56 protein-coding genes, 2 tRNA genes and 1 other annotated feature (1 of these 59 running past the window's edge) are annotated in these 57,671 nt (G+C 46.1%); of the genes, 26 read left to right on the forward strand and 32 right to left on the reverse strand.

The window, feature by feature from the left end; all coding sequences use genetic code 11:
- Positions 1-503: 503 nt before the first annotated feature.
- The 6 genes from HOP45_RS17805 to HOP45_RS17830 form a co-directional block, all read right to left on the reverse strand.
- Complete coding sequence (locus HOP45_RS17805) at positions 504-1,076, reverse strand: VanZ family protein (RefSeq protein ID WP_255437743.1); 573 nt, start codon at positions 1,074-1,076, stop codon at positions 504-506.
- Positions 1,077-1,563: 487 nt separating this feature from the next.
- Positions 1,564-2,010, reverse strand: coding sequence for a hypothetical protein (locus HOP45_RS17810; RefSeq protein ID WP_181350739.1), 447 nt, complete (start codon positions 2,008-2,010; stop codon positions 1,564-1,566).
- A 155-nt stretch (positions 2,011-2,165) separates the two neighbouring features.
- Positions 2,166-3,530 (reverse strand): replicative DNA helicase, encoded by a 1,365-nt coding sequence (gene dnaB, locus HOP45_RS17815; protein WP_181350740.1) that lies wholly within the window; start codon positions 3,528-3,530, stop codon positions 2,166-2,168.
- A gap of 36 nt (positions 3,531-3,566) precedes the next feature.
- Positions 3,567-4,013, reverse strand: a complete 447-nt coding sequence (gene rplI / locus HOP45_RS17820) for a 50S ribosomal protein L9 (RefSeq protein ID WP_181350741.1) — start codon at positions 4,011-4,013, stop codon at positions 3,567-3,569.
- Entirely contained in the window at positions 4,010-5,983 is a 1,974-nt protein-coding gene (locus HOP45_RS17825; protein WP_181350742.1) for a DHH family phosphoesterase, read from the reverse strand. The genes rplI and HOP45_RS17825 overlap by 4 nt, the downstream gene beginning before the upstream one ends.
- 30 nt (positions 5,984-6,013) lie before the next feature.
- Entirely contained in the window at positions 6,014-6,958 is a 945-nt protein-coding gene (locus HOP45_RS17830) for a YybS family protein (RefSeq protein WP_181350743.1), read from the reverse strand.
- 211 nt (positions 6,959-7,169) lie between these two features.
- Here HOP45_RS17830 and HOP45_RS17835 point away from each other — a divergent pair, with 211 nt between their 5' ends.
- Positions 7,170-7,985: a histidinol-phosphatase HisJ family protein gene (locus tag HOP45_RS17835; protein ID WP_181350744.1), complete on the forward strand. Its 816-nt coding sequence runs from the start codon at positions 7,170-7,172 to the stop codon at positions 7,983-7,985.
- Between the two features lie 279 nt (positions 7,986-8,264).
- Here the strand turns inward: HOP45_RS17835 and serA are convergent, their stop codons facing one another.
- On the reverse strand, positions 8,265-9,851 hold the full coding sequence (gene serA / locus HOP45_RS17840) for a phosphoglycerate dehydrogenase (RefSeq protein WP_181350745.1): 1,587 nt from the start codon (positions 9,849-9,851) through the stop codon (positions 8,265-8,267).
- A gap of 1 nt (position 9,852) precedes the next feature.
- Positions 9,853-11,013, reverse strand: coding sequence for a pyridoxal-phosphate-dependent aminotransferase family protein (locus HOP45_RS17845; RefSeq protein WP_181350746.1), 1,161 nt, complete (start codon positions 11,011-11,013; stop codon positions 9,853-9,855).
- Positions 11,014-11,272: 259 nt separating this feature from the next.
- Here HOP45_RS17845 and HOP45_RS17850 point away from each other — a divergent pair, with 259 nt between their 5' ends.
- Positions 11,273-12,961 (forward strand): peptide ABC transporter substrate-binding protein, encoded by a 1,689-nt coding sequence (locus HOP45_RS17850; protein WP_181350747.1) that lies wholly within the window; start codon positions 11,273-11,275, stop codon positions 12,959-12,961.
- Positions 12,962-13,178: 217 nt separating this feature from the next.
- Positions 13,179-13,742 carry a GNAT family N-acetyltransferase gene (locus HOP45_RS17855; RefSeq protein ID WP_181350748.1) on the forward strand — a complete coding sequence of 188 codons (564 nt, stop codon included), beginning with the start codon at positions 13,179-13,181 and terminating at the stop codon, positions 13,740-13,742.
- A 450-nt stretch (positions 13,743-14,192) separates the two neighbouring features.
- Here HOP45_RS17855 and rpsR read toward each other — a convergent pair whose 3' ends face one another.
- From rpsR to HOP45_RS17890, 7 genes are all read right to left on the reverse strand, one after another.
- A complete protein-coding gene (gene rpsR / locus HOP45_RS17860; protein ID WP_181350826.1) occupies positions 14,193-14,423 on the reverse strand; it encodes a 30S ribosomal protein S18 in 231 nt (76 codons plus the stop codon).
- A 20-nt stretch (positions 14,424-14,443) separates the two neighbouring features.
- Entirely contained in the window at positions 14,444-14,920 is a 477-nt protein-coding gene (gene ssb / locus HOP45_RS17865) for a single-stranded DNA-binding protein (protein ID WP_181350749.1), read from the reverse strand.
- Between the two features lie 12 nt (positions 14,921-14,932).
- Positions 14,933-15,223 carry a 30S ribosomal protein S6 gene (rpsF, locus tag HOP45_RS17870; protein WP_181350750.1) on the reverse strand — a complete coding sequence of 97 codons (291 nt, stop codon included), beginning with the start codon at positions 15,221-15,223 and terminating at the stop codon, positions 14,933-14,935.
- Between the two features lie 136 nt (positions 15,224-15,359).
- Positions 15,360-16,460 (reverse strand): redox-regulated ATPase YchF, encoded by a 1,101-nt coding sequence (gene ychF / locus HOP45_RS17875; RefSeq protein WP_181350751.1) that lies wholly within the window; start codon positions 16,458-16,460, stop codon positions 15,360-15,362.
- Positions 16,461-16,669: 209 nt separating this feature from the next.
- Positions 16,670-16,873 carry a DUF951 domain-containing protein gene (locus tag HOP45_RS17880; protein WP_181350752.1) on the reverse strand — a complete coding sequence of 68 codons (204 nt, stop codon included), beginning with the start codon at positions 16,871-16,873 and terminating at the stop codon, positions 16,670-16,672.
- A gap of 15 nt (positions 16,874-16,888) precedes the next feature.
- The gene (locus HOP45_RS17885) at positions 16,889-17,782 is read right to left on the reverse strand and encodes a mechanosensitive ion channel family protein (protein ID WP_181350753.1); all 894 of its coding nucleotides are present in this window, start codon (positions 17,780-17,782) and stop codon (positions 16,889-16,891) included.
- 50 nt (positions 17,783-17,832) lie between these two features.
- Positions 17,833-18,852, reverse strand: coding sequence for a YkvI family membrane protein (locus tag HOP45_RS17890; RefSeq protein ID WP_181350754.1), 1,020 nt, complete (start codon positions 18,850-18,852; stop codon positions 17,833-17,835).
- Between the two features lie 92 nt (positions 18,853-18,944).
- On the opposite strand from HOP45_RS17890, the gene yyaC reads away from it, so the two are divergent.
- The gene (gene yyaC, locus HOP45_RS17895; protein WP_181350755.1) at positions 18,945-19,556 is read left to right on the forward strand and encodes a spore protease YyaC; all 612 of its coding nucleotides are present in this window, start codon (positions 18,945-18,947) and stop codon (positions 19,554-19,556) included.
- Positions 19,557-19,558: 2 nt separating this feature from the next.
- On the opposite strand, the gene HOP45_RS17900 is transcribed toward yyaC, so the two are convergent.
- From HOP45_RS17900 to rpmH, 11 genes are all read right to left on the reverse strand, one after another.
- On the reverse strand, positions 19,559-20,272 hold the full coding sequence (locus tag HOP45_RS17900; protein WP_181350756.1) for a DUF554 domain-containing protein: 714 nt from the start codon (positions 20,270-20,272) through the stop codon (positions 19,559-19,561).
- Between the two features lie 97 nt (positions 20,273-20,369).
- Positions 20,370-21,215, reverse strand: a complete 846-nt coding sequence (locus HOP45_RS17905) for a ParB/RepB/Spo0J family partition protein (protein ID WP_181350757.1) — start codon at positions 21,213-21,215, stop codon at positions 20,370-20,372.
- A complete protein-coding gene (locus HOP45_RS17910) occupies positions 21,196-21,969 on the reverse strand; it encodes a ParA family protein (RefSeq protein ID WP_181350758.1) in 774 nt (257 codons plus the stop codon). The genes HOP45_RS17905 and HOP45_RS17910 overlap by 20 nt, the downstream gene beginning before the upstream one ends.
- A 113-nt stretch (positions 21,970-22,082) precedes the next feature.
- On the reverse strand, positions 22,083-22,943 hold the full coding sequence (gene noc, locus HOP45_RS17915; protein WP_181350759.1) for a nucleoid occlusion protein: 861 nt from the start codon (positions 22,941-22,943) through the stop codon (positions 22,083-22,085).
- A gap of 299 nt (positions 22,944-23,242) precedes the next feature.
- Positions 23,243-23,968 (reverse strand): 16S rRNA (guanine(527)-N(7))-methyltransferase RsmG, encoded by a 726-nt coding sequence (gene rsmG / locus HOP45_RS17920; RefSeq protein ID WP_181350760.1) that lies wholly within the window; start codon positions 23,966-23,968, stop codon positions 23,243-23,245.
- 18 nt (positions 23,969-23,986) lie between these two features.
- The gene (gene mnmG, locus HOP45_RS17925; RefSeq protein ID WP_181350761.1) at positions 23,987-25,876 is read right to left on the reverse strand and encodes a tRNA uridine-5-carboxymethylaminomethyl(34) synthesis enzyme MnmG; all 1,890 of its coding nucleotides are present in this window, start codon (positions 25,874-25,876) and stop codon (positions 23,987-23,989) included.
- 25 nt (positions 25,877-25,901) lie between these two features.
- Complete coding sequence (mnmE, locus tag HOP45_RS17930) at positions 25,902-27,278, reverse strand: tRNA uridine-5-carboxymethylaminomethyl(34) synthesis GTPase MnmE (RefSeq protein ID WP_181350762.1); 1,377 nt, start codon at positions 27,276-27,278, stop codon at positions 25,902-25,904.
- Positions 27,279-27,515: 237 nt separating this feature from the next.
- A complete protein-coding gene (jag, locus tag HOP45_RS17935; protein WP_181350763.1) occupies positions 27,516-28,136 on the reverse strand; it encodes an RNA-binding cell elongation regulator Jag/EloR in 621 nt (206 codons plus the stop codon).
- Positions 28,133-28,897: a YidC family membrane integrase SpoIIIJ gene (gene spoIIIJ / locus HOP45_RS17940; RefSeq protein WP_181350764.1), complete on the reverse strand. Its 765-nt coding sequence runs from the start codon at positions 28,895-28,897 to the stop codon at positions 28,133-28,135. Before spoIIIJ ends, jag begins: the two co-directional genes overlap by 4 nt.
- Positions 28,898-28,984: 87 nt before the next feature.
- A complete protein-coding gene (gene rnpA, locus HOP45_RS17945) occupies positions 28,985-29,338 on the reverse strand; it encodes a ribonuclease P protein component (protein ID WP_181350765.1) in 354 nt (117 codons plus the stop codon).
- A gap of 98 nt (positions 29,339-29,436) precedes the next feature.
- Positions 29,437-29,571, reverse strand: coding sequence for a 50S ribosomal protein L34 (gene rpmH / locus HOP45_RS17950; RefSeq protein ID WP_018933824.1), 135 nt, complete (start codon positions 29,569-29,571; stop codon positions 29,437-29,439).
- Between the two features lie 669 nt (positions 29,572-30,240).
- On the opposite strand from rpmH, the gene dnaA reads away from it, so the two are divergent.
- The 8 genes from dnaA to HOP45_RS17990 all read left to right on the forward strand — a co-directional run bounded on the left by dnaA (position 30,241) and on the right by HOP45_RS17990 (position 40,725).
- Complete coding sequence (gene dnaA, locus HOP45_RS17955) at positions 30,241-31,596, forward strand: chromosomal replication initiator protein DnaA (protein WP_181350766.1); 1,356 nt, start codon at positions 30,241-30,243, stop codon at positions 31,594-31,596.
- A 173-nt stretch (positions 31,597-31,769) separates the two neighbouring features.
- Entirely contained in the window at positions 31,770-32,912 is a 1,143-nt protein-coding gene (gene dnaN / locus HOP45_RS17960) for a DNA polymerase III subunit beta (RefSeq protein ID WP_181350767.1), read from the forward strand.
- 379 nt (positions 32,913-33,291) lie between these two features.
- Positions 33,292-33,513: a S4 domain-containing protein YaaA gene (gene yaaA / locus HOP45_RS17965; protein ID WP_181350768.1), complete on the forward strand. Its 222-nt coding sequence runs from the start codon at positions 33,292-33,294 to the stop codon at positions 33,511-33,513.
- A gap of 26 nt (positions 33,514-33,539) precedes the next feature.
- On the forward strand, positions 33,540-34,658 hold the full coding sequence (gene recF / locus HOP45_RS17970; protein WP_181350769.1) for a DNA replication/repair protein RecF: 1,119 nt from the start codon (positions 33,540-33,542) through the stop codon (positions 34,656-34,658).
- 9 nt (positions 34,659-34,667) lie between these two features.
- Positions 34,668-34,958 (forward strand): extracellular matrix regulator RemB, encoded by a 291-nt coding sequence (remB, locus tag HOP45_RS17975; RefSeq protein ID WP_181350770.1) that lies wholly within the window; start codon positions 34,668-34,670, stop codon positions 34,956-34,958.
- 63 nt (positions 34,959-35,021) lie between these two features.
- Positions 35,022-36,926: a DNA topoisomerase (ATP-hydrolyzing) subunit B gene (gyrB, locus tag HOP45_RS17980; RefSeq protein WP_181350827.1), complete on the forward strand. Its 1,905-nt coding sequence runs from the start codon at positions 35,022-35,024 to the stop codon at positions 36,924-36,926.
- Positions 36,927-37,008: 82 nt separating this feature from the next.
- Positions 37,009-39,534 carry a DNA gyrase subunit A gene (gene gyrA / locus HOP45_RS17985; RefSeq protein WP_181350771.1) on the forward strand — a complete coding sequence of 842 codons (2,526 nt, stop codon included), beginning with the start codon at positions 37,009-37,011 and terminating at the stop codon, positions 39,532-39,534.
- A gap of 96 nt (positions 39,535-39,630) precedes the next feature.
- A complete protein-coding gene (locus tag HOP45_RS17990; protein WP_181350772.1) occupies positions 39,631-40,725 on the forward strand; it encodes an HD-GYP domain-containing protein in 1,095 nt (364 codons plus the stop codon).
- A gap of 384 nt (positions 40,726-41,109) precedes the next feature.
- On the opposite strand, the gene HOP45_RS17995 is transcribed toward HOP45_RS17990, so the two are convergent.
- Positions 41,110-41,832, reverse strand: coding sequence for a YaaC family protein (locus HOP45_RS17995; RefSeq protein WP_181350773.1), 723 nt, complete (start codon positions 41,830-41,832; stop codon positions 41,110-41,112).
- A gap of 176 nt (positions 41,833-42,008) precedes the next feature.
- On the opposite strand from HOP45_RS17995, the gene guaB reads away from it, so the two are divergent.
- The 6 genes from guaB to HOP45_RS18025 all read left to right on the forward strand — a co-directional run bounded on the left by guaB (position 42,009) and on the right by HOP45_RS18025 (position 48,409).
- The gene (guaB, locus tag HOP45_RS18000) at positions 42,009-43,478 is read left to right on the forward strand and encodes an IMP dehydrogenase (protein ID WP_181350774.1); all 1,470 of its coding nucleotides are present in this window, start codon (positions 42,009-42,011) and stop codon (positions 43,476-43,478) included.
- A gap of 142 nt (positions 43,479-43,620) precedes the next feature.
- On the forward strand, positions 43,621-44,922 hold the full coding sequence (locus tag HOP45_RS18005; protein ID WP_181350828.1) for a serine hydrolase: 1,302 nt from the start codon (positions 43,621-43,623) through the stop codon (positions 44,920-44,922).
- 123 nt (positions 44,923-45,045) lie between these two features.
- Positions 45,046-45,930 carry a pyridoxal 5'-phosphate synthase lyase subunit PdxS gene (gene pdxS, locus HOP45_RS18010; RefSeq protein WP_181350775.1) on the forward strand — a complete coding sequence of 295 codons (885 nt, stop codon included), beginning with the start codon at positions 45,046-45,048 and terminating at the stop codon, positions 45,928-45,930.
- Between the two features lie 21 nt (positions 45,931-45,951).
- Positions 45,952-46,542 carry a pyridoxal 5'-phosphate synthase glutaminase subunit PdxT gene (gene pdxT / locus HOP45_RS18015; protein ID WP_181350776.1) on the forward strand — a complete coding sequence of 197 codons (591 nt, stop codon included), beginning with the start codon at positions 45,952-45,954 and terminating at the stop codon, positions 46,540-46,542.
- A gap of 39 nt (positions 46,543-46,581) precedes the next feature.
- Positions 46,582-46,804, forward strand: a binding site (T-box leader).
- A 63-nt stretch (positions 46,805-46,867) separates the two neighbouring features.
- Complete coding sequence (serS, locus tag HOP45_RS18020) at positions 46,868-48,142, forward strand: serine--tRNA ligase (RefSeq protein WP_181350777.1); 1,275 nt, start codon at positions 46,868-46,870, stop codon at positions 48,140-48,142.
- A gap of 174 nt (positions 48,143-48,316) precedes the next feature.
- Positions 48,317-48,409, forward strand: a tRNA-Ser gene (locus tag HOP45_RS18025).
- 118 nt (positions 48,410-48,527) lie between these two features.
- Here HOP45_RS18025 and HOP45_RS18030 read toward each other — a convergent pair.
- Positions 48,528-49,223, reverse strand: a complete 696-nt coding sequence (locus HOP45_RS18030) for a CPBP family intramembrane glutamic endopeptidase (RefSeq protein WP_181350778.1) — start codon at positions 49,221-49,223, stop codon at positions 48,528-48,530.
- A gap of 90 nt (positions 49,224-49,313) precedes the next feature.
- On the opposite strand from HOP45_RS18030, the gene HOP45_RS18035 reads away from it, so the two are divergent.
- Entirely contained in the window at positions 49,314-50,084 is a 771-nt protein-coding gene (locus HOP45_RS18035; protein WP_181350779.1) for a MerR family transcriptional regulator, read from the forward strand.
- A complete protein-coding gene (locus HOP45_RS18040) occupies positions 50,068-50,535 on the forward strand; it encodes a hypothetical protein (protein WP_181350780.1) in 468 nt (155 codons plus the stop codon). Before HOP45_RS18035 ends, HOP45_RS18040 begins: the two co-directional genes overlap by 17 nt.
- A 38-nt stretch (positions 50,536-50,573) precedes the next feature.
- Here the strand turns inward: HOP45_RS18040 and HOP45_RS18045 are convergent, their stop codons facing one another.
- From HOP45_RS18045 to HOP45_RS18055, 3 genes are all read right to left on the reverse strand, one after another.
- Positions 50,574-50,840, reverse strand: coding sequence for a hypothetical protein (locus HOP45_RS18045; protein WP_181350781.1), 267 nt, complete (start codon positions 50,838-50,840; stop codon positions 50,574-50,576).
- 84 nt (positions 50,841-50,924) lie between these two features.
- Entirely contained in the window at positions 50,925-51,608 is a 684-nt protein-coding gene (locus HOP45_RS18050; protein ID WP_181350782.1) for a deoxynucleoside kinase, read from the reverse strand.
- On the reverse strand, positions 51,605-52,246 hold the full coding sequence (locus tag HOP45_RS18055; RefSeq protein ID WP_181350783.1) for a deoxynucleoside kinase: 642 nt from the start codon (positions 52,244-52,246) through the stop codon (positions 51,605-51,607). Before HOP45_RS18055 ends, HOP45_RS18050 begins: the two co-directional genes overlap by 4 nt.
- A 177-nt stretch (positions 52,247-52,423) precedes the next feature.
- Between HOP45_RS18055 and HOP45_RS18060 the strand changes: the two genes are divergently transcribed.
- The 6 genes from HOP45_RS18060 to HOP45_RS18085 all read left to right on the forward strand — a co-directional run bounded on the left by HOP45_RS18060 (position 52,424) and on the right by HOP45_RS18085 (position 57,164).
- A tRNA-Arg gene (locus tag HOP45_RS18060) sits at positions 52,424-52,496 on the forward strand.
- Between the two features lie 275 nt (positions 52,497-52,771).
- Positions 52,772-54,028, forward strand: a complete 1,257-nt coding sequence (locus tag HOP45_RS18065) for a DNA polymerase IV (RefSeq protein ID WP_181350784.1) — start codon at positions 52,772-52,774, stop codon at positions 54,026-54,028.
- Positions 54,029-54,276: 248 nt separating this feature from the next.
- Entirely contained in the window at positions 54,277-54,615 is a 339-nt protein-coding gene (locus HOP45_RS18070; RefSeq protein ID WP_181350785.1) for a YolD-like family protein, read from the forward strand.
- A gap of 76 nt (positions 54,616-54,691) precedes the next feature.
- Positions 54,692-56,077 carry a TrkH family potassium uptake protein gene (locus HOP45_RS18075; RefSeq protein WP_181350786.1) on the forward strand — a complete coding sequence of 462 codons (1,386 nt, stop codon included), beginning with the start codon at positions 54,692-54,694 and terminating at the stop codon, positions 56,075-56,077.
- Between the two features lie 115 nt (positions 56,078-56,192).
- The gene (locus tag HOP45_RS18080; protein WP_181350787.1) at positions 56,193-56,531 is read left to right on the forward strand and encodes a YolD-like family protein; all 339 of its coding nucleotides are present in this window, start codon (positions 56,193-56,195) and stop codon (positions 56,529-56,531) included.
- An 81-nt stretch (positions 56,532-56,612) separates the two neighbouring features.
- The gene (locus HOP45_RS18085; protein WP_181350788.1) at positions 56,613-57,164 is read left to right on the forward strand and encodes an RBBP9/YdeN family alpha/beta hydrolase; all 552 of its coding nucleotides are present in this window, start codon (positions 56,613-56,615) and stop codon (positions 57,162-57,164) included.
- 177 nt (positions 57,165-57,341) lie between these two features.
- Here the strand turns inward: HOP45_RS18085 and HOP45_RS18090 are convergent, their stop codons facing one another.
- Positions 57,342-57,671 carry the end of an HD-GYP domain-containing protein gene (locus HOP45_RS18090; protein ID WP_181350789.1) on the reverse strand. The gene runs 771 nt beyond the window's last position, so 330 of the gene's 1,101 nt are visible here — the last part of the coding sequence; the start codon falls outside the window, past its right edge; the stop codon is at positions 57,342-57,344.

The raw sequence follows: 57,671 nt of genomic DNA on the forward strand, positions 1-57,671 counted from the left end.
CAAAATAATTTCCAATTCCATATCAATTTACAGTTGACATTACACCACTAGGCTATATATTAAGACTCGAAATCAAGATATATTGGTCCAGGAAGCCTGTAATTTAAAGAGCAGACAAAGATACCTACACACCTAGTATTTAACATTTAGCATCTTATAAAGAGCATAGATCACTGTAGAGAGACCAATTCCAGAAAGTATGATACCAGTTACTAGAAAGATATTTGTATTTGTTTTAACTTTAGAATCGTAAGTATATGCAGCGTAATCAGCGTCCGCCACTAAGGCATTTGTTAAGCTCGTCCCGAGACTATTGCTAAAAAAGATGAATATTAGTCCAATAACCCCTAATAAAGAACCTAATACCAGTATTCCCTTTAAGCTATTTTTCCTCATATCCTCTCCCCTTTTAACCCATGAACACTCATTTGCCTCGTTAATGAAAGCGGTTGTCCCTATTAAACAGTTGCCCCCTTATATGGAAGTAAGTTTCGAGAACTATCCTAATAAAAGTTTGAATGTATTTTTAAGATATATGGTGTAATCGTATTGTTAAATACCCATGCTATGAGGAACATCAGCAAAGTTAACCCCACAATGGACAATCCTATAGAAACCAAATTCTTTCTTAAAGTATTCATACGTTCGCTTACTTTATAGGTACAAAAGCCAATTGTTGCTCCCATTGTATTAACGATAATATCCTCAATATCAAAGCTTCCTAAATAAGTTACCATTTGAACAATTTCCATACAGAGAATAAAAAACACAAACAAGACAATAAACTTAAAGTATGTTCTAAAAGGATTTTCAAACACCATCGGCACAAGTATTCCAAACGGAATAAATGCTAGAAGGTTGCCAAGAGCAAAGATCCAGAGTTTGATAATATCTATTGAAAAATGGTTAGGAAGCCATAAGGGAATACGAACAGGTATTAACGAATACCGATATTCGCGGAGCTCTGCGAGCTGTGGACGTCCGAATCCGAAAAACATGAAGTATATTAATACAGCTATATACAAGCCCAAGAGTATAAATAGATACCTCTTTTTATTTTTTTGTTGTTGCCTCAACTTTCAAATCACTTCCTTAGTCTACAAATTCTAATTTATCGAGCTGCACATTATATATAATAAACCACTTAATTAATATCTTAAAACAACTTATATGCAGATAATCATAAATTTTCGAATATCAAATACTGTTTAATGATTGATTTCCTTTATAAATAAATGTTACAAAATTTAATAATGTTTGATTTAACATTATATTATTTAAGATTAAAACGTTCTTTCTCTTTCCAACATTAAATCACTACTTGTTAAGCGGACGATCGCGTAACTTAGATAATGCTATAGAAAATGACCACCAAAATTGGTGATCATTTTTGTCCCTATGTGAAAAAAAATTAATATCTCGAAACTGAGTCTTAAACTAACCTGCCCTTTTCTTGAAGACTCAGTTTCGAGATAATTGTCCAAACATTGAATAAACATTCATATCCTTGCATTTAATAACGCGTTTGCCGGCCGTAAAAAATATTGTCGCAAATTTCTTCATTTAGAGAGATTCCCAATTATAATCTGTCTCTGTAATTACTTTTAAAAGTGAATTGTTTCCCTCTATTTCGTACATACCTCCAGCATCAGAACCGTCTTCATTTTTAAGACCCAATATATGGATTCTTTCTTCCCCGACTGCAATGGTAGGGTCATTCTTTTCTTCTGTTCTTATAGTTACTGAGTATTGAACATATGGTGGATCATCTACTTTTTTCAAATTCATATCAGCGGGGTTTTCAATGATTTTTTCAATATCGTTTCGGTTAGTAATAGTGGTGAATTCATCCCCCACCTGTTTTATATAAACCTCATTGATAACATCATACGACGTTAATTCCTTATGTAGTAAATCTCCATATGTTGTCTTTTCGGGTCTATTCATCATAAAAAATACAACGACCCCTATGACGACAATTACACTCATAATGCCAAAAATCCTTTTCATACCTATCCTCCTAACTTATTTAGCCTACGTTTGGATGAGCACGCTTTTCCCGTCCTGTTATTAACTAAATGGTAAAAGTTTCAGCTTTGTTGATATTGGTCGTCTTCCTCCTCTATTGAAAAAGACAAGCTCCATTAATAAGAGCTTGCCTTTCACTACGCAGGAGGCGGAATATCGCTTTCGTCATAGCGATGATCCAAATCCACGAACTTATTATATTCTTTGACAAACGCGAGCTCGACATTGCCGACAGGCCCGTTACGCTGCTTTGAAATGATGATTTCAATAATGTTCTGTTTCTCGGATTCTTGATCGTAGTAGTCATCACGATAAAGGAAACCGACGATATCAGCGTCCTGCTCGATACTGCCTGACTCACGCAAGTCGGACATCATCGGACGCTTGTCCTGACGGGACTCCACTCCACGCGACAGCTGGGACAGGGCGATTAATGGCACGTTCAACTCACGAGCTAATCCTTTCAGAGAGCGGGAAATCTCAGAGACTTCCTGCTGTCGGTTTTCACGCGAGCCGGCGTTACCTTGAATCAACTGGAGATAGTCGATGAGGATCATGCCTAGTCCGTGCTCTTGCTTGAGGCGACGGCATTTGGAACGGATTTCACTGACTCTGATACCCGGCGTGTCATCAATGAAAATGCCGGCATTAGAGAGACTCCCCATGGCCATGGTGAGTTTGCTCCAATCCTCTGCTTCGAGGTGCCCCGTCCGTAAGCGTTGGGCATCGATGTTGCCTTCTGCACAGAGCATCCGTGATACGAGTTGATCTGCGCCCATTTCCAGGCTGAAGATCGCGACGTTCTCATCGGAATTGACGGCCACGTTTTGCGCGATATTGAGCGCAAACGCGGTCTTACCTACAGAAGGCCGGGCTGCGATGATAATCAAATCGTTGCGCTGGAAACCAGAGGTGATGTGATCCAGATCCCGATAGCCCGTCGGAATGCCGGTCACACCGCCTTCATGATTGTGCAGCATTTCGATATTATCATAAACCTCGATAAGCACGTCTTTGATGTTTTTAAAAGACCCGGCGTCCTTTTGCTGCGACACTTCTAAAATTTCTTTTTCCGCTTGGTTGAGGATGTTTTCCAATTCCTCTTCCTCAGCGTAACCGTTCGTCACAATAGAGGTAGCTGTGCGAATCAACCGTCTCAAGGTCGCTTTTTCATCGACGATTCGAGCATAATATTCAATATTAGCCGCTGTCGGGACTGAATGCGCCAGGTCACTTAAATACGAGACACCGCCGACTTCTTCCAACACTTTTCCGTTCGAAAGCGCGGTCGTCACCGTGACCAGGTCGATCGGTTCACCTTTATCAGCGAGATTGACCATGACTTCAAAAATACGCTGATGACTGGCCCGGTAAAAGTCATCCGGCATCAGTTTTTCAGAGGCTGAGGCCATCGCTTCCGGCTCTAAAAAGACAGCACCGAGAACAGCCTGTTCCGCTTCTATATTGTGCGGAGGGGTACGATCATTCCATAAATCACTCATGCTTGTTCCCTCCCTTTTGAACCCAAAGCTTGCGCATTACTTCTCTGCTACATGGACGCGAATCGTCCCTGTGACTTCCGGATGAAGTTTGACCGGAACATTGGTGTAACCGAGGTTGCGGATGGGATCATCCAATTCGATTTTCCGTTTATCGATTTTGATGTTGTGGTTTTGTTTTAACTCATCCGCGATATGCTTGCTGGTGATGGAACCAAATAAACGGTCGCTGTCGCCGGACTTCGCCGATAGTTTGATCTCCATATTCTCAAGTTGCTCACGCAACCGTTCCGATTCCATCTTTTCTTCTTCTTCTTTTTGCTTTTCTTTATTTTGCTTGGCTTTCAAGGCATCCATATTGGCTTTCGTCGCTTCAACGGCCTTGTTGTGCTTCAATAAATAGTTGCGTGCATATCCGTCGGAAACGTTCTTAACTTCGCCTTTTTTTCCCTTGCCTTTAATGTCCTGGTTGAAAATCACTTTCATTCTGAGTCTCCCCCTTCAAAATATTCGTCGATGATATCTTGCAATAATCCTTTAGCATCTTCAATGGTGGTATCTTCCAGTTGAGTCGCCGCGTTCGTTAAATGACCGCCGCCATTCATCCGTTCCATAACCACTTGCACGTTCACATCACCAAGGGAACGTGCGCTGATCCCAATGCGGCCGTCCTTGCGTTCGGAGATGACGAATGAAGCGACGATTCCGCTCATCGTCAGCAACGTATCCGCTGCCTGGGCGATTAATACGGCGCCGTAGTTTTCCCCTTTGTCGCCTGTAGAAATAGCCACACCATCACGGTAAATTTCTGCGCGTTCAATCAAACGGCTGCGGCGTACATAAACATCCAAATCTTCTTTCATAAATTTCTGCACGAGAATCGTGTCAGCCCCTTTGGAACGGAGGTACGAGGCCGCATCAAAAGTTCGCGATCCTGTACGCAGTGTGAAACTCTTCGTATCCACGATGATACCAGAAAGCAAGGCGGTGGATTCAAGCATGGAGAGTTTCAATTTTTTCGGCTGATACTCGAGAAGTTCGGTAACGAGTTCCGCTGTCGAAGATGCATACGGTTCCATATAAACAAGCGTCGGGTCGGAAATGAATTCTTCTGCCCGGCGGTGGTGATCAATTACGACGACGTGTTCCGTTTTATTCAATAATTTCTCTTCCATAACGAGAGACGGTTTATGCGTATCAACCACAACAAGCAGCGTATTGTTGGTAACCATTTCGAGCGCATCGTCAGGCGAAACGAACTTCGACCACAATTCTTCGTCTTTACTGACTTCTTCGATCATGCGCTGCACGCCTGTATCAATATCATTAGGGTCGAGGACAATCGAGGCTTCTTTGGCATTCGCTTCAGCGATTTTCAAAATGCCGATCGATGCTCCGATGGCGTCCATGTCTGGTGCTTTGTGTCCCATGATCATTACCTTGTCGCTCTCCTGGACCAGCTCCTTCATGGCATGGGAGATTACACGCGCGCGGACACGGGTCCGTTTTTCCATCGGGTTGGTTTTACCCCCATAGAAGCGCACTTTACCGGTGTCGTCTTTAATGGCGACCTGATCGCCTCCGCGTCCCAAAGCCAGGTCAAGGCTGGATTGAGCCAGTTCGCCGAGCTCAGGTAATGTGACAGGTCCTGTGCCGATGCCGAAACTTAGTGTCAGGGGCACATTTTTATCGGAAATCAATTCGCGTACTTCATCTAAGATTTCAAATTTATTCCGTTCCAGACGCTTTAAAATTTCGTGGTTCATGACGGCCATGAAGCGCTCTTGAGAGGTGCGTTTCAAGTAAACGCCATAATCGCCTGCCCATCTGTTCAGGATCGATGTCACTTGGGAGTTGATATGGCTTTTCGCTGTATCATCCATGCCTTGTGTGATTTCTTCATAGTTATCTAGAAAAATCACAGACATGACTGTTTGCTCGTTTTGATAGAGATGCTGAATTTCAGATTGCTGGGTCCGGTCAAATAAATAGAGCAGTCGCTCATCTTTCTTGACCATGATTTGAAATTCGTAATCCTGAATTTGCAGCCAAACTTCTTTCTTGTTTTCTTTCAATTTGGCCACTAAATCCTTCGATAACTCGCTTAATGGGTGGCCGACCAGCGTATCATCATTCGTGAACGCGTTCATATAGGGATTTGCCCACTCCACGGCATAGTCCTCACTAAAGAGGACGATCCCGATTGGCATTTCTAATAATGCCTCTTCGCCGACTTTTTTCACCCGATAAGATAACGTGGATATATACTCTTCCGTCTCGTTGATGAGATGTTTTTCGGTTCTGATGCTGTAAAGAATCGATGCTGCCAGAAATATCGTCATCATTAAGCCAAGTAACCATTGGTAATACCAAATGAAGCCGAGTAACACGATCGAAATGGCATAAATGACCCACAGGTGCCCACTCATGGTCGGTTTTTTAAAAAAATTCGGCATGTCTTTCAGCTCCTACCCTCGTGATCCGTACTACTTTTTATTCCCGTTCAAACGCTCCCGCAAGGAAAATCCTATATCAATTATACCTAGAATTCTTACCAAATAAAGCAGGATCATCGGAAACAAGAACGACAGGACCACCGCAGTAATCGGCAATGCTTTGGACTTTCCTTTGATATGCGCATAATAAAAAATGAAAGCAAAGCCCTGAAGCAGAATCAATGAGCCCGTCAATGTGAACAAATTGATGGCTGCCAGATTCCAAATACTATCCGTATCCGTAATGACTAAATCTAAAATCAAGGCGAAGAAATAATACCAAAGCAGCGACAGGGGCAGTCGAAAATCCCGGAATGCCGGAAAAGACAGCTTTGTCTGTTCGAGCCGGTTGATCATTTTATAACTTAACCACTGGCCGATAAACGCCAGCCCTATCCCTACAAATGCCAGCATACTCGGAATCAAATCCGGCCAGCTGCTGACCTGCTCTTCCAGCAACGCCAACTGTTCTTCAGAAGCGCCGCCGCCAAAGTTGTTCAACATGGTTTCAGCGTTTCTTAAAGCTTGATCTATTGTCGTTTGAACCGTTTCGGTCCAACTGACATTAAACAGTAATTGACTGCTCGCGAATACAATCACTAAGCCAATAATGAACCCGATGGAACCTGCAGCCCATGTTTCATAGGCGTTCCGTTTCTGATGCATGGCCCACCCTGTGAACATTCCCCCGAGTCCCATGAGAATAGTCACAGGTATCGAATAAATGGTCGCCATCAGGGAGGACAAAATGATGCTTGCGATGAATACAATCGCTCCAGGCTTCCACCCATGTTTATACGTATACACGATGAACGGAACCGGGAGTGCTATGAGCACAAAGGCTCCTATAAAAGGGAGGAAAATATGTACCAATAACAATAGCAGATATAACCCCGCCATTAAAGCCCCTTCTGTAATTCGTCTTGAGTCGTTCATGTATGTGGCACCTCATTTACTACTCTTATTATAACCACTCTATTTTAACACGTAATTCGGATGAACCCTTAATGAAATATCTTTTCTGAAATAAATTAATTTGCATAGCAGGCGTGAGGTGATTTTTGAGGTTCAAACACGCGTCTGGTATGATATAGTGAAATGTCCTGAAACGGACCCTATAATTATTATAAGATGGGGAGGCTTTCTTATGCTCACGGATTATCACGTTCACATGGCCGAAACCGGCGAATTTACGACAGCATACTTAAACGACTATATCGCTAAGGCAAAAGAGAAAGGCATCGAAGAATTAGGCATCTCTGAACATGCTTACTTTTTCCATGAAACAAGCGATATACTTTCGAATGATTGGGTGGAAAACCGCAGAGGGCTTCACTTCAAAGATTATCACACGTTGTTTGAGCAGGCTCAAGCTGAAGGGCTTCAGGTGAAAATGGGAATTGAGATGGACTATACACCAGGGAAAGAAAAGGAAATGCAGGCGTTCATTGACGCACACCCTTTCGATTATGTCATCGGCTCTGTCCATTGGATTGGCGACTGGGGGATCGACCTAGCTTCATACCGCGAAGAATATGAGAAGCGGGATATCAAGGAAGCCTACCGTCAATACTTTGACCAAATTGTCACCTTGGCCGAGTCTAGACTATTCAATTTCGTGGGGCATATCGACCTCATCAAAATCTTTAATTATTGGCCCGATGACGAAGCTTTTCTTCATCAACAGTATGACCGAGCGGTAGCCGCCTTAGCCGCTTCTGGCACGTGCATCGAAATCAGTACGGCCGGCCTCCGCAAACCTGTCGGCGCCATCTACCCGGATCCCGTGCTGTTAAAGAAGTGTTACGAGGCTGGGGTCGGCATTGTTATCTGCTCGGATGCCCATAAACCGGAGCACATCGGCTACGCTTATGATCAAGCAATCGACCTTGCCAAATCAGTTGGTTATGAAGAACTGCACATCTTTAACCAACGTGAAGCAACTATAGTACCGCTGGCATAGCAGCAATCATGGCGCTTAGAAGGAACTAAGACAAAACTAAATAACACACAAAACTTCCGAACGATTTCGCGGATATTGTTCGGAAGTTTTGTGTGTTAGGGAAGGTGTTCCATAACCGCTCCGTCAAAACACTCCGCTCATGATGATCCATTGAAATTTTATACGTTTCCCACATTCGCTTTATAACAACTCTGATTTATATATGTCCCGGTGCCTATTTTACCTTTATAGCATGAAAGGCCCCCAGAGAAAGTTATCCTTTCACTGGGGGCCTTTTATTTATAGTTCTACACAATTGACCTGACGAATATCTTCCAGCTGTTCTAGTTTTTCAATACACGCTTCATTCACTGGCTTGTCGACGGTCAGCACCATGACGGCATGGCCGCCCTGATCTTTACGACCCACCTGCATGGCAGCGATGTTGACATCATCTTCTGCGAGCAAGCTACCGACTTTTCCGATCGCGCCGGGCTTATCATGGTGGCGGATAAGGACGAGGTGGCCAGCAGGGACGACATCGACGGAATACTGATCCAGTTTCACAATGCGGGAGCCAAGCCCGTTCAGCAACGTACCTGATACGGACCGCGTTTCTTCGTCCGTCTGGATTTGCACCGTAATCAGGTTGGTGAACCCGCGCGATGACGTGGTCTTCTGTTCATTGATAGTGATGCCTTTATCGCTCGCTGCTTTAAAGGCATTCACATCATTGATGCGTGCCCCGAGGTGGCGGCTCAGAATGCCTTTTAGCGTAGTCCGCGTTAACGGCATCGTTTCATAATCGACCAGCTCACCGGCAAAATCAATATTAATCGACTCTAAAACACCTTTGGTAATACGAGAGAGGAACAAACCGAGCTGTTCCGATAAATGGAAATAAGGCGCTAATGTTTCCAGGACTTCAGGGGAAACGGAAGCAATGTTCACCGGATTCTTCGCATTGCCTTCGCGAAGGATTTCCACGATATCCTTACTGACATCGATGGCAACATTTTCCTGCGCTTCTATCGTACTGGCACCAAGATGAGGCGTTGCAATCACTTCATCCAGTTCAAGAATTTTATGGCCGATCGCCGGTTCTTCTTCGAACACATCAAGGGCCGCACCTGCAATCCGCTTTTCGACGAGGGCTTCATATAAAGCGTCCTCATCTATAATACCGCCTCGTGCACAATTCAGGATGCGGGCGCTCGGTTTCATGAGCTTCAGCGCTTCGGCATCAATTAAATGTTTTGTTTCTTCCATTAAGGGTGTATGGACGGTCAGAAAATCGGCTGCTTGCAGCACATCTTCAATCGTACCGCACTGCACACCCATCTTTTCCGCCTTTTCTTCTGTTAAGAACGGATCATAAGCGATGACGTTCATGCGTTGGCCTTTGGCACGTCTTGCCACTTCATTACCGATTCGTCCCAGTCCTACGATACCCAGCGTCTTATCTTTCAACTCCACACCGACCATCGCTTTGCGTTCCCATTTATCCCGCCGCAACAGGTGATAAGCCTGAGGGATGTTACGGGCTAATGACATTAGCATCGCCATGGTATGTTCCGCTGTGGAAATGGTGTTGCCGTCAGGGGCATTGACGACCACGACACCGAATTCGGTTGCCGCTTCAAGATCGATGTTATCAACACCGACCCCAGCACGGCCCACGACCTTCAAATTTTGAGCTCTTTCGATTATTTCCCGGGTAATTGTCGTTTGGCTTCTGACGATAATTGCATCTATATCTGTGATCGTGTCGAGTAATGTCTCATGATCCAGACCAGGTGTGTTGATCACCTCGACATCGGAAGCTGACTCTAACGGATGAATCCCTTCCGCACTGAGCGGGTCACATATTAAAACGCGAAAGCTCATGTCACTTTCCTCCTTTTTCTAAGGTGTAGATCTTCTCTGCAGCAGCGACGCCTGCCCCTAATTCTATTTCTTGGCCTAATTGCTTGAGGCCGAGTTCGATTATGCTGATCGCTTGAAGCACATCGGCTGGCGTACAATACCCCATATGGCCGATTCTGAAAATCTTTCCTTTTAAATGCTGTTGGCCGCCAGCTAACAGTAATCCTGCTTCCTCATGGACAACTTTCCGCAATTGTTCCGCATCGAAACGTTCAGGCTTTACGGAGGTTACCGTTGGAGAGGCTGCTTCTTCGGTCGTCAACAAAGGAAGACCAAGCGCTTGAAAAGCTGCCCTGGCCATTCTTTTCATAAGATGGTGACGCTCATACACCGACTCCAGCCCTTCTTCGTGCATAAGGTCTAGGGCTTCATTCAGCCCAAACAACAATGATAGCGCTGGTGTGAACGGCGTTTGGCCTTCCTGCAGCTTGCCGCGATATTTCCGCAAGTCCAAGTAAAAACGCGGGCGTGTGTTTTCCTCGATGATGGACCACGTGCGATGGTTATAGGCGACGAATGAGAGGCCGGCTGGCAGCATCATGGCCTTTTGCGAACCGGATACGAGCAGGTCGATGCCATCTCGCTCCAATTTAAGATCGGCACCGCCAATCGAGGAGACCCCGTCGACGATTACCAACGCATCGGATTGCTCATGAACCTGGTTCGCAATCTCCTTCACCGGATTCAATACGGCGGTAGATGTTTCACAATGGGTTACAAAAACAGCCCGGATGCCAGGATACTGATTTAAATAGGAAGAGACATCTTCCACCTGGACCGCGTCTCCCCACGTCACATCATGACGGTGAACCGTCAGCCCATAGGCTTCGCAAATACTGGCGAACCGATCGCCAAATGCCCCTGTGACAACGACCAATACTTCATCCCCAGGCATGGTTGTGTTGACAACGGCGGCTTCTAAAGCAGACGTGCCGCTGCCCGTCAAAACAATGACATCTTCCTGGGTCCCGAAAATCGGGTTCAGTTTCGGAGCGATATCTTTCAGCAGATCTTTGCATCGTTGACTGCGATGCCCAATCATGGGCTGAGACATGGCTTGGCTCACTCTCGGAGGTATGGGGGTCGGTCCTGGAATACGTAAAATTTCTTCATGGTTAGGCATCCTAACGCTCCTTTCAATCTGTTCCTATTATATGATGGTTCATTCTTTGACGCTTCATCGATTTCCTTAACTAAAGTGAATATTTTCTATCGTACCAAACCTTTTGTGTTTGTCAACGTAATCGCAACATTAAATGTATTCTGATTTTTTACTTTTTTTCTTTTTTTTCTCTAAAAATAGTGCTGAAACCTCATCTATTTAAATGTATACTTCAAAGATAGTCATTATTTTGAAAATTTTTATTTTTGGGGGTCTTGAAATGAGAAAAGCAAATTACGTCATTTTACTGCTCTTGTTAATGCTGACAATGGCATTAGCGGCATGCGGATTTGGCGGAGATGACAGCGCAGACCAAGGGGATGGCTCTGATTCAGGCGATACGAATGAAGAGTCTGAAGGTGAAGCAAGCGGAGATCAATCCATCACGGTAACATCCAAGAGTGAAATTCCTACGATGGATTCAGCACTTATTTCGGATTCCGTCGCCTTTCAATGGTCGGGCGAAACAGTGGAAGGCTTGTACCGTCTCGGCGAAGATGGTGAACTGCGGGATGGTATAGCAGAAAGCAGCGAAGTGAGTGAAGATGGGACAACCTACACATTTAAGCTGCGTGACGCTAAATGGTCAAACGGTGATCCTGTAACAGCTCAGGACTTCGTTTATGCCTGGCAGCGGGCGGTGGACCCTGAAGTCGGCTCTGAATACGGTCCTTATATGCTCGGCGGTGTCGTGAAGAACGCTACAGCCGTCAGTGAAGGGGAAATGGATGTAGAAGAATTAGGCGTCAAAGCAGAAGACGATAAGACATTTGTCGTCAATCTGGAAAAACCGATACCATATTTTGAATCAATGACTGCATTTATTACATTCATGCCGCAGAATCAAGACTATGTGGAAGAGCATGGTGAAGATTATGCGACAGAAGCAGAGTATACATTATCAAACGGTCCGTTCAAAATGACGGAATGGGATCATGGCTCGGGCTGGAAGCTTGAGAAGAACGATTCTTATTGGGATGCAAGTGAAGTTCAGCTAAATGAAATCAACGTTGAGGTTGTTAAAGATACAGCAACCGGTGTCAACTTGTATGAATCCGGACAACTCGACTTCGCCAATCTATCAGCGGAGTTCGTTGACCAATACCGATCAAATGAAGGCTTTACCAATGTTGAAAAACCTTACCTGTACTTCTTTAAGTTCAACCAGGACAACAACGAGGCACTAGCAAACGTGAACATCCGTAAGGCGATATCCATGGCCATCGACCGTGAATCCCTGGTTGATGTCATTTTGAATGATGGTTCTGTTGCGGCAGAAGGCTATGTTCCATCTAACTTCGTGACCGCACCTGACAGTGAAACAGACTTCCGTGAGGTGAACGGGCAACTTGTTGAAGCTAATGAAGAAAAAGCCAAAGAACTTTGGCAAAAAGGTCTAGAAGAAATCGGTAAGGATTCCGTCACCATTGAACTCCTTGGTGATGACACAGACACTGTAGCCGAAGTCACCGCCTATTACAAGGAACAAATCGAAAGCAAATTGGAAGGCGCAACGATTGATGTGTTGAACGTTCCATTTAAAGAGCGGGTTCGCCGTGATCAGGAATCAGAATTTGAAATGGAAGCCGCTACTTGGGGACCTGACTACACGGACCCTAACACGTACCTGAACATGTACCTGACAGGCGGAGCAAATAACAACATGGGCTACTCCAATGACGAGTATGACGCGTTGATTGAACAAGCCAACAATGAATATGCTCAACAACCGGAAAAACGGTTTGAAAATTTCTATGAAGCTGAAAAGATATTGCTAGAAGAAGACGCAGCCGTAGCGCCGCTTTATCAAGATGCAAAAGCGATGCTGCAGCGACCTTCTATCAAAGGGGTCTACAGCACGGCTACTGGTCCAGAATTTGAATTCAAATGGGCGCATGTAGAAGAATAAGATGATTTAAAAGGACTTCCACGCGAAAGCGCGGGAGTCCTTTTTCTAGGCCGTTATCATGCTGCTGCAGGTTTAGTTCTAATTGCGATTAGGGCAGGGAGACATTTTGAAAAAAATGGTGTAACGACTCCTGGCTTTGTGATAGGCTAATAGATAATCTCAACTAGAGGTTGCCCGAAGCAACGTGTTTAGCGGACAAAGGAGAGATGATCGTCATATGAACCCTATTATCAACGACTTCCCGGAAGCATTTGAAACCGAGCGTCTCCTCATCAGAGCACCGCAGCCTGGAGACGGACCAGCTGTTTATGAATCGATTCAAGCCTCCCAGGATGATCTAAAACCGTGGCTGCCTTTCGCCCAGCATGACCAGAGTGAAGATGACGTGGAAATCAACGTCAGACAGGCCTATATCAAGTTTTTGAATCGTGAAGATCTGCGTTTGCTCGTCTTTTTGAAAGAGACCGGGCAGCTTGTAGCCTCCTCCGGCTTGCATCGCATTGATTGGGATGTTCCCAAGTTTGAAATCGGCTACTGGGTGGATTCGCGTTTTAGCGGAAAAGGCTATATCACCGAGGCCGTCGATGGCATTACATCGTTTGCGTTTGAGGAGCTGCAGGCCAATCGGATCGAAATCCGGTGTGACGCTAAGAACGCAAAAAGCCGCGCTGTCCCGGAACGATTGAACTTCACACTTGAAGGCGTACTGCGAAACGAGGACGTCTCCGTCGATGGGAACGAACTTCGAGATACATACGTCTATGCGAAAATACGGGAATAAACCAGTACGCTTGTAATAGCGTGCTGGTTTTTTTATTTATTGTTAAAGTAAATTCTTGAATACCCCGCTTCGAGGTTTCAGTATGTCAGATTATGTGAGGTAGCTATGACGGGTGGTTAGGATGCTGCGAGACTCCGGTGGGAGAAGGAGATCCCACAGGGCTTTAGCCCGAGGAAGCTCGCCAGTTCCCCCACAGGAAAGCGAGTAGCTTCCCAACCACCCCTGACTATCATACGGCAACGAATGAACGGAAATAGCGGGAAGTTGCAAAGAAACGCGAGAAAGTTGCTTACAAATCAGCCTAACCTGACAAGAAATCCATCCGGCTCGTCTGGAAATCGCACCATCCCGCTTGCATTGCGCATTGCGCTTGGCCAAGCAGCATCCCCAGAAAAAACGGCATTAAAAAACACACAACAGGAAGCCCTGTTGTGTGTTTCGTCATGTGCATTATTCCGCAACGTACGGCAATAGTGCCATTTGACGAGCGCGCTTGATAGCTTTCGTCAATTTACGTTGATATTTAGCAGAAGTTCCTGTCACACGGCGAGGAAGAATTTTTCCTCGGTCTGAGACGAAACGTCTAAGCAACTCAACATCTTTATAGTCAATGTGCGTAATGCCGTTCGCTGTGAAATAACACACTTTTCTACGTTTTGCGCGACCACGACGTGCCATAATAGCTTCACTCCTTTTCTATATTAGAATGGCAGATCATCATCTGATATATCGATAGGTTCCCCATTATCTGCGAATGGGTCCTCACCTTTAGAGCCTTGATTATCTCTCGATGGCTGATTCTCGTTGGACTGGTAACCTGATGAGCCTTGGTTTTGATTGCCTCCGCCCTGGGAGGAACCTTTACTTTCCAAGAATTGTACGCTGTCTGCTACCACTTCGGTGACAAACACCCGCTTGCCTTCTTGATTTTCAAAGCTTCGGGATTGCAGACGGCCGTCTACGCCGACTTGACTCCCTTTCTTCATATAGTTAGCAAGGTTTTCTGCGGCCCTTCTCCAGACGACACAATTAATGAAGTCCGCATCGCGGTCTCCTTGTGAGTTGGAAAAAGGTCGGTTAACAGCAATTGTGAAATTGGCAACAGCCACCCCGTTAGGTGTATAGCGTAAATCTGGATCCTTCGTTAACCTGCCGACTAATACGACACGATTTAACATCAGAACCACTCCTTATTCGTCATCTTCATTTACAGCCATGTGACGGATAATATCATCCGTGAACTTCGCTTGGCGGTCGAATTCATTAATGGCGTTACTATCACCTTTGAACTTGATGGTGTAATAAATGCCATCGCGGTAGTCATTGATTTCATAAGCAAGGCGACGCTTGCCTACTTCTTCAACGTTTGTTACCTCCGCGCCATTATTGGTCAGGACGCTGTTAAAACGCTCTACTACAGCCGTTTTAGCTTCCTCCTCAATGTCTGGGCGGATGATATACATGATTTCGTAATTTCTCATCCGTTTTCACCTCCTTATGGACTTAACGACCCTGACTCGATGGAAAGGGTAAGGAGTAACTTCGTTCATTACTCACAATGTTGTATTATATCAAAAGTTTCTAGTAAAGACAATACGTTAACGGGGATCCTTTTGCTTATACGTTAAAACGGAAATGGATGACATCGCCATCTTTCACAAAATACTCTTTTCCTTCTAGACGAACCTTGCCTTTGTCCCGGGCAGCACTCATGGAACCTTCTTCAGTCAGATGCTCGTACGACACGGTTTCCGCACGGATGAAGCCGCGTTCAAAGTCTGAGTGGATGATGCCGGCTGCCTGGGGCGCTTTGATGCCTTCTGTAAAGGTCCAGGCGCGAACTTCTTCTTCGCCTGCTGTAAAATAGGTGGCGAGACCGAGAAGATTATAGGTGGCTTTGATCAGTTGATCAAGCCCCGATTCTGCGATGCCGAGATCCTCCAGGTACTCCTCTTTTTCTTCGCCGTCAAGTTCAGCAATCTCAGATTCAATCTTGGCGCAGACGACAATCACTTCTGCATTTTCCTTGGCAGCGTACTCGCGGATTTTGGCTACTTGGGCGTTTTCCTCTTCCTGACCGATCTCATCTTCATCGACGTTGGCGACATATAGAATCGGTTTAATGGTTAATAGATGCAAACCTTTTACGATTTTCAGCTGATCATCAGAGAATGATAAGGCACGCGCGGGTTGTTCTTCTTCAAACCCTTCTTTCAATTTCTCGAGCACCGCATATTCGGCTAGCGCTTCTTTGTCTTTCTGGCGCACCATTTTGGCGACGCGATCCATTCGTTTTGTGACGGTTTCCAAGTCAGCGAGAATGAGTTCGAGGTTAATTGTTTCAATGTCACTGATCGGGTCCACTTTGCCGGAGACGTGGGTAATGTTCTCATCATCAAACGCCCGGACCACATGACAGATGGCGTCCACTTGCCGGATATGAGAGAGGAATTGGTTGCCCAATCCTTCGCCTTTGCTGGCTCCTTTGACAATACCGGCAATGTCGGTGAATTCAAAAGCTGTGGGGATGGTTTTCTTTGGCTTGACTAATTCCGTCAATTTTTGAAGGCGGTAATCGGGGACCTCCACAATGCCGACGTTCGGATCTATCGTGCAAAACGGATAGTTCTCTGACTCTGCTCCTGCCTGCGTTATTGCGTTAAATAACGTAGATTTACCCACGTTAGGCAAACCTACGATACCTGCTGTTAATGCCATTATGACTTTCACTCCTTAAGGATTTCCATACATGTACGTTAGTCATCCCAATTATAGATACTGTATACGAAAAAGACAAGTCATCCAATAGGAAAAACAAGAGACGTCAGAGCCTCTTGTTTTCAGGATTTCACTAGACGTTTATTCCTTTTTCAACCACTCAAAGCCTGTCAAAAATAAAATGTGACCCCTTGTTTCACGTGAAACACTCAACCCTCCGGTTCTGCGCGTTCCAGTACTTTTTTCATTTTGCTTTCGAAACGACGGCGAGGCATCATAATACTGTGGTCACACCCCGTACATTTAATCCGGATGTCGGCTCCCATGCGGATGATTTTCCAGCGGTTTTCGCCGCATGGGTGGGGTTTTTTCATTTGAACAATGTCATGAAGCTGAAAATCTTTATCCGGCATGTCTATTTCCTCCCATCATTCGTCTGCTACCCCGTCTTGCGTAGTAGGTTCTTCATAGCGTGAATACATAACCATCCGAGGGAATGGTATTTCAATGTCTTCGGCATCAAAACGGTTTTTCACTTCTTTGCGGATCGCTCTTGCCATCGCCCAGTGTTGCATCGGCTGTGTTTCCGCTATGATACGCAGCACCACATCGGATGCGCCCAAATTGTGCACGCCGAGCAATTCGGGTACGCCGATCATGTCTTCATAGCGAGCCGGCAGTTCCTCCAGTAAGTCTAGCAGGATGCGTTCGGCCTTATCAATATCGCCTTCGTAGGAAATGCCCACGTCCACGACAGCCACGCTGTTATGGATGGAATAGTTCGTCACGTGATCGATGCTTCCGTTCGGGATGATATGGAGTTCGCCCGTCCAGCTCTTGATTTTTGAAGTGCGTAACCCAATCTCCTCAACAAAGCCTTCCGCGCCTCCTGTTTGGATAAAATCACCTACCGAAAATTGATCTTCAAAGATGATGAAGAAACCCGTAATAATATCTTTGACGAGGTTCTGTGCGCCAAACCCGATGGCCAGTCCAGCGATGCCTGCCCCGGCGAGCAGCGCCCCGATTTCAAGACCAAAGGCTTCCAGGATCATGATCGCCGCTGTGAAATAAATGATATATGTGAGGGTGTTTTCAAGCAATTTCCGCAACGTGGCTTCCCGACGATCGGTCACCCTGAAGGGCCCGCGTTTTTTATTTTGGAAAAATTGCGCGATCAGTTTTTTTCCTGTCCGAATAATGACAAACGAGAAAATGAGAATGAGGGTGATCTCAAGGATCCCCTTCCCGACGGTTGTCCAAAGTTCTACACCTGTTAAGTATTCATAGATTTTATCCCACTGCGTTCTGAAGAATCCCACGGATGTGCCTCCTCGTTCGATTACGCTATGAGAACTATTTTAACAGGTTTCTAGCTGATTTTGAATCGATGAATAATCGGGTATAGGAGTAATGCGGTCAGCACATAGAGATTCAGAATGCCGTAAAGCGGATATAAGTATTCAATCAAGGTGGAAAAGCCGAATGAAGTGAACGGCAGCATAACCGCAACCGCCATCATAGCCATCAGCCAGAGCGGCAATTTGAACATATCACGAAAACGAGTGATCAAGCCCAAAATGCCGGAAGCAGCTGTCGTAAATATCGCGATCCATAGCAGCACCGACATAAAAATGAGCATTTCCACGGGGTAATTTTTCAGGATGGCGAACAACGGGATTTCATATAAAATGATCTCTTCTGATATTTGAATGAGGCTGTTGTTATATAAGTAAGAGATGCCGCCTAAAATAAGACCGCTGCTTATGCTGGCGACCCAAATTTCCCCTTTTTCCTGAACTTGATTGCCGATGGCTCCCAACACAGCGATCAAGGGGAGGATATTCAATGCTGTGAAAGGAAAGGCTGATTTCCAGTTGCTCATCTCGTCTAAATGGGAGAAGAATTCCAGCTTATTGTCAATCGAGAAGAGCAATAAGACGAAAAATAAGCCGAGGATTAATAATGGGAGGATGAACGAATTCACCGAGATGATCCCTTTGACATCCCAGATGAATATCAAGATCAAGGGGATGATGATGGCTACGACACCGAGGCGATAGGAAAACTCGAATGCCTGCAAGGTCGCGCCGCTTCCCGCCAGCATGACGACGGTCGTCGTGAATAAGTAAATGATGATCATCCAGTCATACACTCCGGTCAGGTGCTTTCCTACGATACTGCGCAACACAGGAAGGTAATGCCCGCTTTTCTGTTCAAAGCTGATGGATAATATGACGTAGCAGCTCATCACGAACATGAGCGTAAATAAAGCGATGGCCACGCCGCTGTCTTGTCCAAAAAATTGCCATAACTCTCGTCCCGAAGCATACCCTGCTCCGATCATGGTTCCGATGATTAGAAACATCCACTTCATGCCCGATTTATACATAGCCGCTTCCCCCAACAATGATAGATTTTTGGACGTATAGAAACACATACAAGCTTATATACTGTTACTAATATGTGCTTGGAGGATGAGCTATGAACCTAAAGGACAAGAATTCTGAGAAGGATACCTATTATCAAGCCAGCGATTCTGAAATGAGCACGACGTTCGCTCATGATTTATTTCGTATGCTGCCGGCTTACAAACCGGTAGTCGTCCTGTGCATCGGAACCGATCGTTCCACAGGTGACGCGTTCGGGCCGTTGATCGGGTCGATGCTCTCAGATCAAACCCTCAACAGCCTGCAAGTCTACGGAACACTCGAGCAGCCGTTACATGCGTTGAATCTAGAAGAGACGATGGCCGAGCTTCATCAACACGGCCGCCGCCCTTTTATCGTTGCCATTGATGCTTCATTAGGAAAAGCGCAGTCCATTGGTAAGATTGCACTCGGAAAAGGGCCGCTTTCACCAGGGGCTGCTCTCAAAAAAGAGCTGCCGGAAGTCGGGAACCTTCATATTAGCGGCATCGTGAATGTGAGTGGCTTCATGGAGTATTTTGTCCTGCAAAACACCAGGCTCCACACCGTTTTCCAAATGGCTGCCGGAACTGCTGCTGCCTTAAAGCAAACCGATACCCTTTTAACCAATAAAAAAGCAGCGGCTGCTTCGTTATACGAAACATCCGCTGCCAAAACCAAGTCCTAATGCTAGTGTCCGAACCATTGAGCAATATAAAGGATAAATCCGACCGTCACTAAACCGGGCAATAGATTGGCGACGCGGATCTTCGTCAACTTCAACAAGTTAAGGCCGATCGCCACAATCATGAGCCCGCCAGTGGCGGTCATTTCGACGATAAAGGAATCGAGCATCGCCTCTGGGACCCATTGGTTGATGAAGGTAGCGAGCAGGGCAATAGAGCCTTCATACAGCACGACAGGAACCACGGAAAAGATCACACCAAAGCCGAGTGTTGAAGTCAATACTAGTGCGACAAAGCCGTCGATGATGCCTTTTGTGATCAGGACTTCATGGTCATTGCGCAGTCCGCTGTCCAAACCGCCGATGACAGATAAAGCGCCGATCACAAATATGAGCGATGCTGTGATGAAGCCTTGAGCCACGCTGTAGGTGTCATCAGGAGCGACGGTGAACTTATTTTCAATCCAACGCCCGATGCCTTCCAGTTTCTCTTCCAAACGCAGCCCTTCGCCAATGATCGCACCTGTTAACAGGCTTAACAGCACGATGACGATATTGTCGGTGTCCAAGCTCATCTGCAGACCGATCACGATCACGACGAGCCCGATACCGCTCATGACGGTCTCTTTGAACCGTTCTGGTATTTTCGTAAAAAACAGGCCGAGCAAGGTACCTGCGATGATACATATTCCATTGATGATCGTTCCAAATAACACCATAATGCCATCCCCATTACTTCGTTTAAATCATATTTCCCTTAGAGCGTTAAACACGGGCAAAGAAAAAACCTGGCCAGTTCACCAGGGATTGCCCTCCTTACTTTGATTGTTCAAAAAAATCAAGGATCCGGTTCAAATCGTCGTCGGACATAAATTCGATTTCGATGCGGCCTTTCCTTTTTCCTTTATGGATTTTAACACCCGTTCCCAGCCGTTCCTGCAGGGTCTCTTCTCTTTCTTTCGTGAAGATGTCCTTCTCAGGCCGGGATTTTTTCTCTTTCGGTTTCGTTTCATTCAAGTCGGCGATCAGCCGCTCCAGCTGTCTGACATTCATGCCTTCCTTTTCAATGCGCTTAAGCAACGGAGCAAGTTCACGTTCATGCTTCAATCCCAGTATAGCGCGCCCATGGCCCATAGAGAGCTTTCCTTCATTGATCTTAGCGATCACGCTATCCGGCAATGCTAACAACCGCACGATATTCGCGATATGCGAACGGCTTTTTCCCAATCGCTTCGAGAGCTCTTCCTGGGTGATGCCAAGCTCGTTCGTCAGGTTCTTATAAGCCATCGCTTCTTCGATCGGGGTTAAATCTTCACGTTGCAGGTTCTCGAGGAGGGCGAGCTCCATCATCTCTTCGTCGGTCAACTCTTTGACCACGGCCGGAATAACTTCCAGACCTGCTTCTTTAGCTGCTCTGTAACGTCTTTCGCCGACGACGATTTCATATCCTTTGATGCTTTTCCGAATGATGATCGGCTGTAAAATGCCGTGCTGTTCAATCGATTGCTTCAATTCCTCAATCGCTTGCTGGCTAAACGTTTTCCGAGGTTGATAGGGGTTGGGACGGCAAACCTTCACCGCCACCTCTTCAATCTGCGTGTCATCATGCTCCTCCACTTCAGGAAAAAAAGCGTTGATTCCTTTACCTAACCCTTTCGCCATTCGCAATCACTTCCTTTGCTAGTTCTAAGTAAATCTCAGCACCGCGTGATTTTGGATCGTAAAGAATGATCGGTTTGCCGTGGCTTGGCGCCTCGCTTAACCGTACATTACGGGGAATGACAGATTGATAGACTTTATCCTGAAAATACTTTTTCACTTCATCGATCACTTGGATACCTAAATTGGTGCGAGCATCAAGCATGGTGAGCAGCACGCCTTCAATCATCAGGTTATCGTTGAGATGCTTTTGGACGAGGCGGACCGTATTCAGTAGCTGACTTAAGCCCTCAAGCGCATAGAACTCACATTGAACCGGAATCATGACCGCATCGGAGGCGGTCAGGGAGTTAATCGTTAACAGGCCGAGGGAAGGCGGGCAATCAATGATGACATAATCGTATTCTTCCCTGATTTTATCTAAGGATTGCTTCAGCCTCACTTCACGGGAAATCGTGGGTACGAGTTCAATTTCAGCCCCCGCGAGTTGAATTGTCGCTGGAATGGCGTCAAGATTTTCCACCATGGTACGCGTACGGACATCTTCCGCTTCGACATCCTCCACTAAAACATTATAAATACATTGATCCATATCCCCTTTGTTGACCCCGACCCCGCTGGTGGCGTTGCCTTGAGGATCGATATCGACTAACAGGACTTTATGGTTCAAATAGGCCAAGCACGCACTCAAATTTACTGCTGTCGTCGTTTTCCCTACGCCGCCTTTTTGATTAGCAATGGAAATTACTTTCCCCATGTTGTCACCTACCTCATTCGGTTTATCTTAAGCTGCACTTAAACGCATCCGTTCTGTCGCACGTCGTGTAAAAAACCCCCACCTGCACGGAGTCAAGATGGGAGAAGGGGAGTCTATGATTTTTTCTTCGGTATCTTAATTGTAATCTGATAGTAATCATCATGATCTTCTTCATCAGTCTCAAGATCTATGCCGGTATCCGTCACCATGTCCAGGGATTGGCGGATGGTGTTCATGGCGATCCGCATGTCTTTGTTGACACCCTTCAGCTTCGGCTTTTTCTTCTTGGGCTCTTTCGGTTCGGATAACTTGGCAATGCGGTCTTCCGTTTGTTTAACATTCAACTGCTTGTCTAATATTTCGTTCAAAATTTGCTCTTGCTGGTCCGGATCCTTTAACAGAATGAGCGCACGGGCATGGCGTTCCGTGATCTTTTTATCCATGACCGCTTGCTGGACCGATTCCGGCAGCTTCAACAGCCTCATTTTGTTGGCGATCGTCGACTGGCTCTTGCCGAGGCGCTGGGCTAAAGCCTCCTGCGTCAGCTCATGCAGCTCAATCAAACGCGAATAGGCGGTCGCTTCTTCAATAACCGTCAATTCTTCCCGCTGGAGGTTTTCGATTAACGCGACGGACGCGGTTTGTGAATCATTCATATCACGGATAATCGACGCGATATTCTCCCACCCGAGCGACTGCACAGCTCTCCACCTGCGTTCCCCGGCAATCAGTTCGTAATTTCGCTCATCTAACTTACGCACGACAATCGGCTGAATCATGCCATGTGTGCGTATCGTTTGGGCGAGTTCTTCAATCTTCTCGGGGGTGAAAATGGTGCGCGGCTGGAAACGGTTCGGTTGGATACTCTCGACAGGAAGCTGAATGACCTCGTCAGGATTGTATTCCGGCTCTTCTTCCTCGCTAGGATCTGACTTATCTCCGAGTCCGAACAGGCGACTAAATGGATGTAACATAATCAGACACCACCTTTATACGTTCAAGCATACTATTTTAATGTTTATCACATGAAACATCATACCGTACATAGAAAAAAGCGCTGCAGAGTCGAGACTGCTGCGCATATGTATGCCTTGTCATTAATTCTATTTCATATTTTATCATATTTCCTACTTAAAAAGTATCTAGCAAATTGATTATTTCATAATTTAGCCAATCGATAAAATAGCAGAAGCCACGGGTAGAATACGTTAACCCTGATGATCGCTGCAGCTCATTTCAAGAAAAAAGGATGGAGAGCATCCATCCTTGACTCTTAATTTTCTATTGAAATCGGCGATTTATTAGGCGTCCCGGCCTTGCGCGGGTATTTGTTCGGTGTCTTGCGGCGTTTTTCGATCAACACAATATTGCGTTCGCTCCGTTCTTCCGGCAGTTCAAACGTGTGAATGTGTTCGAGTTCGCCGCCCAGGGTTGTAATGGCCGGTTGGGCATCGGTCATTTCCTCTTCAACATTGGCCCCTTTCATCGCCATGAAGCGGCCTTGTTTTTCCACGAGAGGAAGGCATAATTCACTCAACACGGACATTCGGGCCACCGCGCGGGACATGACCAGGTTATAGGACCCGCGGAATTTCGTATTTTTCCCGAAATTTTCGGCGCGATCATGGTAAAAGGCGACGTCATCAAGCTGTAATTCATGGGCGAGATGATTCAAGAAGGTGATCCGTTTTTTTAACGAGTCCACGATCGTCACTTGTAAATGGGGAAATACGATTTTTAACGGCAGGCTCGGAAAGCCGGCCCCCGCTCCGACATCACAAATGCGGAGCGGCTGCTCAAAATCCATATAAAAAGCAGCAGTCAGGGAATCATAGAAATGCTTCAGATACACGCCGTCCTCATCGGTGATGGCGGTCAGATTCATTTTTTCATTCCATTCGACCAAAATCTCAAAGTAACGTTGAAACTGCTGCTGTTGCTTATCCGTCAGGGTGATCCCCTCTGACTGCAATGCCTCAAAAAAGCTGTTCGGATCCATCAGCCCACCCTTTCCTCATTATTGATTAGAAACGCGGGCGATTTTGCCCTGTTCGATATACACGAGCAAAATGGACACGTCAGCTGGATTGACACCGCTGATGCGCGAAGCCTGACCGACGGATAGTGGACGGACTTCTTTCAATTTCTCGCGGGCTTCGGTCGCCACGCCGTGGATGTCATCATAGTCAATATCATCAGGTATCTTTTTAGCATCCATTTTTTGCATGCGTTCAATTTGCTGGTTCGCTTTATCGATATAGCCGGCGTATTTCGTTTGAATTTCCACCTGTTCTTTCACATCGCGGGGCAGCTCTTGTTCGGCTGGCACGATGCGTTCGATCATTTCATACTTGATTTCCGGACGTTTCAGCAAGTCGGTCGCGCGTGCCGCTTCTTTCAGCGGAGTGCCGCCTGCTTCGTCCAGGATCGCTTGTACATCTTCATCCGGCTTCAAGATGATGGCTTCAAGCCGCTTCATTTCCTCATTGATCAAGCGTTTTTTCTCTTGATAATGGGCATAACGCGCTTCATCGATCGTGCCGAGACGGTATCCGATATCCGTCAGCCGTAGGTCGGCGTTATCGTGACGTAGCATCAAGCGGAATTCCGCCCGGGATGTGAGCAGCCGGTAAGGTTCATTCGTCCCTTTCGTTACCAGATCATCAATTAATACGCCGATATACGCATCAGATCGTTTCAGGATGAGCGTTTCCAGCTCCAGAACTTTCGCCGCAGCGTTGATGCCGGACATGATGCCCTGAGCTGCCGCTTCTTCGTAACCGGACGTTCCATTGATTTGGCCAGCTGTAAACAAGCCGCTTATTTGCTTCGTTTCCAAAGTCGGCCAGAGCTGAGTCGGTACGACCGCATCATACTCGATGGCATAGCCGGCGCGCATAATTTCCGCTTTTTCCAGCCCCGGAACCGTTTTGAGCATGTCATTTTGAATATACTCGGGCAAGGAAGTGGACAGTCCCTGTACATACACTTCTTCCGTGTCGCGTCCTTCCGGCTCAAGGAAGATCTGATGACGCGGTTTATCGTTGAAACGCACCACTTTATCTTCAATGGACGGACAATAACGCGGGCCTGTCCCTTTGATCATGCCGGAATACATCGGCGACAATTGCAAGTTGTCATCGATGATTTTATGGGTCTCTTCATTCGTGTAAGTCAGCCAGCATGGAATCTGATCCATGATGTACTCCGTGGTTTCATATGAAAACGCACGTTCCAATTCTTCGCCTGGCTGGATTTCGGTTTTGGAATAGTCGATGGTATGGCTGTTGACACGCATCGGCGTACCCGTTTTGAAACGCACCATGTTAATGCCCAGCTCTTCTAATTGTTCAGAAAGTGTCACCGAGGTACGTTGGTTATTAGGCCCGCTTTCATACTCCAGTTCGCCGATGATCACTTTGCCGCGCATAAATGTGCCAGTGGTTACGATAACCGTAGGCGCATAATACGCTGCCTTCGTCTCAGTTACCACGCCTTTGATTTGATTATCCTCAACGAGCAACTTCTCGACCATTCCTTGACGAAGCGTCAAGTTTTCCTGGTTTTCGAGCGTGCGCTTCATTTCTTTGATATACAGCGGTTTGTCCGCCTGGGCGCGCAATGCTCTGACTGCTGGCCCTTTTCGTGTATTAAGCATACGCATTTGGATATGCGTTTTATCAATCACTTTGGCCATAGCTCCGCCGAGTGCATCCACTTCCCGGACGACGACGCCTTTGGCGGGTCCTCCGAGTGAAGGGTTACACGGCATGAAAGCGACGAGATCCAAATTCAGCGTCAACATCAAGGTTTTCGCCCCGCGTTTCGCTGCTGCTATCGCCGCTTCACAACCTGCATGACCTGCACCGACAACAATTACATCATAATGCCCTGCATCATACGTCATGGGTGTTGTCTCTCCTTTTATATCATTATTTCCCTAAGCAGAACTGAGAAAAGAGTTGATCAATCAGACTTTCATGAACGGCATCCCCGATGATTTCACCGAGCAGCTCCCATGCGCGGGTCACATCGATTTGCACGAGGTCGATCGGCATATCCATCTCCATCCCATGCAACGCGTCTTCTAATGCCTGCTGGGTCTGTTTCAGCAATTGGACGTGGCGGACGTTGGATACGTAAGTCATATCCCCCGTATCAATCTCTCCTTCAAAGAAAGTGTTGGAGATCGCTGTCTCCAGTTCATCTATGCCTTCTTCATGAAGGAGCGCCGTCGTGATCACGGGATGCTCGGGAACGAGGTCTCTCAACCGCTCCAAATCAAGCTTTTGATCAAGGTCGGTCTTGTTCACGATGATGATGATGTTCATATCCCGGACAGCTTCGATGAGCGCCTCATCATCTTCATTCAAGTCCTCCCCATAATTTAACACAAGCAGGATTAAATCAGCTTCCTGCAGCACTTGGCGGGAGCGTTCGACCCCGATGCGCTCCACGATATCCTCTGTTTCGCGGATGCCGGCTGTATCGATCAACCGCAATGGAACGCCGCGCACATTGACATATTCTTCGATGGTATCACGGGTGGTTCCTGGTACTTCGGTTACGATCGCCTTATTCTCATGGACGAGGGCGTTCATCAAGGATGACTTGCCCACGTTTGGCCGTCCGATAATAGCCGTACCGAGACCCTCGCGCAGAATTTTTCCTTGTTTCGCCGTGGCTAACAACCGGTCGACTTCTTGATGAACGTCTCTCGTTTTTTGCGCCATGATGCTATGAGACATTTCCTCGACATCGTCATACTCCGGGTAATCGATGTTCACTTCCACATGCGCCAGGGTTTCGAGCAGCTGCTGCCGTAAATCTTGAATTAACCGCGACAACCGCCCGTCCATTTGCTTTAACGCGACATTCATCGCCCGGTCGGTTTTGGCTCGGATTAAATCCATCACGGCTTCAGCTTGAGACAGATCAATGCGGCCATTTAAAAACGCGCGTTTCGTAAATTCACCCGGTTCAGCCAATCGTGCTCCTTTAGCAAGCATTATTTCCAATATGCGATTAACCGATACCATGCCGCCGTGGCAGTTCACCTCTACAACATCTTCGCGGGTGAACGTCTTAGGCGCTCGCATAACCGACACCATCACTTCTTCAGCTATTTCCAATGTTTCAGGATCAATGATTTTGCCATAATGCATCGTATGGGTATCCACACGTTGTAAATCCTTGCCTTGAAAAAGACTGTCCACAATCGAGACAGCTTCTTCCCCGCTCAAGCGAACGATGGCAATCGCCCCTTCTCCTATCGGTGTGGAGATAGCGGTTATCGTATCCGTTTCCATCAGGAATCACCCCCTCTATATCATAAAAAAAGTTATCCACAATTTGGATTATATCATTATAGTCACTAACTTAATAGGTTACCACATAGCCGGATGTATTGAAAAGAATTGAACATTATTTTTCCACACGCGCGGGGAAGTATGTGTTATCCACATGTGGAAAACTGATGAGGCCACTTTCATTTTTGCCATAAAAAAACTGCCTCTCATTAGGAAAGGCAGTGAAATGGACTGTATTTATTTGGCCGGTTTGATCACGACAGAGCGTTTCGGTTCATGGCCGTCTGAAAAAGTCTCCACCTGGCGAGATGATTGCAAAGCCGTATGGATGATTTTACGTTCATAGGACGGCATCGGCTCAAGTTTAACATTTTGTTTCGTCCGACTTGCTTTCTCCGCCAGCCGGCTTGCCAAATTTTCCAGCGTTTCTTTTCGTCTCGCCCGATAGTTTTCAGCATCGAGAATCACGGTGTAAAACCGATCCGTTTCCCGGTTCATGGTCAATTGCGTCAAATACTGCAGGGCATTCAACGTTTGCCCCCGTTTTCCGATCAATAAAGCAATCTTGTTTCCGGTCAGCTCCATATGGACATCACGATCATTCACGTCAGTCGTAATCTCAACAGGAGCTCCCATCTGCTCGGCTACTTCTTTGATGAATGTTTCAGCATCCTGCACTGGATTTCTAGCAAGCGTTGCTTTGACTATCGCCGGTTTTGCGCCGAACATGCCAAAGAATCCCTTCTTACCTTCATCAACGACTTCAATTTCCACTTGGTCTCTTGATGTTTGCAATTCCTCTAGTGCTGATTGGACCGCTTCTTCAACATTTTCGCCCGTAGCAGTGATTTGCTTCACTTTTCATTTCCTCCCGTTTCTGCTTTTTCCATCATCGGCTTACGAATAAAGATGGTTTGAGCAATCATAACGAAGTTACCGACAACCCAGTACAACGCGAGTGCTGATGGGAAAAAGAAGGCAAATGTACCAATCATCAGCGGCATGATGTACATCATCATTTGCATTTGTGGGTTTTGAGCTGCCGCCCCACCGGCCATCATGAGCTTTTGCTGCAGGAAGGTTGTTCCGGCAGTCAAGATAGCTAGGAAGGGATCCGGAGACCCGAGTTCCAACCATAAGAAATTATGTGTTTTGATTTCAGCTGTCCGCATGATCGCATGATAAAAACCGATCAGAATCGGCATTTGCACGATAATCGGTAAACACCCTGCGAGCGGGTTTACCCCGTTTTTCTGAAACAGCTGCATCGTTTCCTGCTGCAGTTTTTGCTGCGTTTGCGCATCTTTTGAGCTGTATTTTTCTCTCAGCTCTTTTAACTCTGGCTGTATATCTTGCATCGCTTTTGAACTTTTCAATTGTTTAACGTTCAATGGTAATAAAAGCACACGAATGATAATGGTGACAATGATGATCGCCAGGCCGTAGCTTTCCCCCGTGGCGTTAGCAAAGAATTCTATCGTTTGTGAAAGTGGATAAACCACATATTCATTCCAAAAACCTGTACTATCTTCCGTTATATCCTGGTTTACTTGCATACACCCGGATAACAATGTAAGCACGCCGGTCATAGCCAGCAATGCTAGAATCTTGTTACGCAACGTCCTTCCTCCTTACTATATCTCTTTCCCACATCCAACTACCAAACATTGTAGCACTAGTTAATCTAAGAATTCTATAAAAAATCTCTAGACCCTGCGGCCTTTTGAGAGTAATTTCGATTTGGACAACACATGCATCAAGCTTTTCTTGATTTGATGGAAATCCATATCCTTAGTCGGTCTCCTGGCAATAATGACATAATCGTAAGAAGGATGGATTTGTAGCTCAAGTTCATAAAAAGCTTGTCTTAAGTAACGTTTGATTTGATTCCGTGTCACTGCTTTCCCGATCCGTTTGCTTACTGATAACCCGATGCGAAAATGTGTCTGATCCTCTTTTTTCAAAAAATAAATGACAAGCTGCCGATTGGCGAACGATCGGCCGTGCTTGAATACGTGTTGGAATTCATCATTCTTTTTGATCCGGTAAGCTTTCTTCATTAGGATCTTACCTCCACTTGACTGACCCCGGAGCAACCTCAAGGCTGCCTCAACTTTCTCTAAACTAGAAAAAAGACCACTGACTGAAACTCAGTGGCCTATGCAGATAACACTTTTCTTCCTTTTTTGCGACGACGAGCAAGAACCTTGCGTCCGTTCTTTGTGCTCATGCGTGCGCGGAAACCATGTACCTTCTTACGCTTACGGTTATTTGGTTGAAATGTACGTTTCATTTATAGACACCTCCCTGAGGATTTTTGTTGGTTACACTAAAAGGCAGTCCAACTAATTATATAAAATCCTCTCCAGAAATGTCAATGTCTGATTTAAATGGCTCCTCTCCCCTCGTTATATAACAGTGTGTGTATTACAACAGATGACTGCCTTATTCGATGGTTCGGCAAAACGATCGTGTGGATAATTCACAGCGGTTGTGTATAATTAATATCGAGCACTTTCGACTGTCCACACCACCTATCGACAATCTACTCACAAAATCTAGTGATGTGGATAGGAATTGTCTACAACGTGTGGTGTCTGTGGATAAGTTTCGAAAAAGGTTTGCAACGCGTGGGTTTATTTGATATCATATTTGTGTTTTAACCCTGAATAACTATGTTCAGGAAAATATGTTTTCCACAGATTGTGGATAGCGTGTGGACATCTATTCACACCAATGTTTCTAACGTTATACACAAGGATGTGGACAATGCACACAAGTTTTCTATTAACCTATGAGATCAGATTTCATTTGTCCACAACATCCAGCTTGCTTTTCTGTGGTGCAATTATATACGATTCGACTACTTTCGCCTTTCGCTCCTTTTAAAACGTTCGTAAAAGTGAACAAAAGGCTTTTTTTGTTTTCCATTCCTATCGATGCTATGAAAGGGGTGAATGTCTTGGAAAACATAACCGAGCTATGGGATAACACCTTGGAGAAGATTAAAGAAAAAATCAGCAAACCGAGCTTTGAAACGTGGCTTAAAGCGACGAAGGCTCATTCGCTCAACGATAATACGTTGACGATCACCGCGCCGAATGAGTTTGCCCGGGACTGGCTTGAGAACCAATATGAAGGGATGATCGTTGAAACGCTCTATGAGGTCACCGGCGCTGAGCTGAACACGCGCTTTATCATCCCGGAGAATAAGGAAGACTCGCTTGAGGATGTCAAACTCGCATCCAAAAAGATACCGGATGTAAAAAACAACGGCGGCGAAGAATCACCGCAAAGCATGCTGAACTCCAAGTACTCATTTGATACATTCGTCATCGGATCAGGCAACCGTTTTGCCCATGCTGCCTCGCTTGCCGTCGCTGAAGCACCGGCAAAAGCCTATAATCCGCTGTTCATCTATGGTGGTGTCGGCCTTGGCAAAACCCACTTGATGCATGCCATCGGCCATTATGTACTCGACCATAACCCGCAAGCCAAAGTCGTTTACTTATCATCTGAAAAATTCACGAACGAATTCATCAATTCGATTCGGGACAACAAAGCCGTCAATTTCCGCAATAAATATCGCAGCGTAGACGTGCTGTTAATCGATGATATTCAGTTTTTAGCTGGAAAAGAACAAACGCAAGAGGAATTCTTCCATACATTTAATACCCTGCATGAAGAAAGTAAACAAATCGTGATCTCGAGCGATCGGCCGCCTAAGGAGATTCCGACGCTAGAAGATCGCCTGCGCTCCCGCTTCGAATGGGGGTTGATTACCGATATCACCCCGCCAGACCTAGAAACACGGATCGCCATTTTGCGGAAAAAAGCTAAGGCTGAGGGGCTCGATATTCCGAACGAAGTCATGCTGTATATCGCCAACCAGATTGATACCAATATTCGCGAGCTAGAAGGCGCTTTGATCCGGGTTGTCGCCTATTCATCGCTCATCAACCGTGATATTAATGCCTCGCTGGCAGCCGAAGCCCTGAAGGACATCATCCCGAGCTCCAAGCCGCGGGTCATTACCATCCAGGCTATACAAGAGATGGTGGGAGAAAAATATAACGTCAAAATTGAAGATTTCCCCGCCAAGAAGCGGACGAAGACGATCGCATTTCCAAGACAGATCGCCATGTATCTATCGAGAGAAATGACCGATTACTCCCTTCCTAAAATCGGAGAAGAATTTGGGGGGCGTGATCATACGACGGTGATTCATGCGCATGAAAAAATTACGAATATGCTCGCTCAAGATCAACAACTTCATAAAGAACTCGAAGAATTACAAGAACAGTTGAAATCGAAGTAGCTGAATAGTGTGGATAACGGGACCACGTTTACACACAACCTGTCCACATGTGGGTAACCTGTTTGTATCTTGAGAAATGGCACTTATCCACATGTTAACAGCCCCTACTATTGTTATTACGGGTAATTATTAAATAAATATATAATATATGCGCGCATAGGAGGCGTTTATTCATGAAATTCACAATTCAACGTGAACAACTGATGGAAAGTGTGCAACACGTCATGAAAGCCATATCTTCTCGAACGACCATCCCGATTTTGACTGGCATGAAACTTGAAGCCACAGCAGAGGGTGTAAAATTGACAGGCAGTGATTCTGATATTTCAATTGAATCGTTCATTCCGGCTGAAGAAGATGGGATCGTCTATGTCGAAGGAATCGAGCCTGGCAGCATCGTCCTGCAAGCCAAGTATTTTCCAGACATTGTCCGGAAACTGCCGCAGAGCACCGTAGATATTGAAAGTGATAATCGTCTCAATATCACGATCCAATCCGGAAGTGCTGAGTTCCATTTGAACGGCCAGGATGCTGAAGAATACCCGCAACTTCCCCAGGTACATACGGATAACAGCTTTGAATTACCGATCGATTTGCTGAAAAGTTTAGTCCGCCAGACAGTTTTTGCTGTTTCTTCTTCCGAAACACGCCCGATTCTTACCGGGGTGAAAGTACAGCTTGACGAAGGCGAACTATCGTTTACAGCAACGGACAGCCACAGACTGGCATCACGAAAACTAAAGCTGGAAAATGGCAATGACCAGACATCCTTCTCGTCTGTGGTCATCCCCGGCAAAAGTTTGACCGAATTGAACAAGATATTAGCGGATACCGAAGATAATATCGAAATCAGCGTGACCGATAACCAAGTCTTGTTCCGGACGAAACATCTCTTCTTCCTTTCCCGCCTGTTAGAAGGGAATTATCCGGAAACGTCCCGGCTCATTCCGGAACAAAGCAAAACAGTCGTCACGATGGGAGCCAAGGAATTGCTGAATTCAGTGGACCGCGCTTCCCTGCTTGCCCGTGAAAACCGTAATAACGTAGTCCGTCTCGTCACAAAAGAAGGCAGAGAAATTGAAATCACCGGCAATTCGCCTGAAGTAGGAAATGTCGTGGAAGAAGTGGAAGCCGATTCTGTTGATGGGGAAGACTTGAAAATATCATTCAGTGCGAAATACATGATGGATGCCCTGAAGGCAGTCGATCATGATCAAGTGAAAGTGGAATTCACGGGAGCCATGCGTCCCTTCTTGATTCGTCCGATTGATGATGATCAGATTCTGCAGCTCATCCTTCCTGTCCGCACTTACTGATAGACACGGATGCGATCCTGTGGATAGCCTGTACAAAACTGAAAGAAACACAAAACTGCCGAACTGATTTTACGAAATCGTTCGGCAGTTTTTCTATCCATTACCACGCTGTCAAATCACTCCGCTTGCCACGGCCCCCCTCTTCTGTTCCAGGCAAGGCTCTGATGGGCTCCTCCTCAGTCAAAAAAGTTTTAACAAAAAAATCCAATTCCCTTTAAAGTTTCCCAAAAATTAAAACGGCGTCCAGCATTTACGATGATATGGGGGTTATTTTGAATACGTGACACAATTTAAGCATTTATGAGCGATTACTTTTCTTTATGGCGTTTCTTTAGTAAAATAGAAAGAAGGTCAATCCAGATATTTAGGGTGAAAAAAAATGAGCGAACCGATTGAAATTTCAACAGAGTATATTCAGCTGGGCCAATTCCTGAAACTGGCAAACGTCCTGGAAACAGGCGGGATGGCAAAATGGTTTCTGGCTGAATACGAGGTGTATGTTAACGGTGATTTAGAAAGCCGTCGTGGAAGGAAATTGTACCTGGGTGATGTTGTCGAAATACCTGAAGCTGGAACATTTGAGGTTGTACGTGAAGAGTGACCGAATGATTTGGAAAGGATACGCTCATGCATATCAGTGAACTCTCCCTGAGATCTTTTCGCAATTATAATGATTTATCGTTAACGTTTGATGATCAGATCAATGTCATCATAGGAGACAATGCCCAGGGGAAAACAAATCTCATGGAAGCGATCTACCTGCTGGCGTTTTCCAGATCTCACCGGACCCCCCGTGATAAAGAACTCATCCAATGGGACAAAGAGTATGCTAAAATAAAAGGGAGCATTATTAAGCGGAACCGGCGTTTCCCGTTGGAGATCATCATATCGAACAAAGGGAAGAAAGCGAAGTTGAACCATATCGAACAAAAACGGCTGAGTGACTACATCGGTGCCATGAATGTGGTCATGTTTGCACCTGAGGATCTTAATCTTGTCAAAGGGAGTCCTCAGGTGCGTCGTCGCTTTATCGATATGGAAATTGGTCAGGTCCAGCCTGCTTACGTCTACCATCTGGCGCAGTATCAGAAGGTGTTGAAGCAGCGGAATTCGCTTTTGAAAGATCTTCAGCGTAAACCTGAGGCCGACCGTACGATGCTGGCTGTATTAACGGACCAATTGATTGAACACGGTGCCCTCATTGTGGAACGGCGATTTCGGTTTTTACAGCTGCTTCGTAAGTGGGCGGCTCCGATTCATGAAGGAATCAGCCGACAGCTCGAAGCGCTCGAAATCACGTACGATGCCAGTGTGAAAGTATCAGAAGACATGGATTTGGAAACAATAGTTCCTATATACCAGGAAAAATTTACCGATATAGAAACGAAGGAAGTGGAACGCGGGACAACGTTGGCCGGTCCGCATCGGGACGACCTCATGTTCTTTGTGAACGGCAAGGACGTGCAGACGTATGGGTCCCAGGGACAGCAACGTACGACGGCTCTCTCACTGAAGTTGGCAGAAATCGAGCTGATTAAAAGTGAAGTCGGCGAGTACCCTATTCTGCTTCTGGATGATGTGCTCAGCGAGTTGGACGATTTCCGCCGTTCGCATTTGCTCCACACAATCCAGGGAAAAGTCCAGACGTTTGTATCCACTACAAGTGTTGAGGGCATCGAACACGAGGTCATCGACCAGGCCGGAATTTTTCGGGTCGATAACGGAACGATTGACATAGAGAAATGAGGTGACGAATTGTTCATTCATATTGGGGACGATCATGTAATCCAGTCTGAGGATGTCGTCGCAATAATCGATCATCAATTAATCTCATCTTCTTCGATTATCGAAGAAATGATATTTAATCAGCGAAAGAATAGAAAAGTCATAGAGTCGGAGGAAGAAGCAGCTAAGGCCATTGTGCTGACGCATGATTATATTTATTTCAGCCCCCTCTCCGTCTATACACTGAAAAAACGCGCTAACATGAGAACAACATTGAACAAGCTTGAGGATTTCACGGAGACAGGCGAATCGGAACTTTAGACGGCTGGCCATTGTGAAAAACCACTTGAAGGAATGTAGGTGAATACCGTGAGTGATGAAGTAATGACAGATCAAAGCTATGATGAGAAACAGATACAGGTACTAGAGGGCCTTGAAGCGGTAAGAAAACGCCCCGGCATGTACATCGGCTCAACCAACGAAAGAGGGCTGCACCACTTGGTGTGGGAAATCGTTGACAACAGTATCGATGAAGCGATGGCCGGGTACTGTGATCACATTCAAGTCACCATCGAAGAAGATAACAGCATTACCGTAATGGACAACGGACGCGGCATCCCGACCGGCATCCAGGAAAAAACCGGGCGTCCGGCTGTAGAGGTCATCATGACCGTGCTTCATGCTGGAGGGAAATTCGGCGGCGGCGGTTACAAAGTGTCCGGTGGTTTGCACGGAGTCGGCGCCTCAGTCGTCAATGCCCTATCTGATAATCTTGAAGTTCATGTTCATCGGGATGGAAAAATCCATTACCAACAATTCAGCCGCGGCATTCCGAAAGAAGATTTGAAGGTGATCGGCGAGACGGAGATTTCCGGAACCCGGATTCATTTCAAGCCGGACCCTGAGATCTTCCAGGAGACCGAGGAATATGTGTATGAAACGCTCGCCCATAGACTGCGTGAGCTTGCCTTTCTCAATAAAGGGTTAACGATCACCATTGAGGATAAACGTTCAGAAGAGGAAGCCCAGTCCTTTTATTATGAAGGCGGGATCGTCTCGTACGTCGAGCATATGAACCGCACCCGGGAAGTGCTCCATGAGCCGTTTTATGTAGAAGCGGAAGAAGAGAATATCTCGATTGAGATCGCTCTGCAGTACAATGATGGGTTTGTGAGCAATATATACTCGTTTGCTAACAACATTCATACCTATGAAGGCGGTACCCATGAATCGGGATTCAAAACCGGGCTTACCCGCGTTATCAACGATTATGCGCGGCGGAACAACATGTTTAAAGAAGCGGACCCTAACTTGAGTGGGGATGACGTGCGAGAAGGCTTGACGGTCATCGTGTCGATCAAGCACCCTGATCCGCAGTTTGAAGGTCAAACGAAGACTAAACTCGGAAACAGTGAAGCGCGTACGATTACGGATGCGCTATTTTCTGAGAATTTCTCCAAATTCTTATTTGAAAATCCGAACATGGCCCGCATTATCGTAGAAAAAGGATTGATGGCTTCCCGCGCCCGGATGGCAGCTAAGAAGGCGCGTGAACTTACCCGTCGTAAAAACGCGCTGGAAGTATCCAATTTACCTGGTAAACTAGCGGACTGTTCTTCGAAAGACGCCAACGTATCTGAGATTTATATCGTCGAAGGGGACTCAGCCGGCGGGTCAGCCAAACAAGGGCGTGACCGTCATTTTCAAGCGATTTTGCCGTTGCGCGGAAAAATCATCAACGTGGAGAAAGCCCGCTTGGATAAGATTCTTTCCAATAATGAAGTTCGTGCGATTATTACGGCGCTCGGTACAGGCATTGGGGAAGAATTTGATATTTCCAAAGCCCGTTACCATAAAGTCGTCATCATGACGGATGCCGATGTGGACGGCGCGCACATTCGAACTCTATTATTAACCTTTTTCTATCGCTATATGCGTCCGTTGATTGAATACGGCTATATTTATATCGCCCAGCCACCGTTGTATAAAATTCAGCAAGGCAAAGCGGCTTATTACACTTACAGCGATCAACAGATGGAAAAGATGATCGAGGATCTCCCGAACTCTCCGAAGCCAGGCGTCCAGCGCTATAAAGGTCTTGGTGAAATGAACCCGGACCAGCTTTGGGAAACAACAATGGATCCTGAGACACGGACATTGCTTCAGGTTAACCTGGAGGATGCGATCAGTGCTGATGAAGTCTTTGATGTGCTTATGGGGGACAAAGTTGAGCCGCGTCGAAACTTTATCCAGGAAAATGCCCAGTATGTGAAAAACTTGGACGTATAAAGTGAACTGAACAAGACATGGAAGCAGGCTGTCCTGCTAACGGTGGCCTCTTCCATCCTTATTTGTGATTGGAGGTTATGTTATGGTTGATCAACCCGAGCGTCCGCGCGTGCAAGAAGTCAATATCAATCAGGAAATGCGCACATCCTTTCTCGATTATGCGATGAGTGTCATCGTGGCGAGGGCGCTGCCTGATGTCCGTGATGGCTTGAAGCCCGTGCATCGCCGTATTCTCTATGCCATGCACGACTTAGGGATGCATTCGGATAAAGCGCACAAAAAATCGGCGCGTATCGTCGGTGAAGTAATCGGTAAGTATCACCCTCACGGAGACTCTGCTGTTTATGAAACCATGGTCCGTATGGCCCAGGATTTCAGCTATCGTTACATGCTTGTCGATGGCCACGGTAACTTCGGGTCTGTTGACGGGGATGCTGCGGCCGCCATGCGTTATACGGAAGCGCGCATGTCAAAGATATCGATGGAAATTCTTCGCGATATTAACAAAGATACCATTGATTACGCCGATAACTATGATGGAACGGAAAAAGAACCGCTTGTACTTCCCGCACGATTCCCGAACTTGCTCGTAAACGGGGGAGCCGGAATTGCTGTCGGCATGGCGACCAATATCCCCCCTCATCAACTGGGGGAAGTGATTGATGGCGTGCTGGCGGTCAGCCGCAACCCGGATATTACGATTCAGGAATTGATGGAAGACTATATTTATGGACCCGACTTCCCTACTCATGGGCAAATTCTCGGACTAAGCGGCATTCGAAAAGCTTATGAAACCGGGAAAGGTTCGATTACCGTAAGAGCCAAGGTTAATATTGAGGAGCAGGAAAACGGGAAAGCGACCATCATCGTAACCGAACTGCCTTATCAAGTGAACAAAGCACGACTCGTGGAAAAAATCGCTGACCTTGCCCGTGACAAGAAAATTGACGGGATCGTGGACTTGCGTGACGAGTCCGACCGGAATGGCTTGCGCGTCGTCATCGAATTACGCCGTGATGTCAATCCGAACGTGCTGTTGAACAATCTTTATAAACAGACAGCGCTACAGACATCCTTTGGGATTAATATGCTGGCGCTGGTCGATGGTCATCCTCAGGTGCTCAACTTGAAACAGTGCCTCGAGTATTATTTGGAGCACCAAAAAGTCGTTATCAGACGCCGGACCGAATACGAGTTGAGAAAAGCTGAAGCACGGGCTCATATTTTAGAAGGGCTGCGTGTGGCGCTTGATCATTTGGATGCGGTCATCACGCTTATCCGGGAATCCCAGACGACCGACATCGCACGGGAAGGATTAATGACCACGTATGATTTATCCGAAAAGCAGGCTCAGGCGATTTTGGATATGCGTCTTCAGCGCCTCACCGGACTCGAACGGGAGAAAATTGAAGACGAATATAACGAACTGATCCAGCTGATCGCTGAATTGAAAGCCATCCTGGCTGACGATGAAAAAGTGCTTGAAATCATTCGCGAGGAGTTATTAGAACTGAAAGAACGATACAATGACGAGCGTCGGACAGAGATATTAGTCGGTGGCACGGATTTCATCGAGGATGAAGACCTCATCCCGAGAGAGACCATCATCGTCACCCTCACCCATCAGGGCTATATCAAACGGCTTCCGGCTACGACCTACCGCACCCAGCGGCGAGGCGGCCGCGGAGTCCAGGGCATGGGTACACATGAGGAAGACTTTGTGGAACATCTGCTGTCAACGTCGACCCATAACACGCTGCTTTTCTTTTCAAACAAAGGGAAGGTTTATAAAGCAAAAGGGTATGAAGTGCCCGAGTTCAGCCGGACAGCAAAAGGCATTCCGATCATTAACATGCTGGAAATTGAGCAGGATGAATGGATCAATGCCGTCATTTCGGTCGAGGACTTCGTCGACGATTGGTATTTCTTCTTTACGACCCGTAAAGGAATTTCCAAACGCACGTCTCTCTCCCAATTTGCCAATATCCGCCGCGGCGGCTTAATTGCGTTGAATCTGCGGGAAGACGATGAGTTGATTTCTGTCCGCCTTACGGACGGGAAGCAGGATATGATGATCGGAACGCGAGACGGGCTTCTGATCCGCTTTGATGAAGACCAAGTCCGTAAAATGGGACGAACGGCTGCCGGTGTTAAAGGCATCACGTTACGCGGTGATGACGAAGTGGTCTCGATGGAAATCATTGATGATTCCATGGAAGTGTTGACGGTGACCAACAAAGGCTTCGGAAAACGGACGCCGGCCAAAGACTATCGCCTCACGAACCGGGGCGGTAAAGGGATCTTGACTTGCCATCTAACCGAGAAAAATGGCCGCGTCATCTCGACGAAAGCTGTCTCCGGCAAAGAAGATGTCATGATCATCACAGCTGCAGGCGTCTTGATCCGCATGCCGGTCGAAGCCATTTCGGCCACAGGACGAAACACACAAGGTGTCCGCCTGATCCGTTTACAGAATGAGGAAAAAGTGGCCACCGTTGCGGTGATTGAGAACGAGGAAGACTTAGAAGAAGCAGAGGTAACGGAAACAATTGAGCATGCTGGTGATACCGACGATATAGAACCAGACACACCACAAGATGAAGAATAGACTGCATGTTGTAAAGTCGCCTGCCTGAGGGCAGAGCGGCTTTACGTATATGCAGAATCATTGCAAGCGATTAAAACATACAGGTGGTGGATAATAATGCGCTTACACCCATCAGAACTGGTTCCGGGATGCATCGTCACGAAAGATGTCCTCGGGCAGACCAATCGGCCGATTATTTCAAAGAATACGGTCCTGAAAGACATCCACATCAACGTCTTACATAATTTTATGATCAATGAAGTCGAAGTCTCTTCAACGCTGGCAACAGGATCATCTTATACGCGGCCAAAGCGGCAGGAAGCGACTGAACCGGTACCTTCAGAAGAAGAGGAGGAAGACGCGCTCGATCCGTTTTCAGAACGTTATCTGAAAGCAGTCCAGCAGTATAATAAATGGTTTCAAAACTGGCAAAACGGGGCCCCCATCGTGATTCATGAGGTAAGAAGGGTGATGGTCCCATTGCTTGAAGAAGCGGTCCATTCAAAGCGTGGGATGTTTATGCTGCATCACTATGCGACTGAGGAAGATTATCCTTCCCATCACAGCGTCGCAACCGGCTTGATTTCCGCGTTTCTCGGCTATCAAATGAATCTCAGTGAAGGGGAATGGATTCAGCTCGGTTTAGCCGGCGTTTTAAGCGATGCTGGCATGGCCCGTATCGGCTCTTCCCCGCTCCATAAAAAAGGAGCCTTGACCGCCCGAGAGTATGAAGAGGTAAAAAAGCATCCCACTTACTCTTATCGCATGGTTGAAGAGATTTCTTCGCTCAACAACGGGGCCAAACTGGGTATTTTACAGCATCATGAACGCCTTGACGGCAGCGGTTATCCGCTTGGTATGTCAGGGGAGAAACTGCATTTATTCAGTCGTATTATCGCGGCGGCGGATATGTACCATGCCATGACGTCAGAACGCATTTACCGTGCTAAGCAATCGCCTTTTAAGGTGTTGGAGCAGGTGCTGCAGGAACAATTCGGCCGTTTCGACCCTAAAGTCATCCAGGTTTTCGTTAAAGGAATGACCGATTATGCGACTGGTACCAAGGTGCGCTTGTCTAATCACCAGGAGGGTGAGATCGTCTTCATTGATTCCTCCTACCCAACACGTCCGATGATCAAGCTCCATCATTCTGGTGACATCATCCATATGAACGACTACCCTAAACTTTATATTGAAGAGATTTTGGACTGACATACGGTAGCCCGAGTAGCACTTGACTAATTACACCCTGGGCACAAAGAATAAGGCAGTCCTAAGTCAAGTGCAGGTTCGTTACGGGAGTAGGAATTGGGGTGGCTTTGAAACAACTCGCTTTCCTGCGGGGTCTTGCCGTGCTCCTTTTCCCGCGGGAGTCTCGCCGTTTCAAAGCCACCCCATCACATATGGAATCAACGAACCTCTCCTAGAACGCATGCATTAACCATATTAGGCCGCTATGCCATACTCATATTAGAACAGTCCGTTTCTCAAACTGATGGTAGGGAGGGCAGGGAAAATCGGGAGACTCCCGCGGAAAGCGGACGTTTTTCCCTGCCCTCCCTTTTCCACCCTAGTAAACGGACTGATGTATTAAAGTTATGAAAGGTCAAAGCTCCGGCTATGGAGCCATTCTTCGACTAGGCGGGGGACTTTTTCTCCTGTACAGAGGAGGAAGCCTTTGATAAATGTGAAATCCTCGCGATCACGCAGCTGTTGCATTTCTCCCCACCATTCGACTTCATATCGGACAAGCATGCTCAGGTTGTAAAGAAGAATGAAGTGCGTCAGCAATTCGGGCCATACCGCACCGGGTGTCTTGACCTCTTCCCCCTCCTTGTAGTGAAAATAAATCGCCATTTCCGGAATTTGCCGGAGCATGTCGTCGATGCCGGCTTTTTCCGGCAGCCTCGGGTAAGTCCAATTGAATAAATGACGGGCTGCATAGGGAAACAGACCGTTCGGTTGGATGCGTACTTCATCCTCCCGGAAACGATAGTGCTGTTTTTTCCGCTTTCGCGTCGATAGACCATGAGCCAACACTTTGGTCGAATCAGGGTAATCCGGACGTACGGTCAGAATGTTCGCTTTCATGAAATGCTCCAGCCCATAAAAATAAAGCAGCGGCTGTAAACCGATGTCAGCGTGCTTTCCCGTCTCAAAGTAGCTGAGGCCTTGCGATAGCAAGTAACAAAATCGATCGCTGTTGCGGTAGGATTGTAAATCATGCTTAGGATCCCCTTGATTCGCGTAACAGGTATCCAGAAATTGTTTGGCGTGGGTGACCGCTTGTAAATAGATAAGAAAATGAAAGCGCTCCATTATTTCAGCTCCTCTGGTGGTGTTGTCATTCTCCTGCATTTGCCATGATTTAATGGTTGAAAATACCCTTTTGTTGTCGTATTGTGAATAACAATAAGATTGTCTGTCAGTTTATTTAGTGTTTATAGTGCCCACCTTTTATCTAAACTATTTTGCCCATAAAGGAGAGTGTCAGCATGCGTGAGGACAAGTTTGCAAAAGAAGGGTTGACCTTTGACGATGTTCTACTCTTGCCGGCCAAATCGGACGTGCTTCCACGCGATGTGTCCCTTTCGACCAACCTGTCGCCTACATTGAAACTGAACATGCCATTAATCAGTGCAGGGATGGATACGGTAACGGAAGCAGCCATGGCGATTGCGATGGCCCGACATGGCGGACTTGGTGTTATCCACAAGAATATGTCGATTGAAGAACAAGCTGAACATGTCGACCGGGTCAAACGCTCCGAAAGCGGTGTCATTACCAACCCTTTCTATCTGAAACCGGAGGATCAGGTTTATGATGCGGAGTATTTGATGGGAAAGTATCGTATTTCGGGTGTCCCCATCGTGAACAGTGAAGATGATCATCGCCTCGTGGGAATCATCACCAACCGTGATTTGAAGTTCATCGAGGACTATTCCATTCCGATTAATGATGTGATGACGAAGCAGAATCTCGTGACGGCGCCTGTAGGTACCACCTTGAACGAAGCGGAAAAGATGCTTCAGCAATATAAGATCGAAAAGCTGCCTTTAGTCGATGAACAAGGTGTGCTAAAAGGCTTGATCACCATTAAGGACATTGAAAAAGTCATTGAATTTCCAGACGCCGCGAAAGACACGCAAGGCCGTCTGCTTACCGGAGCAGCTGTGGGGATCACAGCGGATTCCATGACCCGGATAGATAAGCTGGTCGAAGCCGGCGTTGACGCTCTCGTCGTTGATACGGCCCACGGTCACTCTCAAGGCGTGATGAACCACGTCAGTGAGGTGCGCGCCAAATATCCGGAGATGAATATTATTGCTGGGAACGTCGCTACTGCTGATGCTACACGCGATTTAATTGAAGCAGGAGCCAATGTAATTAAAGTAGGCATCGGTCCTGGGTCTATTTGCACAACCCGAGTGGTTGCCGGCGTCGGCGTTCCGCAAATTACCGCTGTATATGATTGCGCGAGAGAAGCTGAAAAATACGGCGTGCCGATTATCGCGGATGGCGGCATCAAGTTTTCCGGTGATATCATCAAGGCACTCGCCTCCGGAGGACACGCGGTGATGCTGGGCAGCCTGTTTGCAGGCGTTTCGGAAAGCCCGGGCGAAACGGAAATCTTCCAGGGACGCCGCTTCAAGGTCTACCGGGGCATGGGTTCAGTCGGTGCTATGGAAGCTGGTTCGAAAGACCGTTATTTCCAAGAGTCATCCGAGGCGAAAAAGCTTGTGCCGGAAGGAATTGAAGGGCGCATGCCATACAAAGGGCCGCTTGCTGATACCGTGCATCAACTGCTTGGCGGAATCCGTTCAGGCATGGGCTATTGCGGCACATCCGATTTAACCCAATTGCGAGAGGATGCGCAGTTTACTCGCATTACGGGCGCAGGTTTAAGGGAGAGTCACCCGCACGACGTTCAAATTACAAAAGAAGCTCCCAACTACTCCGTTTAACCTACGAAACTTTTATTAGACAGGGACTTTTCCCTGTCTATTTTTTTATAATTTCCTGTGGTAAAATAACAAAGATGCATATTATTTACGGTGGAGGTCGAGAAAGTTGTTAAGACAAAAGTTTAAAACATCATTTGCTGTCATGATGGCGCTGGTCATCGGTATGGTGACCCTGTTTGCAGGACCTGAATCTACATACGCGGATGTTCAGGTGAATGCAGAATCTGCCATTCTGGTGGATGCTGACACAGGAGAGGTCCTATTTTCAAAAGAGGCCGATTTAACATTGCCTCCAGCTAGTATGACGAAGATTATGACAGAGTATCTCGTATTTGAAGCGATAGAGAACGGGGAAATCAGTTGGGATACCACGACGCAAATTGGTGATTACCCTTATAGCATATCTGCTGACGCCGCGTTTTCCGGCGTTGGTTTAAAACAGAATAAGGATTACACAGTTCGCGAGCTCTATGAAGCAATGGCCATTAATTCAGATAATGCGACGACGATCGCGCTTGCCCAGCTTATCGCAGGTTCAGAAAGTGACTTTGTCAAACGTATGAATGAAAAAGCGGAAGAAATGGGTTTGCCGGATTATCAGTTTGTGAATGCGACCGGGCTCAATAACAGTGATCTCGGCGGCAATCATCCAGAAGGGACAGAGCCCGACGCTAACAACTTGATGTCAGCTCGCTCGGCAGCCCTACTGGCCTACCATCTGATCAATGATTATCCTGAGGCGCTCGATATTTCCAATGTAAAAGAGACGACCTTTGATGGCCAGACGATCCAAAACTGGAACTGGATGCTTCCAGACATGCCCGGCCACTTGGCGCAGTTCGGCTATGAAGGTGTCGATGGAATGAAGACAGGCTTTACGGATCTTGCAGGCTTTTGCTTTACAGGAACAGCCAAGCAGGGCGATCAACGGCTGATTTCTGTTGTGATGAAAACAGACAGTAAAGAAGCCCGCTTTCAGGAAACGCAGAAACTGTTCGATTTCGGTTTCAATAACTTTGAGTCAAAAGAATTGTTCCCAGCAGGTCACCAGCTTGAAGGAGAATCAGAGCTGGGCGTTGTCAAAGGCAAAGAAGATAACGTAGAGATTGAATCGGCTGAAGCCATTCAAACCATGGTGCAAAACGGGGAAGAAGATAAATACAGCATGGAATACAAGCTTGATGAGGATGCCCTTAATAAAGACGGAGAACTCGTCGCCCCGGTGGAAGAAGGACAGAAAGTCGGTACGGCCCAGCTCGTTTACAGCGGTGAGCAGAGTCATGGGAATATCCTGAACGATACGTCCGGCCAGCAAAGTGTCGAACTTGTCGCCTCCTCTGCTGTGGAAAAATCCAATTGGTTCATGCTGATGATCGGTTCTGTGGGCGACTTTTTCAGTGACGTGTTTTCCAGTGCGGCAGATACAGTGAAAGGTTGGTTCTAAGCCGGTTATAATACTGATTTATTCAGTAGGCATTTAACATGTTTTACGTTACAATAGAAATGTAAATGTTTGTATGCAGCAATTTTATTAAATAGATTATTATCGGGTATGGGAGGAATTAAGATGTCTAAAGTAGGTACAGATCGTGTCAAACGTGGAATGGCAGAAATGCAAAAAGGCGGCGTCATCATGGACGTTGTCAATGCGGAACAAGCCAAAATTGCCGAAGAAGCCGGAGCGGTGGCTGTCATGGCCCTCGAGCGTGTGCCGTCTGACATTCGTGCTGCCGGCGGTGTAGCCCGTATGGCTGACCCCACTATTGTAGAGGAAGTTATGAATGCTGTATCGATTCCTGTGATGGCCAAAGCACGCATCGGTCATATCGTAGAAGCGCGCATCCTTGAATCGATGGGTGTTGACTATATTGATGAGAGTGAAGTACTCACGCCGGCTGATGATATTTACCACATTAAAAAAGATGGGTATACCGTCCCGTTTGTGTGCGGATGCCGTGATCTCGGTGAAGCAACCCGCCGTATCGGCGAAGGAGCTTCCATGCTTCGCACTAAAGGGGAACCAGGTACTGGCAACATCGTAGAGGCTGTCAGCCATATGCGCCAAGTGCAAGCGCAGATTCGCCGCCTTATGAACATGGCTGACGATGAAGTGATGGTATATGCCAAAGAGAACGGGGCACCTTATGAATTATTGCTTCAAATTCGTGAAGAAGGCCGCCTGCCAGTCGTCAATTTCGCAGCCGGCGGTATCGCTACGCCAGCTGATGCAGCGTTGATGATGCAACTGGGCGCGGACGGCGTCTTCGTTGGATCTGGCGTCTTTAAATCAGACAGTCCTGAAAAATTCGCCCGCTCGATTGTAGAGGCTACAACCCACTACGACGACTATCAGTTGATTGGTGAAATTTCCAAAGGCTTAGGGACAGCTATGCCAGGCATTGAAATGTCTACATTGACGCCTGAAACGCGTATGCAGGATCGCAGTCAGTAAGGATAAAAGGAGACATGCATCATGATGAAAATCGGTGTACTAGGCCTTCAAGGAGCTGTTCGTGAGCATATCCGCTCCATTGAAGCCTCCGGAGCTGAAGGCATCATCGTTAAGAAAACAGCTCAACTTGAGCAAATTGACGGACTTATTATCCCAGGCGGCGAAAGCACGACCATGCGCCGGCTCATTAATAAATATGAATTTCTCGAACCGCTTCGCCAATTCGGCAAGCAAGGCAAGCCGATCTTTGGCACGTGTGCCGGGCTGATCCTACTCGCCACGGAAATTGCTGAAACGACGGATGTTCATCTTGGTTCAATGGATATGAAGGTTGTACGCAATGCATTTGGCCGGCAACGGGAAAGCTTTGAAGCGGACCTGGCGATCAAAGGCGTATCCGATGCTTACAACGCCGTGTTCATCCGGGCGCCTTACATTGCAGAAGTGGGTGCTCAGACCGAGATTTTGGCGGAACATCAAGGTAAGATCGTGGCTGCCAAGCAGGGCCATTACCTGGCTTGTGCCTTCCATCCCGAACTAACGGATGATCACCAGTTGACCGATCATTTTGTCAAAATGGTGGAAGCTTCGAAAAAAACACTTGCATCTTAACGTGAAGTTCGCTATTGTTAATAACAATAATTTGTATAAGTGAATGTGTTGATAGGAACCAGTAACAGTTTCCCTTTCTTACAGAGAGTCAGTGGCTGGTGTGAACTGACGGAAGGACCTGTTAATCCATCCTGGAACTGACAGGCTGAAATGTTGAGTAAGTCTGTCCGGCCTCTCACCGTTATGAGTCGAGCCGGAAGACACGTACGCGCGTGTTTTCAAATTGGGTGGTATCGCGGGAAGCAATGCTCTCGTCCCTTTATGAATAAAGGGATGAGAGTTTTTTTTATGAGCTAAACTAAAATGTTGAAGGAGGAATAGCGGCATGTTAGATATGAAATATTTACGGACTCATTTTGATGACGTGAAGGAGAAACTGCAAAAACGAGGGGAAGATTTATCAGATCTCGATGCCTTTGGCGACCTTGATTCCAGGCGCCGGGAATTGATTAAGGAAACAGAAGAATTGAAAGCGCGTCGTAATGACGTATCGAAAGAAATTTCCCAGCTCAAAAAGAACAAAGAGGATGCGGACGATAAAATTAAAGAGATGCGCGAGGTGGGCGATCGTGTCAAAACGCTGGACGAGGAATTGAAACAGGTAGAAGAGAAATTGGAAACCTTGTTGCTGTCTATCCCGAATATCCCGCATGACAGTGTCCCTATCGGTGAAGATGAAGACGATAACGTGCTGGCTCGTTCTTGGGGCGAAGCGCCATCCTTCACCTTTGAAGCGAAGCCCCATTGGGACCTCGCGACTGATCTGGATATTCTCGATTTCGAACGCGCAGCCAAAGTGACCGGCAGCCGCTTCGTGTTTTATAAAGGATTGGGCGCCCGTCTGGAGCGCGCATTGATGAATTTCATGATGGATTTGCATGCCGACGAACACGGTTATGAGGAAATGCTACCTCCGTATATGGTCAACTCTAATGCCATGACCGGCACCGGCCAACTGCCGAAATTTGCAGAAGATGCGTTCTCAATCGAAGAATGGGATTATTATCTCGTACCGACAGCCGAAGTTCCGGTGACCAATTATCACCGTGAGGAAATCTTAAACGTCGATCAACTCCCGCAAAAATATGTGGCCTTCAGTGCCAGCTTCCGCTCTGAAGCAGGCTCAGCCGGACGTGATACGCGAGGTTTGATCCGCCAGCATCAATTTAATAAAGTCGAACTCGTTCAATTCACTAAACCAGATGAATCCTACGACGTCCTGGAGCAGTTGACCGGCGAAGCTGAGAAGGTGCTGCAGCTGTTAAAACTGCCTTATCGGGTCATGAGCATGTGCACAGGTGATCTCGGCTTCACAGCAGCTAAAAAGTACGACATTGAAGTATGGCTGCCAAGCTACGATACGTATCGTGAAATTAGCTCATGTTCCAATTTCGAAGACTTTCAGGCCCGGCGAGCCGGTATCCGCTTCCGCCGCGAGGAAAAAGGCAAACCGGAATTCGTGCACACGTTGAACGGCTCAGGCCTGGCTATCGGCCGCACCGTGTCCGCCATTTTGGAAAACTATCAGCAAGAAGACGGCACCATCACGATACCGGAAGTCCTCCGTCCTTACATGGGAGGCAAAACAACAATTTCGTAAAGAAAAGCCTCCCCTTATGCCTTGAGCTGAAGGGGAGGCTTTTTTATTTCAGTCTATAAAAGCATGAACAAAAACATAGTGTTGCGTCGTGATTTTTCTAAATATTATATTAATTCACCCTATCGTTGACAGAGGTTTGCAGGCATGGTATATTAATTTTTGTCGGCCACTTACGGAGGAGTACCCAAGTTCGGCTGAAGGGAGCGGTCTTGAAAACCGCCAGGGGGTTAACGCCCCGCGGGGGTTCGAATCCCTCCTCCTCCGCCATTTTACAAACAATCGCGCATAATATTGGAGATTATATCAAAATCGTTACCTTATAGGTAGCGATTTTTTTATGATTCATTCGTGAACTGCTCTCAAGACACTATCTCATAGATTAAGTCTAAGCAAATGCTGTAAGAATAATAGCTATTCCATTAAAAGCACCATGGATAATCATACCTGGTAGAATGGAACCCGATTTTTCATAGGCCCATGCAAATATTACTCCTGAGATAAAGTTGACAGGAAGGGTATTATAAGTCGGAATGTGAACCACAGTGAAAATAAGAGAACTCAAGATTATACCAGTCGGTACCCCACATTTCCTCCGAAACCATGTATAGAGAAAGCCACGGTAAAAGATCTCCTCATAAATCGGTGAAATGACCGCTGCTGAAATGAAACCTATGCTAATTGTAATCCATGTCTTATTGGCTTCCAGGGCATCGGTCTTGTCATTAGATAGCCCAATGTGAAACAGCTCCATCAAAGTTAAGATCAATATACTGGCCGTTATAAGAATAACCGTCCAGACGATAATCGATTTCCAATAGCGACTGGAAAAAGATCTGAGTCCAACGATATGCCAACCATAAAGGTAAGGCTTTAAGGCGACGAGATATACACTAAACGTAAATACCACTGCCATGAAAAAGCCTGTTACCGTACCTGAATAAAGGCTATCGTGAAAGATTGAGTCAAACAGTCGATGTAAAAAAGTCTCGATACCGATTGGCACAATGACGAAGGCGAGTAATAATAATAAGCTTAATTCTTTATACGTCCACTGTAATGATTTAAGTCCATCTTTTTGCAATTTAATTCCTCCTATTTCCTAATTGTGCTACATTTAGGTTAATGGGTAACGTTACGTTACCCTCAAGTATTTTTTTGGAGGACGGTTGTTGTGGAGTATTTTTTAACAGGTGAAGTATCGAGAAAGCTGAATTTGTCATTACGTACCCTGCGTTACTATGATCAAATCGAGCTTGTGGAACCAGCATGGAAATCAAAGAACGGAACGCGCTATTACACCACCGAGCAATTGTTGCAGTTACAAAAAGTATTAATATTAAGATCAGCTTCTTTATCTCTAGAAGATATTAAAAAAATCTTGAACCGAGTTACGATGGAAAAAACGTTAACTGTCCATAAAGAACAGCTAGAACATAACATGAGTGAGTTGCAGCAGTCACTCGACTATACCCATACATTATTAAACACACTGAAACTCGAAGGTGACATTCACTGGAATCAGTTACTCCCCCTTCTATCGGAAGAAACCCAATCGCTGAAACAGCAAAAAAAGCAGGCGGTAATGGAACGTTTATTTAATGGTGAAGAACGAACAATATTAGAGGAAAGGCTCCCTAAAATGGAAATGTCTCCTAGTGAAGTGGGGAAATGGATTAACGTGATTAAGCGTATCGAGTTGTGCTTAACTGAAGGCAAGGCCCCTGAATCCCCTGAAGGCCAATTGATAGCCGAAGATACGCAGATCTTGTCCGATGAAACATTTAATGGAGACGCAGTTTTAGCAGAGAAGTTCTGGGAAGCACGTAAATCCGAAGAGAAGTCTGCAGAATTAAATTTGTACCCGATTGATAATGATGTTGTGGCATTCATGGAAGCAGCCATTCTCCAAATGGAGAAAGAGAGGGATGGAAATGAAAGATAAGAAGTTTAAATTGCTTCTTATACTGATCTCATTTTCGATTTTTTGTTATCATATTTTTAATCTATTTCACCTTTGGTCAGATATTCCCAGTCAAATTACTATTCATTTTACTGATGGAGAACCTGGTTCAAAATTTTTCCTATTTGTAATGCCCATAATAAGCGTGTTCATATGGTTTCTTGTTGGTCTATTTGTGCGTAATCCCGAGAAATTGAACTATGTTAATTTGACCGAAGAAAACAAAGACATACAATATTCAAGAACTCAAAGCGTCATGATACTGATTCAAAACGTTAGCTTTATGACTTTCATATTCGCTAACGAAGCATTATTGGATAATGCTGTTGGCATGGAATCATCCCTGCCTATTGCCATTTCTATCGTTTGTTTAGTTATCTGCTTTATCGCCCCCTTGTATTTATTAGTTTGGGCGGCAACGTTGAAATATTAGATAGGAACTTATTAGCAGAACAATCGCTCTGAGGGCGTTTAAAATACGAATACTACGAAGGTGACAAGCACGGCTAAATTGACAGGGAACAAACATAAGTAGATATAAGGCCGCTGTTTCTTTGCTTTTTCGTTCGATCTACTGCCCCAATGCTCTATCGAATAATTCGTAATTGCTATGATGGCAATGAGAACAAGGAAATAGACGATATCCTGTTTAATATCATCCAAGATTGCCGGAGATAGAATAAGTAACGTTAACATTTGCAAATTTGAAAATATGTAGGCTAGAAAAAACGATCTCACAGCCTGTCCCCCCTATCGCGTCCATAAGATATCGAAATGTATAACAAAAGCCGGAAAGCTGTGATGAGGCTTTCCGGCTTTTTATTAGGTCATAAGATGACTGGAGCGCCATTTGCGCGAATGATGAATCAAGTTGCCGATTTTTTCAAGGATCGGCTCTATACTTTCTCCCCGTTGCAGCAGATCGTAATCCGCAATATCCAGGCGCAGGACCGGGCAAGCATTAAAGCTTTCAATCCAGTTCTCATAGCGCTTGAACATCTCTTCCCAATACTCGATTGGCGTCTGCTGCTCCATCGGACGGCCGCGGTCTTTAATCCGATTTAAAATATGATCAAACGACCCTTCCAAATAGATAAGCAAATCAGGATGAGGGAAATAGGGTGTCATCACCATGGCGTCAAATAAGCTCTTATAGGTGTCATAATCCGTTTCAGACATGGTCCCCTTCTCATAATGCATGCGGGCGAAAATCCCTGTATCTTCATAGATGGAACGGTCCTGAATGAAGCCGCCCCCATATTCGAAAATTTTCTTCTGCTCTTTAAATCGCTCAGCGAGAAAATAAATTTGCAGGTGAAAGCTCCAACGCTCAAAATCATGGTAAAACTTATCTAAATAGGGGTTCGTTTCGACTTTTTCAAGCGACGTCCGGAAATTCAACGCTTTGGATAGGGCGTTCGTCATCGTTGATTTGCCCACCCCTACTGTACCGGCGATTGTGATGACACTGTCATGAGGAATACCGTATTGTTCTCTCGTGTTCATTTATAAACTTCTCCTTTGCTTAAATGCTGCTCGACTTGGGAGATGATCGCCTGCAGATGATCCTGGTGTTTAACGAAATCGGTATCATCTCCATTGATCCGAATCACCGGTATGTCAGGATGTGACGCTTCAAAATGATTCATGAAGTCCTCATAATCCTGCGACAGCTGCTGTAAGTATGATGCTTGTATATTAGCCTCTACATCGCGATCCCGCATACGAATCCTATCCATTAAGGTATCCAAACTGGCATGTAAATAAATCATCATATTCGGCCGCGGCATATCATGCGTTAAAATATCAAAAATCTGCGAGTACTTTTCAAACTGTTTCTCTTGCAGGGTGCGGCGAGCAAAGATCATGTTTTTGGAAATATGGTAATCCGCAATCACGGGCTTCCCCATCTGTAAGTATTTTTGTTCAATATCCTCCAGCTGTTTGAACCGATTGCAAAGGAAAAACATTTCAGTTTGGAAACTCCACTCTTCAATATTTTCATAAAACTTGCCTAAAAACGGATTCTCCTCAACGATTTCCTGTAGTAAGTGAAAATCAAAGTGGGAGGCGAGCTTTTTAGACAGAGACGTTTTCCCCACACCAATGGGCCCTTCAACCGCTATGAAAGGTAATTGTCCCATCCCTTCTCCTCCTTCAATATGTTAACGAAAGACATCATTCGATACGTTTAGACAGACAGATAATATTTTATCATATTACCTATAAGGAAGTAATGATCCTATGTAAATTTCCAAAATTGATCGCTTTTCAATAGGGTCGGTTTTTTGTATAATAAAATACGCACGATTTTTAAATAGGCCCCCGTAGCTCAGGGGATAGAGCATCGGTTTCCTAAACCGTGTGTCGCAGGTTCGAATCCTGCCGGGGGCGCTCTTAATATGTAACCTTTCTTTTCTTATTTTTATTGTAAAATCGATTGAATTCGACATCGTTTGCTATACACTAAAAGAGTAGTCAGGACTTCCCTTAACATATGACTACCACCCCGCCTGCACGTGGCGGGGTTTTATTTTAATCCATGAAATCTTCATTGCTGAATGCGATGAAGATTTTTTATATGGAACGATTACTTTATTTTTCCTGTATACATTTAGGCTGTTATTTCATATAATAAGAACAAACGTTCGTGTTGTGAGGTGAGAACATTGGATTATTCAGGGTATCCGAGGCATGATGTGCTGTGCATTGATATGCGTTCCTTTTATGCCAGCGTGGAGTGTGTGAAAAGAGGGCTTGACCCACGGGAAGCTCTGCTTGCCGTTGTGGGTGACACCGAACGAAAAGGGAGTATCGTGTTGGCTGCGTCGCCTGCCTTGAAGAAAAAGCATGGCATCAGTAATGTCAGCCGCTATTTCGAGCTGCCGCGTGATCCGAACATTGTGATTGCACCGGCTCATATGGGGGATTATCTCGAGGTTTCCGTTGAGATTACGAAAATGATCAAGAATCTTGTGCCTAAGGAAGCGATTCATGTCTATTCCGTGGATGAGTTATGGGTCACCATTGATGGTTTGGAAAAGCTATATGGAAAACCGTATGAAATTGCGCGGCTGATTCAATTTGAAATTAGCGATCAATTCGGCATTGAGTCCGTGATCGGGATTGGGGATAATAAGTTTCTGGCAAAAGTCGTGATGGATATTCATGCGAAAAAGGCGGCAGATGGCATTGCGGAATGCCGGTATGAGGATGTGGAGGAAAAGTTGTGGCCGTGTGAGATTCAGCATATTTGGGGCATTGGCTCACGCATGACGCGCAATTTGAACCGGATGGGCATTTTAAATCTGGGGCAGTTGGCCCGTCATCCTTTGAAGTATCTCAAAAAGCACTATGGTGTCATGGGAGAACAGCTGTATTGGCACGCATGGGGCGTTGATTTAAGTCCGGTTTACGGGCAGTTTGTCAAGACAGAGCAGAAGTCCTACGGCCACGGGGTGACGTTATTGCGAGATTATGAACGAGACGAAATTTTCGCGTGTCTGCTGGATTTATGTGAGGAAGCCTGTAAGCGGGCAAGGCATGATGACCAAGAGGGGCGGACTGTACACCTGGGAATCGGGTACTCCAGCGAAACAGGCGGCGGCTTCAGCCGGTCGATGTCTGTGCAATCTCCGACGAATATTACGATGGATGTTTACCACATGTGCCTGCAATTATTTCAACGCTTCTATGACGGGGAAAGTAAAATCAGACGGGCTTCTGTGGCTCTGACAAATTTAGAGGATGAAATGGCTGTGCAATTAAACTTGTTTGATGACCAGCCGAAGAAAAAAGATTTAGCTGAGGCTATGGATCAGATCAGAGATAAATACGGGGCCACAGCGGTGCTCAGAGCCAGCAGTTACACTAGTGGAGGCATCACGCTAGAGCGCAGCAAGAAGATTGGCGGCCACTATGCTTAAAGAATGTAAGGTGAGGTGCAGACTATGAATGGCGTGCTTTCTCGTGCTTTGCGAGCTAAACAGAAGCTTGACCTGATTTATGTGGACAGTGACGGGCAAGTTTCCCAACGGGTCATCCGGGTGCTTGAGCTCAGAGAGGATGAGATCCTTGCTTATTGCTACACGCGAAGAAGGGTCAGAACGTTCAAAAAAGCTAATGTCCTATCCCTCTACCCATACCAAAGACGTAAGAGAATGGAGGCTTAATGATGGCTGATAGCAATGATCGCGGCTCGATCAAATGGACATCGTTGATGCTGCCGGAACATGTCGAGATGATTAAAGCGGCGTGGGAAGAAGATGAACATGTCGAGAAAGGCACGTTAGATGAGCAGCAAATTGAAGCGATCAACTTTACGTTAGAGCAAGCGGTCGAGGAGCAGCTGGTCGTTGAGATCAAATACTATAACGGCAGCGGATACAGCTATGTACAGGGAAAAGTGAAAGCCGTCGAGTCCAGATCTCGAGACGTTCATTGTATCCAGGAGAAGACCCAGCAAGCGATGACGATCAAGCTAGACGACATCCTTGATATGACGGTATTATGAGAAAAAGACGAGACATCCTGCTAAGGACTCCTTTACATTTAGCTGGTAATCGCTTAATCTAACAGTATTTAGCAGAATGTGGAGGCCGTGTGTAATGAAGGCATTAAATCGCTTCAACAAAACGAATATATTGAATTATTTATCAACCGTTCAATTAATCGTCATCTTCTATGTTTCCGCCGTTCTTATATCAACTGGGCTCGTGAGTCTTCCGTTTCTTCATCGTCCGGGCGTTGATTTAAGTTTTATCGACGGATTATTCACCGCGGTCAGTGCGGTGAGCGTCACCGGTCTAACCGTAGTTTCCACAGCGGATACCTTCAATACGGGAGGGTATTTCGTTTTAATTTTCATCCTTCAGTTCGGCGGTATCGGAATCATGACTCTGGGCACATTCATTTGGATGGTACTCGGACAAAAAATCGGACTGAGGCGGAGAGATTTGATCAAAACCGACCAAAATCGTGCCACATTTGCGGGCTTAGTTAAACTGGTCAAGCAAATATTGATCATTATTGTCATCACGGAACTGATCGGGGCAGTGATTCTGGGCACCTATTTTATCTCGTATTTCCCCACTGTTCCCGAAGCCTTCATGCAAGGGTTGTTTGCTTCTGTCAGTGCAACGACGAATGCGGGCTTTGACATAACGGGCACGTCGCTTATCCCCTTTGCGGATGACTATTTTGTGCAAGTGGTTAACATCATATTGCTCATTTTCGGTTCAATCGGTTTCCCAGTCTTGATTGAAGTGAAGGATTTCTTGTTGAATAAAAAAGGCCCGATGTCACGTTTTTCCTTGTTTGCCAAATTAACGACGACCACCTATTTCACATTGATGCTGCTCGGCGCTCTCTTTATCTTTATATTTGATCGTACGCATTTCTTTAAAGATAAAGCCTGGCATGAATCCTTTTTCTATGCGTTGTTCCAATCGGTCACCACCCGAAACGGCGGACTCGCCACGATGGACGTCAGTGAATTTACAATCCCGACCCTGATCGTTATTTGCGTTCTCATGTTCATAGGGGCATCTCCCAGCAGTGTCGGAGGCGGCATACGTACGACGACCTTCGCGATCGCTGTGCTGAGCATCCTTACCTATGCCCGGGGAAAAACCAATATCCGCATATTCAATCGCGAAATTCATCAGGAGGATATTTTCCGCTCGTTCATCGTTATTCACAGCGCGTTTATGATTTGTGCACTTGGTGTTATTTTACTTAATTATTTTGAACCCCAGTTCAGTTTGATGGAAATATTATTTGAAGTCTCCTCAGCATTTGGGACGACAGGTTTGTCGATGGGCATTACGTCAGATCTTCACACTGTCGGGAAATTGGTTATCATATGCTTGATGTTTATCGGCCGAATCGGTATCTTCTCGTTCCTTTTCTTAGTTCGAGGTCAAGTTATTAAAGATCGATATCATTATCCTAAGGAGAACGTCACCATTGGCTAAGTGGTCATTCATGGCCAATAACAAACGAAAGTAGACAGTGGTTCTCACGTTTTCGTGTTTACCTTTTAGGTTATACCAAGAACAAATGTTCGCATTTTACAGGAGGGATGGGGAAATGGCAAAACGAAATCGAGAGCAGACGAAGCAGTGGACGACCATGATGCTGCCGGAACAGGTGGCAAGGCTGAAACAAACATGGCAGGGTGATGCACGTGTAGAGAAAGGTTTGATTGACGAGCGCAAAGCTGTCGAGATTGATTTCTTGCTGCAACGAGCAGTCAATGACAATCTTCCTGTGGCGGTTGAATACGTGAATAGCATAAATAAGGACGTTCTGGAGCTGAAAATCGATAGGATGAACAGGGTGGAACGAAAAATTTATGCAAAAGATTGGCACACCAAGAAACCTGTAACACTTAACCTTGACGATGTTACAAATCTCCATATCGTATAGATGGCGTTATTTCCTGAGAAATAATCAGTCTGGAACGAGATGTTTTGTACCAAAACCCGAGAAACGAGAGGGGAAGGGCCTTTGAAGAAGCAGGTATTATGTATTCATAGTGCTGGACCGCAAGAAGGAAATCAGGGAAGCAGTCACTTAATTGCCTATTTGCAACAATTGCTAGGGACGGAGTATTCCATATTAACTCCTGCTATGCCGGATCCCGAAAATCCAAATTATGCCCGGTGGAAAAGCAAGCTGGCAAGCGAGTTAGCGGCCTTAAATGGAGAGGTCATTTTGATTGGCCATTCTTTAGGTGGCTCCGTATTGCTGAAATTCTTGTCTGAAGAAGCTTGCGATCTTGTTATCAAAGGGTTGTTTTTACTTGGGTCACCCTACTGGGGGGTGGACCAAGACTGGGTGGCTGAAGAATTTGAACTTCCCAGCGACTTCACCTCAACCCTTCCCTTGATCCGACACCTGTTTCTGTATCATAGTCGGGACGATGATGTTGTACCGTTAACTCATATGGAACAGTATGTGCGTAAATTGCCTCACGCGAAAACACGTGTGTTCAAGCATCAGGGTCACTTATTTGAGAACGGTGTGGCTGAACTGATATCCGACATTCAATCTTTATGAAAAAAGGTAAATATTAACATATCCTCAACATAAAACGAACTACACAAAAATGCCGAAACGATTTCACTGAAATTGTTTCGGCACGTTTGTGTTTCAAAAGGGGTGTTCCATGACAACTCCGTCAAAACGCGCTTCTTTCCACGGGCACGGTCTCAGCGTGTTAGTTATTGGAGGGAGCTAACCGAAGGAGATGTCTTTTTGCTTGTCCACCTTTTTATTCTTGAATTCGTCATATAGTGAAGGAAAAAGCTGCTCAAAGGCCTCTACAAGGACGGGGTCAAACTGGGTTCCTTTGTTTTCTAAAATGATGTTTTTGGCTTTGACCGGCGAAAAGGCAGCTCTGTACGAGCGTGTGGAGGTCATGGCATCAAATGCATCAACGACCGATATGATTTTGGCATACAGCGGAATCGCTTCCCCAGGCAGCTGGGCGGGGTAGCCATGCCCGTCGATGCGTTCATGATGAAAGGATATCGCATCTACTATTTCGGTTTGGAAACCTAATTC

The organism is Thalassobacillus sp. CUG 92003, from assembly GCF_013618635.1.
Lineage (GTDB): Bacteria > Bacillota > Bacilli > Bacillales > Halobacillaceae > CUG-92003.

Coding starts and splice junctions, on each gene's coding strand:
- HOP45_RS17810 (WP_181350739.1), bottom strand. CDS start 2,010: ATGAAAAGGATTTTTGGCATTATGAGTGTAATTGTCGTCATAGGGGTC.
- dnaB (WP_181350740.1), bottom strand. CDS start 3,530: ATGAGTGATTTATGGAATGATCGTACCCCTCCGCACAATATAGAAGCG.
- rplI (WP_181350741.1), bottom strand. CDS start 4,013: ATGAAAGTGATTTTCAACCAGGACATTAAAGGCAAGGGAAAAAAAGGC.
- HOP45_RS17825 (WP_181350742.1), bottom strand. CDS start 5,983: ATGCCGAATTTTTTTAAAAAACCGACCATGAGTGGGCACCTGTGGGTC.
- HOP45_RS17830 (WP_181350743.1), bottom strand. CDS start 6,958: ATGAACGACTCAAGACGAATTACAGAAGGGGCTTTAATGGCGGGGTTA.
- HOP45_RS17835 (WP_181350744.1), top strand. CDS start 7,170: ATGCTCACGGATTATCACGTTCACATGGCCGAAACCGGCGAATTTACG.
- serA (WP_181350745.1), bottom strand. CDS start 9,851: ATGAGCTTTCGCGTTTTAATATGTGACCCGCTCAGTGCGGAAGGGATT.
- HOP45_RS17845 (WP_181350746.1), bottom strand. CDS start 11,013: ATGCCTAACCATGAAGAAATTTTACGTATTCCAGGACCGACCCCCATA.
- HOP45_RS17850 (WP_181350747.1), top strand. CDS start 11,273: ATGAGAAAAGCAAATTACGTCATTTTACTGCTCTTGTTAATGCTGACA.
- HOP45_RS17855 (WP_181350748.1), top strand. CDS start 13,179: ATGAACCCTATTATCAACGACTTCCCGGAAGCATTTGAAACCGAGCGT.
- ssb (WP_181350749.1), bottom strand. CDS start 14,920: ATGTTAAATCGTGTCGTATTAGTCGGCAGGTTAACGAAGGATCCAGAT.
- rpsF (WP_181350750.1), bottom strand. CDS start 15,223: ATGAGAAATTACGAAATCATGTATATCATCCGCCCAGACATTGAGGAG.
- ychF (WP_181350751.1), bottom strand. CDS start 16,460: ATGGCATTAACAGCAGGTATCGTAGGTTTGCCTAACGTGGGTAAATCT.
- HOP45_RS17880 (WP_181350752.1), bottom strand. CDS start 16,873: ATGCCGGATAAAGATTTTCAGCTTCATGACATTGTTCAAATGAAAAAA.
- HOP45_RS17890 (WP_181350754.1), bottom strand. CDS start 18,852: ATGTATAAATCGGGCATGAAGTGGATGTTTCTAATCATCGGAACCATG.
- yyaC (WP_181350755.1), top strand. CDS start 18,945: ATGAACCTAAAGGACAAGAATTCTGAGAAGGATACCTATTATCAAGCC.
- HOP45_RS17900 (WP_181350756.1), bottom strand. CDS start 20,272: ATGGTGTTATTTGGAACGATCATCAATGGAATATGTATCATCGCAGGT.
- HOP45_RS17905 (WP_181350757.1), bottom strand. CDS start 21,215: ATGGCGAAAGGGTTAGGTAAAGGAATCAACGCTTTTTTTCCTGAAGTG.
- HOP45_RS17910 (WP_181350758.1), bottom strand. CDS start 21,969: ATGGGGAAAGTAATTTCCATTGCTAATCAAAAAGGCGGCGTAGGGAAA.
- noc (WP_181350759.1), bottom strand. CDS start 22,943: ATGTTACATCCATTTAGTCGCCTGTTCGGACTCGGAGATAAGTCAGAT.
- rsmG (WP_181350760.1), bottom strand. CDS start 23,968: ATGGATCCGAACAGCTTTTTTGAGGCATTGCAGTCAGAGGGGATCACC.
- mnmG (WP_181350761.1), bottom strand. CDS start 25,876: ATGACGTATGATGCAGGGCATTATGATGTAATTGTTGTCGGTGCAGGT.
- mnmE (WP_181350762.1), bottom strand. CDS start 27,278: ATGGAAACGGATACGATAACCGCTATCTCCACACCGATAGGAGAAGGG.
- rnpA (WP_181350765.1), bottom strand. CDS start 29,338: ATGAAGAAAGCTTACCGGATCAAAAAGAATGATGAATTCCAACACGTA.
- rpmH (WP_018933824.1), bottom strand. CDS start 29,571: ATGAAACGTACATTTCAACCAAATAACCGTAAGCGTAAGAAGGTACAT.
- dnaN (WP_181350767.1), top strand. CDS start 31,770: ATGAAATTCACAATTCAACGTGAACAACTGATGGAAAGTGTGCAACAC.
- yaaA (WP_181350768.1), top strand. CDS start 33,292: ATGAGCGAACCGATTGAAATTTCAACAGAGTATATTCAGCTGGGCCAA.
- recF (WP_181350769.1), top strand. CDS start 33,540: ATGCATATCAGTGAACTCTCCCTGAGATCTTTTCGCAATTATAATGAT.
- gyrB (WP_181350827.1), top strand. CDS start 35,022: ATGACAGATCAAAGCTATGATGAGAAACAGATACAGGTACTAGAGGGC.
- gyrA (WP_181350771.1), top strand. CDS start 37,009: ATGGTTGATCAACCCGAGCGTCCGCGCGTGCAAGAAGTCAATATCAAT.
- HOP45_RS17990 (WP_181350772.1), top strand. CDS start 39,631: ATGCGCTTACACCCATCAGAACTGGTTCCGGGATGCATCGTCACGAAA.
- HOP45_RS17995 (WP_181350773.1), bottom strand. CDS start 41,832: ATGGAGCGCTTTCATTTTCTTATCTATTTACAAGCGGTCACCCACGCC.
- guaB (WP_181350774.1), top strand. CDS start 42,009: ATGCGTGAGGACAAGTTTGCAAAAGAAGGGTTGACCTTTGACGATGTT.
- HOP45_RS18005 (WP_181350828.1), top strand. CDS start 43,621: ATGATGGCGCTGGTCATCGGTATGGTGACCCTGTTTGCAGGACCTGAA.
- pdxS (WP_181350775.1), top strand. CDS start 45,046: ATGTCTAAAGTAGGTACAGATCGTGTCAAACGTGGAATGGCAGAAATG.
- pdxT (WP_181350776.1), top strand. CDS start 45,952: ATGATGAAAATCGGTGTACTAGGCCTTCAAGGAGCTGTTCGTGAGCAT.
- serS (WP_181350777.1), top strand. CDS start 46,868: ATGTTAGATATGAAATATTTACGGACTCATTTTGATGACGTGAAGGAG.
- HOP45_RS18040 (WP_181350780.1), top strand. CDS start 50,068: ATGGAAATGAAAGATAAGAAGTTTAAATTGCTTCTTATACTGATCTCA.
- HOP45_RS18050 (WP_181350782.1), bottom strand. CDS start 51,608: ATGAACACGAGAGAACAATACGGTATTCCTCATGACAGTGTCATCACA.
- HOP45_RS18055 (WP_181350783.1), bottom strand. CDS start 52,246: ATGGGACAATTACCTTTCATAGCGGTTGAAGGGCCCATTGGTGTGGGG.
- HOP45_RS18070 (WP_181350785.1), top strand. CDS start 54,277: ATGGCTGATAGCAATGATCGCGGCTCGATCAAATGGACATCGTTGATG.
- HOP45_RS18075 (WP_181350786.1), top strand. CDS start 54,692: ATGTGGAGGCCGTGTGTAATGAAGGCATTAAATCGCTTCAACAAAACG.
- HOP45_RS18080 (WP_181350787.1), top strand. CDS start 56,193: ATGGCAAAACGAAATCGAGAGCAGACGAAGCAGTGGACGACCATGATG.